Below are 53,915 nucleotides of genomic sequence, written 5' to 3'. Positions count from 1 at the left end.
GGCCATTACCCGGCGCCAGTCCCTGAGGTCTAGGTCCCGGGTGGCCAGGGCCCGGATGATGAGGGTGGCGGACTGGTTGCCGGTATTGCCCCCCGTGCCCAGGAGTACGGGGACATAGAAGGCCAAGGCGGTGGCGGCCTCCAGGAGGCTTTCAAACCCCTGGAGGATGGAACTGGTCACCATGCCCGTGAGGATGAGGATCACCAGCCAGCGGACCCGGGCCATCCAGAGGGCGATGGGGGAGGCTTGGCTGTACACCAGGTCCGGCACGTCCACCGCCGCTAAGCGGTGGATGTCCTCGGTGGCTTCCTCTTCTAAAACGTCCAGCACGTCGTCCACCGTGACGATACCCACCAGCACCCCGTCCTCGTCCACCACAGGCAAGACGGTGAAGTCGTAGTCGGCCATGAGGCGGGCTACCTCTTCCTGGTCGGTGTCCGTGCGGGCGAAGACCACCTTGGGGTTCATGATCTCCGCCACCTTGGTCTTCGGGTCGGCCACGATGAGGTCCCTCAAGGACAAGACCCCCTTGAGGCGGCCCGCCTCGTCCACCACGTAAATGTAGTAAATGGTTTCCGCATCGGGGGCGGCCCGGCGCAGGAAGCGGATGACCTCCTCCACGGTCATGCCCTCCCGCACCGCCACGTACTCGGGGGTCATGAGGCCGCCTGCCTCGTCCTCCTCGTACTGGGTGAGTTCCTCCACCTCGGCCCGGGTCTCGGGGTCCAGGGCCTCCTTAAGGCGGCGGGCTAGGTCGGGGTCTTCCTCCTCCACCGCCTGGAGGGCGTCGGCCAGGTCGTCCAGGGAGAGCTCCTCCAAGAGCTCCCGCACCCGCCAGGGGGGAAGGGTCTTCAAGTACTCCGCCTGCTCCTCCGCAGGGAGGTTGGCGAAGACCTCCGCGGCCCGGTCCTTGGGAAGGAGGGTGAGGACCACATAGCGGTGCTCCCCCTCGAGGTCATCCCACACGGCCAAAAGGTCCTGGGGATGGGTTTCCTCCAGGAGCCTCTGTAGCTTCAGGGTGTCGCCTTCTTGCAGGGCTTGGCGCAGAGGGGAAAGGGTCGTCTCCACAGGCGGCCTCCTTTCACCCGAAGGCCGCCTGCTGGGCGGCCTTCAGGGCCTAGGACTCGAGGGCAAAGCCCCTAGCATACCTTCCTTAGCCTAGGGTTCCCGGTCGGGGCCGTCAACCGTGCCCACTAGAAATGTGGGAAAAATTGAGGTTGACACGCTCAAGGGGTCTGGCCTATTCTAAAGCCCGGCCTGGCGGCCGGGAGGCTCATGTTTGCGAAGCTGGCGGGAAGACTGCAGGAGGCCATAGACCGCTTAAGGGGACGGGGCCGTATCACCGAGGAGGACCTGAAGGCCACCCTCAGGGAGATCCGTCGGGCCCTGATGGACGCCGACGTGAACCTGGAGGTGGCGAGGGCCTTTGTGGAAAGCGTCCGGGAGAAGGCCCTGGGCCAGAAGGTCCTGGAAAGCCTTACCCCGGCCGAGGTGGTGCTGGCCACGGTCTACGAGGCCCTGAAGGAGGCCTTGGGCGGGGAACCCCGCTTCCCCACCCTGAAGAACCAGAACCTGTGGTTCCTGGTGGGCCTCCAGGGCTCCGGGAAAACCACCACCGCGGCCAAGCTGGCCCTTTTCTACAAGGGGAAGGGAAGGAGGCCCCTGCTGGTGGCGGCCGACACCCAGCGCCCGGCAGCCCGGGAGCAGCTTCGCATCCTGGGGGAAAAGATCGGGGTCCCGGTCCTGGAGGTGCAGGATGGGGAGAGCCCCGAGTCCATCCGCCGTAGGGTGGAGGAGAGGGCCAGGCAGGAGGTTCGCGACCTCATCCTGGTGGACACCGCCGGGCGCCTGCAGATCGACGAGCCCTTGATGGCGGAGCTTGCCCGCCTCAAGGAGGCCATGAACCCTGACGAGGTGCTCCTGGTCCTGGATGCCATGACGGGCCAGGAGGCCCTTTCGGTGGCCAAGGCCTTCGACGAGCGGGTGGGGGTCACGGGGCTCATCCTCACCAAGCTGGATGGGGATGCCCGGGGTGGGGCGGCCCTCTCCGCCCGGCACGTGACGGGGAAGCCCATCTACTTCGCCGGGGTTTCCGAGCGCCCCGAGGGCCTGGAACCCTTCTACCCCGACCGGCTGGCGAGCCGGATCCTGGGCATGGGGGATGTGGCCACCCTGGCGGAGAAGGTTCGGGCTGCGGGCCTCGAGGCCGAAACCCCCAAGTCCGCCAAGGAGCTCACCCTGGAGGACTTCCTCAAGCAGATGCAGAACTTGAAGCGCCTGGGCTCCTTCTCGGAGATCCTCGCCATGCTTCCCGGGGTGGGTAAGGCCTTGCCCGCTGGGGTCCAGGTGGACGATAAGGCCATCAAGCGCCTGGAGGCCATCGTTCTTTCCATGACCCCCGAGGAGCGAAAGGACCCCCGCATCCTAAACGCCTCCCGGCGCAAGCGCATCGCCAGGGGAAGCGGCACCAGCGTGCAGGAGATCAACCGCTTCATCAAGGCCTTCGAGGAAACCAAGGCCCTAATGAAGTCCCTGGAGAAGAACAAGGGCCGGGGACTCATGGGAATGTTCAGGAGGTAGGAAAGAATGGTAAAGATCCGACTTTCTCGTTTCGGCTCCAAGCACAACCCTCACTACCGCATCGTGGTCACCGATAGCCGCAGAAAGCGCGACGGCGCCTACATCGAAAAGATCGGGTACTACGATCCCCGCAAGACCACTCCCGAGTGGCTGAAGGTGGACGTGGAGCGGGCCAAGTACTGGCTTTCCGTGGGGGCCCAGCCCACGGACACCGCCCGGAGGCTTCTCCGGCAGGCGGGGGTTTTCCGGAAGGAAGGCTAGGGGTTAGGGCCCCTGAGGGCGCCGGTGGGTGTACCCACCCGGCGCCTTTGCCTTAACATGGGGCCATGAAGGACTTGGTGGAGTATTTGGCCAAGAGTGTGGTGGACCAGCCGGAGCGGGTCCGGGTGCAGGAAAGGCGTACCCGGGAAGGTCCCCTTTACGTGGTGGAGGTGGCCCCTGAGGATAAGGGCCGGCTCATCGGCAAGCAGGGCCGGGTCATCGAGTCCATCCGTACCCTGGTGCGAGCCTACGCCAAGCGCAAGGTGGGGGTGGAGGTGCGCTAGGCCCGCGGGGCTTTGGCATAATGGATTAGGGATGCGCCTGGTGGAGATCGGTCGGTTCGGTGCCCCCTATGCCCTGCGCGGGGGTCTGAAGTTCCGGGGTGAGCCGGTGGTGGCTCACCTGGAGCGGGTCTACGTGGAGGGGCATGGCTGGCGGGCGGTGGAGGATCTCTACCAGGTGGGGGATGACCTGGTGGTTCACCTGGCAGGGGTTTCCAGCCGGGAGCTGGCCGAGCCCTTGGTGGGCCTCCGGGTGTATGCCGAGGTGGAGGAACTTCCCCCCCTCGAGGAGGGCCGGTACTACTACTTTGCCCTGATTGGCCTACCCGTTTACGTGGGGGGCTTGAAGATGGGGGAGGTGGTGGACATCCTGGACGCAGGAGCCCAGGATGTCCTGGTGATCAAGGGCGTGGGGGAAAGGCTTCGCGACCAGACGGAGCGCCTGGTACCCCTGCAGGCGCCCTACGTGCGGGTGGAGGAGGAGGGCATCCACGTGGAGCCCATCCCCGGCCTCTTTGACTGAATGCGCTACACTATCCTCACCCTTTTCCCCGGCCTCATACGCCCCTGGCTTTCGGAATCCCTCCTGAAGAAGGCCCAGGAGCGGGCTCTCATCCAGGTGGAGGTGGTGGACCTCAGGGCCTATGGCCTGGGGCGGCACCGCACCGTGGACGACACCCCCTATGGCGGCGGGGCGGGGATGGTGATCCGCCCGGATGTGGCGGTGGCCGCCTTGGAGGCCGTTCTACCTGCGGATGAGGTGATCCTCCTTTCCCCGGCGGGGGAACCCTTCACCCAACGGGTGGCGGAGGAGCTGGCCCAAAGGGATCACCTGGTCCTTCTTTCCGGGCGGTACGAGGGGTTTGACGCCCGGGTGGAGGCCTTTGTGACCCGCTCCCTTTCCATTGGGGATTACGTGCTCATGGGGGGGGAGGTGGCGGCCTTGGCGGTGCTGGAGGCCACCGCCCGGCTTGTTCCCGGGGTGATCGGGGATCCGGAAAGTCACCGGAGGGATTCCTTTGTCCGCGGGCTCCTGGACCACCCCCACTACACCCGCCCCCCGGAGTTCCGCGGGCTTCGGGTGCCGGAGGTTCTCCTTTCGGGGAACCACCCGGAGGTGGACCGGTGGCGCAGGCAGGAAGCCCTGAGGAAGACCCTTGCCGTGAGGCCGGAGCTGGTGCGGGAGGCCAGGCTCGGGCCCCTCGAGGTGGCCTGGCTTGCGGAAATGGACCGCGAGGGCTAGACTTAGGTCTGTTGCCCATGAACCCCTCGGGGTTCCTCTGGGAGGGAGGAGAACATGAACCGAGGAGCGCTGCTTAAGGTAGTAGAGGCCAAGTATACCCGCACCGATCTCCCGGAGTTCCGGCCCGGCGACACCGTGCGGGTGGCCTACCGGGTAAAGGAAGGCAACCGCACCCGGGTGCAGAACTTTGAGGGCATCGTCATCAAGATCAAGCGGAACGGGTACAACACCAGCTTCACCGTGCGCAAGGTGAGCTACGGCGTGGGGGTGGAGCGCATCTTCCCCCTGAACTCCCCCCTCATCGAGAAGATCGAGATCGTCCAGCGGGGCCGGGCCCGGCGGGCCAAGCTCTACTTCATCCGCGAGCTTTCCGAAAGGGAGATCCGCCGCAAGCTCCGCGCCGACCGCAAGCGCATCGGCCAGGACCAGGAAAGGGCCCGGGTGGCCAAGGAGGAGGCGGAAGCTGCCCAGGGCGCTACAGAGGCGGCTTCCGAAGGGGAACCCTCCGCCGAGTAAACGGGGGGCTATGGGAAGGGTGGGTTTGCCCGCCCTTCCTTATTTCTTCGCCAGGAATCCCAGGGACCTTGCCTTTTCCAGGGCTTCCACCCGGTTTCGGGCCAGGAGCTTGCCGTAGAGGCTTTCCAGATGGTCCTTCACCGTGTCCGGGGAAAGGCCCAGGGCCTTGGCCATCTCCTTCACGGAAAGGCCCTGGGCCAGGAGGCGGAGGACTTCCTCCTCCCTCGAGGTGAGGCTGGGCAGGTCGGGGGGCTTCAGTTTTTCCTCCCCCTGGGCCACGCGGAGAAGGCGCCTTTTGAGCTCGGGAGCGGAGAGCTCCTTGGAAAAGTAGGCGTCAGCCCCGGCCAAAAACGCTTCCCGCACCAGGGCGGGCTCCTGGTAGGTGGTGAGGAGGGCGATGAGGCCGGAATACCCCTTCTTCCGGAGCATACGGGTGCACTCTAGCCCATCCAATACGGGCATCCTCAGGTCCAAGAGAACCGCTTCCGGGTTCAGGGCCAGGGTCTTTTCCAAGGCCTCCTTCCCATCCTGGGCCTCGGCCACCACCACGAGCCCTTCCCCCTCGAGGCCCGCCCTAAGCCCCAGGCGGAAGAGGGGGTGGTCGTCGGCGATCAGCACGCGGAGGCGGGATCCAGGGTTGCCCATCCTGGCCTTTAGCATAGGCCTGCGGTGTGAAAACGAGGCCAAAGCCTATACTTAGGCTATGCCCTTGACCCTGAACGACCTTGCCGCCCTTCCCGGCCGGGCGTCGGAGGCCATGCTCCGCGAGGAGGTGGAGGAAACCGGGCTGGCTCCCGAGACCATCCTGGATAAGCTTCGGGAGCGCCTTGGCATCATGCGGGATTCCATCCGGAGGGGTCTCGCCTCGGATGCCCCCAGCGTGGCGGGAATGGTGGGGAAGAATGCCAAGACCTTGTGGGAAGCCCCGGATCCCTTGCGGGATCCGCTTTTAAAGCGGGTTCAGGCCTACGCCATGGCGGTCAACGAGGAGAATGCCCGCATGGGCCGGATTGTGGCGGCTCCCACGGCGGGTAGCGCCGGGACGCTTCCCGGGGCCTTGCTGGGGGTGGCGGATCACCTGGGCATCCCCGATGAGGACCTCCTCATGCCCATGGTCCTGGCCGCCGGGGTGGCCAAGGTCATCAACCGCCAGATCTACATCGCCGGGGCCAGCGGGGGGTGCCAGGCGGAAATCGGTTCCTCGGCGGCCATGGCGGCGGCCGCCGTTACCGAGCTTCTCGGGGGGAGTGCGGAGGCCTCTGCCCATGCGGCGGCCTTGGCCCTGCAGAACACCCTGGGTTTGGTTTGCGATCCCGTGGGGGGGTTTGTGGAGGTGCCTTGCGTGATGCGCAATGGTTTTTATGCGGTGCATGCGGTGAGCGCCGCCTCCATGGCCCTGGCAGGGATAAGGAGCGTGATCCCCCCCGACGAGGTGATCCTGGCCATGGCGGGCATCGGCCGCCTCCTGCCCTTGGAGCTCAAGGAAACAGGCCTGGGGGGATTGGCGGACACCCCCACGGGGCGTCGGCTGGCCGCCCAGGCCCTGGGGGAGGCTTCCGAGGATTGAGCTATTCCTCCCCTTTGGCTACCGGAACCCCCACCAGGTTGCCCCACTCCGTCCAGGAGCCGTCGTAGTTCTTCACGTGGGGGTAGCCGAGGAGGTACTTGAGGACAAACCAGGAGTGGCTGGAGCGCTCGGCGATGCGGCAGTAGACCACCACATCCTTATCCGGGGTGATGCCCAAGGACTGGTAAAGAGCCTGAAGTTCTTCTGCCGTTTGGAAGGTGCCATCGGGGTTCACCGCCTTGGCCCAGGGGATGTTTTTGGCCCCTGGGATGTGGCCGGCCCGTAGGGCTCCTTCCTGAGGGTAGTTGGGCATGTGGGTGAGCTCCCCCCGGTACTCCTCGGGGCTCCGCACGTCCACTAGGGCACCCCTGCCCTCCTTAACCTTGAGGATGTGCTTGAGGACCTCATCCCGGTAGGCGCGGATGGACTCGTCCCGGTAGGGTACCCGGTAGCTCCCCTTGGGGTAGGTGGGCACCTCGGTGGTCAGGGGACGACCTTCCTCCACCCACTTTTGCCGCCCCCCGTTCATGAGGCGCACGTCCTGGTGGCCGTTATATTTGAAAAACCAGAAGGCATAGGCGGCCCACCAGTTGTTCTTGTCCCCGTAAAGGACCACGGTGGTGTCGTTGGAGATTCCAAGCCGTTCCATGAGGTTGGCGAACCCTTCCTCGTCCACAAAGTCCCGCACCACCGGATCCCAGAAATCCCGTTGCCAGTCCACCTTTTGTGCCCCGGGAATATGGCCGGTTTCGTAGAGCAGGATGTCCTCGTCCACCTCGAGGATCCTCACCTTGGGATCCTCCAGGTGCTCCTGGACCCAGTCCGTGCTCACCAGAACCTCGGGATGCGCGTAACCCATACCTCACCTCCCGCCCACAAGATACCCTTGAGCGAGTGAGAGTAAAGGGGGTCTATGCACATTCCCGTCCCGATCCTTGCCAGAAAGGGCTGAGTCTGGTATAAAGGGAACCGCGGGGAGTAGCCGCCCCTTGTGGGGCCAGCCGGTCGTCAGTACGGGAGCAATCCCCGGTCGGCTGGGGCGCCTAAGGGCGCATGGCGAGACCACCTGTATGGGTGGCCTCGGTTTTTGCTACTCTTCGGAAGGAGGTGGACGGGAATGGACATACTGGCGCTCTTGCTCATGGGGTTGGTCTTCGTGGCCAGCCTGCTGATTCAAGGAGGTCTCCAGGCTACCTTCGCCCGATTCAGCCGGGTGGCCAACAGCCGGGGGCTTACGGGGGCTGAGGTGGCCCGGGCCATCCTGGATGCCCATGGCCTCACCCACGTCCGGGTGGAGCCGGTGCCCGGGGCCCTCACGGACCACTACGACCCCCACGCCAAGACGGTGCGGCTTTCCGAGCCTAACTACGCCTCGCCCAGCCTGGCGGCCCTGGCGGTGGCCGCCCACGAGGTGGGGCATGCGGTCCAGGATGCCCATGGCTACACCTGGCTCCGGGTGCGGGCCAGCCTGTGGCCGGCGGCCAGCCTGGGCACCAACCTAGGTCCAATCCTGGTGGTGGGCGGGTTGATGCTGGGGGCCATCGGTTTGGCCAAGCTCGGGCTTTACCTCTACCTGGCGGTGGCCCTATTCCAGCTGGTGACCCTCCCCGTGGAGTTCGACGCCTCCAGGCGGGCCCTGGAGTTCCTGCGGCGCATGGGCTTCCTCTCCCAGCAGGAGATGTCCCCTGCCCGGCAGGTGCTCACCTGGGCAGCCCTCACCTACGTGGCTGCCTTGGCCAGCTCCTTGGCCACCATCCTCTACTACGCCAGCCTCCTCATGGGGCGGAGGGAGGAGTAGATGCCCCTTCTCCTTTGCCCAAGCTGCCAGGTGGGCATGAAGGAGGTGGAAAGGCGGGGGGTCCTCATCGACGTCTGCCCCCAGTGCGGGGGGGTGTGGCTGGATAGGGGGGAGCTGGAAAAACTCCTGGCGGAAGCCAAGGAGGTGGAGCGGGCCTACGAGGGGGAGCGGGAGGCGTACTACCGAAAGGAGGGGAAGCCTTACCGCAAGAAAAAGGGCTTCCTGGAGGTGTTTGACCTCTTCGATTAGGCTTTAAGGAAAACCCCCCCGGGGAGGGTCCCCGGGGGGTTGGGGTTTACCTACTCCGCCTTCTTAAGGCGCAGATACCAGCGCTTGTACTCCGTGTACTCGGCCTTCCTGGCCTCGTCGGCCTTGACCTCGTCCAGGGTGGCTGGGGGCTTCACGATGGCGGGCTCACCCGGCTGCCAGTCAGCGGGGGTGTTCAAGCCGGTGCGGTCGGTGAACTGTAGGGCCCGGATGAAGCGCAGGATCTCGTCGATGTTGCGGCCAGTGGTGAGGGGATAGTAGAGCATGCCCCGGAGGATGCCGTTGGGGTCGATGATGAACACCGCCCGCACCGCAGCGGTTTCGCTGGCGGCAGGGTGGATCATGCCGTAGAGCTTGGACACCTTCATGTCCAGGTCGGCGATGACCGGGAAGTTGATGGCGATCCCGGACATCTCCTCGAGGTCCTTAAGCCAGGCTAGGTGGGAGTAGATGGAGTCAATGGAAAGGCCCACCAGCTGGACTCCCAGTTCTTCAAACTCCTTTTGACGCCGGGCGAAGGCCAGGAACTCCGTGGAGCAGACCGGGGTGAAGTCGGCGGGGTGGCTGAAGAGCACCACCCATTTGCCCTTGAGGTCGGATAGCCGAAGCTCTCCAGCTGTGGTCTTGGCCACAAAATCCGGGGCAGGTTCGTTTAAACGGGGTAGGGTAACGGTTCCTTCCATCCTTTACCTCCTCGGCTGATGCGCCAGCCGAAGGCCACTATACCCTAATGGGGTATCAGATGCAAGTGATTTTCGTTAGCGATTATCCCCTGAGCCCCCCAGTTTCCCCCGTTCCAGGCGGGAGCGGAGCTTGGCCAGGTTGCCTTGAGCCACCTCCTCCAGGCCCACCCCCAGGTCGGTGGCCAGCTGGGCCACATACCAAAGCACATCCCCGAGCTCAGCCACCAGATCCTCCCGGGTAGCCTGGCTGAGGTTTCCTCCATGGTCCCGGAGGATTTTCTTTACCTTGTTGGCCAGTTCCCCGGCTTCCCCCGCCAGGCCGAGGGTGGGGTAAAGAAGCCGGTAGGCTTCGGGGTAAAGGGCGGTTTTCTTGGCTTCCTGCTGGTATTCATTTAGGGTCATAGGCAGCCTCCTTGCGGATGGAGAACACCCGGCTCACGCCCCCTTGGGCGGTGACCCCATAGAGGGCGTGGCAGGCTTCCATGGTGCGCTTCTGATGGGTGACCAGGATGAACTGCTTGCCGGAGTTGAGGAAGCGGGTGAAGCGGACGAGGTTGGCCTCGTCAAGGGCGGCGTCCACCTCGTCCAGCACGGCCAAGGGTAAGCCGCCCTGGAGTTCGCCCAGGGAGAAGAGGAAGGCGAGGGCCCCCAGGGTCTTTTCCCCCAGGGAGAGGAGGCGGAGGTCCTGGGTGCGCTTTCCCGCCGGGATCACCACCAGCTTTAGCCCCCGCCCTTCCCGCCTGACCTCGGCCCGGGCTCCGAGGAGGGCTAGGGCGTATTTCTGAAAAGCGCTTTCGAAAACCTGGTAGCTCTCCTTCAGCCTCTCCCCGTAGGCTTTTTCCACAGCCTTGGCCTCGGCCTCGAGGCGAAGGAGGGCTTCCGTGGCGTCCTGCACCTCTTTGATCTGGGCCTCGAGGTGGGCTTCCAACTCCATTAGCTCTCTTTCCGCAAGGGCGTTTACGGGTCCTAAGGCTGCCCGTTCCCGTTCTACCTGGGCTAGCCTGGCCTGGAGGGCCCTGGGGGTGCCGGGCAGGCGGTCTAGCGGGGGGAAGGAGGCCCTCTCCCGGCCCAGTTCCTCCAGGAGGGCTTCCCTGCGGGCCAGGAGCAGGCGGAGGTTTTCCCGCTCGCTCAAGAGGGCGTTGGCCCGGGTAAGGGCCCGGGTTTGCTGGTCCTCAAGGTCTGTCCTTTCCGCCCGCACGGCCTTAAGGTGTTCCTCTAGCTCCTGGGCCTTGGCCAGAAGGGGCTGGGTGGCGGCGAGTTTGGCCTTCAGTTCCTCCATCCTGGCCTGGATGCGGCGCACTTCCTCCTGGGATGCCGCCCAAGCCTCCCGGGCCTGGGAGAGGAGGCGCCAGCGCTCGTGGGCCTCTGCCTGGGCCAGGATTCCCTCCAGCTCCTCTTTTTCCTTCTCCAAGGCCAGAAGGCGGGCCTCCTCCCAGGTTTCCTGGGGAGGTGTGGAGGGTTGGGGAGGCGGGGCTAGGGGGAAGCGAAGCCTAGCTTGTAGGGCTCCCACCTGGGCCCGGGCTTCCTCCAGGCGGCGGTAGGGGGGTAAGGAGGCCAGGGCTTCCTCTAGGGCTTTGATCTCCCCGGCGAGCTGGTCCTGCTCGGTTTCCAGGTCCTCCAGGCGCCGCCTCAAGAGAAGAGTTTCCCCACCTCCCTTTAGGCGCCCACCGGATAGGGCTCCCAGGCGCTCCAGCACCTCGCCTTCCAGGGTGACCACCCTTTCCCGGCCCAAAGCCTTCCGGTACGCCAGGGCTGCATCCAGGTCGGCGAAGACCAGGGTATCCCCCAGGAGGGCAAGGAGGATTTCCTTCTCCGGTAGGCCGGGGTGCCGGAGCCGGGCCAGGCGAAAGGCAGGTCCCAGGAGGCCGGGCGCAGGAGGGGGAGAGGGGGGAGGTGGCGGGGAGAGAAGGGTTAGGGGCAGGAAGGTGGCCCGGCCCCCTTCCCGTTTCAGGAGGGCGATGGCGGCCTTGGCGGCCTCCTCGTCCTGGGTGAGGACCCAGTGGAGCCGGGGGCCCAGGGCCACCTCCAAGGCCAGCTCCAGCCCCGGCTCGGGCCGGACCAGGTCCGCCACCACCCCCAGCACCCCAGGAAGCTTCCGCACCCTTCGGGGTCCCTCGTGCAGGTCGCTGCCGGCCTCCAGAAGCCGCCTGAGCCGCTCGGCCTCCCTGAGGGCTCCCTGGGCCTGGGCGCGCAGTTCGGCGAGGCGGGTTTCCAACCGCTTCCGTTCGGCCATTTTCCCCTCGAGGTCCCGAAGTTCCTCAAGCCTTTGAGCAAGCTCCTCCTCCAAGCGGGCGCGTTCCGCCAGGGCTTCCTGGTAAGCCTTCAGGCGTTCCTCGTAGCGGGCGGTTTCCGTCAGGTACCGGCGGAAGGTTTCCTCGTGGCGCTTTTTGGCGGCCAGCAGGCGGGCTTCTTCCGCTTTCAAATGCCTCAGCTGGGTGCGGAGCTCCTCGAGGGGCCGGGGGGGAGGGGGTACCGGGGGGCCAGGGTCTTCAGGAGGGGGACGGTCCAGGGCCCTTTGCAGCCGGGCGAGCTCCCTAAGCTCCCGCTCGAAGCCCTCCCGCTCCTTGAGGCGCAGGCGCACCGCTTCCAGCTCTTGGCGCAGGGATTCCTCTTCGCGGGCCAGGGCCAGGCGCCTTTGCTCCAGGGCTTGGCGCTCCTTCTCTAGGGTTTCCTCCTCCCTGGCCAGGGCCTTAAGCCGCTCCTCGGCCCTCGCCATCTCGGCTTGGGCTTCCTCCATGCGGGCTTCCAGGAGGCTTACCTTGAGGGCCAGGGCCTCCAGGTCCAGGGTCTGGGCGTGCTTGGCCCGGTGGGCTTCCCCTCTAAGCCGTTCTGCTTGGGCCTTAAGCTCCTGGAGTCCCCGCTCGCGCTCTTCCAGAAGGCGGCTTGCCTCTTGCAGCTCCTTCTCGGCTATCCGGGCGGCTTCCGCCACCGGCTTTAGTCCAGCAGCCTCCTCAAGGTGGGCCAGCAGGACTTCCTCGGGGGCTTCCAGGAGGGCGGCCACCTCCCCCTGGCCCACGATGGCGTATCCCCCTCGGCCCAGGCCCGTGCCCGCAAGGTGGAGGGCCAGGGCCTTGGCGCTTAAGGGGCGGCCGTTTACGCGAAAGAGGGAGCGGTCCCCTTCGATGCGCCGTTCCACGGTGAGCCTTTCCCTTCCCCGGGAAAGCTCCAGGCGGACCTCTGCCATGGCCTGGGGCGGGCGGCCCTCGCCGCCATGGAAGAGAAAGGTGCCAAGTTCCTGCCCGCGTAGCTCATGGGCGCGGGCCCCGGTCACGAAGCGCAAGGCCTCCACCAAGTTGCTCTTGCCGGAGCCATTGGGCCCGATGATCCCGGTGATGGGATCCGGGAAGTCCAGGGCGGTGCGCTCCGCAAAGGACTTGAACCCCTGGAGGACGAGGCGGTCGATGCGCCAGGTGTCCCTCATGGTAGGCGGAAAGGCTGGCTTAGATCCAGATGGGCTAGGCCCGGCTTCGGTTCTCCCTCCACCAGGAAGCGCACCTCCTGGGCCTGGGGGAAGGTGGAAAGGAGGGTATAGGCCAGGCTGTAGAGGCGCAGGGCTTCCTGGCTGGCATCCAGACCCAGGGCAAAGTCGCCGGGAAGATCCACCACGAAAAGCTTGCCCAGCCGGTAAAGGGCCCGGGGCTTGGGGGCTTGAAGGGCCTCGGCCCAGGTGGCCAGGACCTTGTTTTCCGGGGTATCCCCCGGGGCCAGCTCGAGGGTACGGGTTTCCTTAAGGAGGCCCTGGGGCGGGTTGGGTAGGTAGAGGATCATGGGTAGGCTGCTTGCGCCCGAGGTTTCCTCCGAGGGCAAGGGCAGGGCGGACGGTGCCTGCCATCCCTGGCTTTGCCAGTAGACCCAGGCCCCCAAGGTGAAGAGGACGAGGCCAAGGAGGTTCCAGACGGTCAGGAGTCGGCGCATGGCTACTCCAGATAGGTGCGGATGGCCTGGGCGATGGCCTCCGCCACCTGATTGCGGGCCTCAGGGGTCTTCAACCGTTCCACCCCCACCTCCAGGACCACCCCCGCCCCGGGGATGTCGGTGAGGGCGTAAGGACCCTCTGCCCGGGCCAGCACGATGCCCAGGGCGGAAAAAGCTTTTTCCAGAGCCTCGGCCAGGCGCCGTGGGTCGCCGGCGTAGACCTTTAGCAAGGTGGCCTGCTCTGCCGGGGCCGAGGCCAGGAGGGCCTCGGCGTTTTGGGCTAAGGGGGTGGAGCGGGCCTTGGGCAGGTAGAGGTTCACCGCACCACCCTGGGTGACATGGAGGGAAACCACCACCGAGGCTGCCTGGGCCAGGCTCAAGCGGGCCTCGAGGGGCACGGTTTCATCCCCTTGCCGGGAGAGCCGGGCGTTGGGCAGAAGGGCGGCCACCCGCCTGGCTAGGTCCAGGGTAAGATCCTTCTCCAGAAGCCCCCCTGCTGAGATGCCTGGGTCCTTCCCCCCGTGGCCGGGGTCCAGGAGGACCGTGGGCGTGGGTCTGGTCGGGGGACCCCACTCCAGGGCTACCTGGCCTCCCCCGGGGTAGTAGAGCCTAGTGGGCGGGGTTTCCAGGGTGAGGCGAAGTCCCCGGGCTTCCTGGCTCAGGCCCGCTCCTTCTCCCTGAGCCAGGAGGAAGAGGACACTGCTGCCCTCCACCAGGGCGTTGACCTCCCGGGAGAAGCGAAGGAGGATTTGGCCCGGCTTTCGCTCCACCCCCAAAAGCCTGGCCCAGGGCAGTTGGAGGAGGATGCCCTCCTGGGCCCGGTATTCCAGGCCCAAGGCGTCGCTTAACGGCCGCAAGGGGACGAAGACCTCCTGCCCCCGTTTCCAGGCGGCCCCCCGGGCGGCGGCCTGGGCCTCGTTTTCCACCAGGGGGAAAACCTTGTAGCGGCTTCCCAGGCCCAGGGCCACCTGGCCTTCCCCTTGCCACAGGGCGAGCCCCAGGCCCCGGGCTATCAGGCGCACCTCCCCATAGGACACGCCTCGCCCCCCCGGGTAAAGGGCTTGGCCCACCTCACCCCCCACCAGGAGGGGTCTTGGAGCCTGGGCCAAGGCGGGAAGGAGAACCAGGGCTAGGGCAAAAAACCTCATAGCTCCTCCAGGGCGCGGCGCACGGCCTGCTTCTTGTCGTCTTCCTTCCTTTGATAAGCCTTTTTGCCCCGGGCCAGGCCCAGGAGCACCTTGGCGTACCCCCTTTCATTGAAGTAGATCTTAAGGGGTACCAGGGTGAGGCCCTTCTGTTCCACCCTGCCCCTTAACCGGTTGAGCTCGTGGCGGTGAAGGAGGAGCTTACGCTTTCTCCTGGGGTCCACGTTGGTATAGGATCCCTTTTCATAGGGAGCGATGTAAAGATTTTCCAGGTAAAGCTCGCCGTTTTCAAACTTGGCAAAGCTTCCCGTAAAATCCACCTTACCGGCGCGCAGGGACTTGACCTCGGTTCCCTTTAGGACGATCCCCGCCTCGTAGGTTTCCAGGATCTCGTAGTCGTGTCGTGCCCGGCGGTTCTCCAGCACGGAGGCCATCTTACCAGAGCCGGTAGGCCTCTATCCGGCGGTGGCGGAGGATGGGGTAGCGGGCGCGGTACTCTTCCAGGAAACCCAGGTCCAGGTCCACCACGAGGAGGCCTTCCTCCCACCTCGAGGCCAAAAGGCGCCCATCGGGGGCCACCGCCAGGGAAGGGCTTCCCGTGTCCGCCCGATTGGCGAGGAGGAGGTAAGCCTGGTTCTCCGCCGCCCTCGCCCGAGCTAGGACCGTAAGAAGCTCCTGGTACTCCCCCGGCCAGGCCGAGCCCACCAGAAAAACCTCGGCGCCCATCAGGGCGTAGCTGCGAAAAAGTTCGGGGAAATCCAGGTCATAGCAAAGGGCAAGCCCAAACCTACGTCCCTGGAACTCCCACATTACGGGGCCCTCCCCGGGCTCAACGCCCTCGTCCCCTTCCTCCCCCAGGGCCAGAAAGGGATGCACCTTGTCGTAGAAGGGACCCTGGGGGAAGACGCCAAGCCGGTTCCTGGGGCCTTGGGCCAGGTAGCCCGCCACCACCTTCATGCGGCTTTCCTCGGCCAGGGCCTCGAGGGCTTGGGGAAGGTCTTCTTCCCCTTGCCTCCCCAGGACCAGCTCGGGGAGGAGGAGGGCCAAGGCCCCCTCCCCCCGGGCCTGGTGCACCAGGGGGGCTAGGATCTTTAAAAGCCTAGGTAGGCTTTCCTGCCTTCCAAGGTGCGCCAGGGCCAGCCGCACGTTAGCGCCTTCCCAGGACCTTCCAGGCAGAGGGCAGGACCAAGGCCGCCACCACCGCCTTCACCAGGTCCCCGGGGATGAAGGGGAAAAGCCCCATGGCCAAAAGGGCGCCGGTGCCCGCAAACTTTCCTGCCCCCATGAGCCAGGCGGCAAGCCAGGGAAGCCCCACCAGGTAGAGCAGGGCGTTGCCCGCCAGCATGGCCAAAAGGGTTCCCAGGAAGCTCCGGTCCAGGCCGAACCGCTCCACCAGTAGCCCCACCAAGCCTGCGGCCAAGGGGAAGGCCAGGAGGAAGCCCCCGGTGGGGCCGAGGATCTTGGCCAAGCCTCCTGTACCCCCAGCAAAGACGGGTAGGCCCATGGCTCCTTCCGCCAGGTAGGCCAAGAGGGACAAGAAGCCAAGGCGGCTTCCCAACGCTGCTCCCACCAGGAGGATCGCCAGGGTCTGGCCGGTGATGGGCACGGGGGTGAAGGGCAAAGGAATGCTGATCCGGGCGGCCAGGGCCACCAGGAGGCTACCTGCCAGGATCAGGGCCAGGTCCCGGGCCAGGGTGCGGTGGGGCCAGAGGGTTTTAACCAGGGGTGGATAGGGGAGAACCTCGGTTTTCATCTTCCATACCTCCCGGACCACGCAGGGTGGTCGTCAACAAAAATACGATCTTGAGGTTGACGGGTCAAGGGGGAGGGTTTGCTTAAGGCAAGTGCCGTCAATCACTTATGAGAAAGCCGATATACTGAAGCCATAGCTCTTGACCCCTACGGTAAGGGGGCGAGGAGCCACGTGGGGAGGTAAGCTATGAAGGTAGGCATCAACGGATTCGGCAGAATCGGCCGTCAGGTGTTTCGCATCCTCCACGGGCGAGGGGTGGAGGTAGTCCTTATCAACGACCTTACCGACAACCGGACCCTGGCCCACCTGCTCAAGTACGATTCCATCTACCACCGCTTCCCCGGCGAGGTGGGGTACGATGACGAGAACATTTACGTGGACGGCAAGGCCATCCGGGCCACCGCCATCAAGGATCCCAAGGAGCTTCCTTGGGGAAGCCTGGGTGTGGATGTGGTCATCGAGTCCACGGGGGTGTTCACCGATGCCGACAAGGCCAGGGCCCACCTCGAGGCGGGAGCCAAGAAGGTCATCATCACCGCCCCGGCCAAGGGGGAGGACATCACCATCGTCATGGGGGTGAACCACGAGCAGTACGACCCCGCCCGGCACCACATCATCTCCAACGCCTCCTGCACCACCAACTCCCTGGCCCCGGTGATGAAGGTTTTGGAGGAGGCCTTCGGCGTGGAAAAGGCCCTCATGACCACCGTCCACTCCTACACCAACGACCAGCGGGTCCTGGACCTGCCCCACAAGGACCTGCGCCGGGCGCGGGCGGCGGCCATCAACATCATCCCCACCACCACCGGGGCCGCCAAGGCCACGGCCTTGGTGCTTCCTTCCCTGAAGGGCCGTTTCGACGGAAGTGCTTTGAGGGTGCCCACGGCCACGGGGAGCATCTCCGACATCACCGCCCTTCTCAAGCGGGAGGTGACCGCCGAAGAAGTGAACGCCGCTCTAAAGGCAGCGGCCGGGGGGCCCTTGAAGGGCATCCTGGCCTACACCGAGGATGAGATCGTCCTACAGGATATCGTGATGGATCCCCACTCCTCCATCGTGGATGGCAAGCTCACCAAGGCCCTGGGCAACCTGGTGAAGGTCTTTGCCTGGTACGACAACGAGTGGGGCTACTCCAACCGGGTGGCGGATCTGGTGGGGCTGGTGCTGAAGAAGGGGGTTTAGATGCGCACCCTAAAGGACCTGGACCCCCGGGGGAAGCGCATCCTGGTGCGGGTGGACTACAACGTCCCCATCAAGGAGGGCGTGGTGCAGGACGATACCCGCATCCAGGAAAGCCTTCCCACCCTGCGCCACCTCCTCGAGGCCGGGGCTTCCCTGGTCCTCCTCTCCCACCTGGGCCGGCCCAAGGGGGTGGACCCCAAGTACTCCCTGGCCCCGGTGGCGGAGGCCTTGGGCCGGTACCTTTCCGGCGTCCGCTTCGTGCCCCATAGCCCCGGTTCCGACCAGGCGCACCAGGCGGTAGAGGCCCTGGCCCCGGGGGAGGTGGTCCTCCTGGAAAACGTGCGCTTCGAGCCAGGGGAGGAGAAGAACGACCCCGATCTTGCCGCCCGCTACGCCCGGCTGGGGGAGGCCTTTGTCCTGGATGCCTTTGGCAGTGCCCACCGGGCCCACGCCAGCGTGGTGGGGGTGGCGAGGCTTCTCCCTTCCTTTGCCGGGCTCCTCATGGAAAAGGAGGTGAAGGCTCTTTCCCGGCTCCTCCGGGATCCGGAGAAGCCCTATGCGGTGGTCATCGGGGGGGCCAAGGTTTCCGACAAGATCGGGGTCATAGAAAACCTCCTTCCCCGCATAGACCGCCTTCTCATCGGCGGCGCCATGGCCTTCACCTTCATCAAGGCCCTTGGGGGCGAGGTGGGGAAGAGCCTGGTGGAGGAGGACCGGCTGGATCTGGCCAAAGACCTGCTTCGGCGGGCGGAGTCCTTGGGGGTGAGGGTGCACCTGCCCGTGGATGTGGTGGCGGCCGAGCGGATCGAGGCTGGGGTGGAAACCCGCACCTTCCCTGCGGACGCCATTCCCGTGCCCTATATGGGCTTGGACATCGGGCCCAAGACCCAGGAGACCTTCGCCGAGGCCTTGAAGGGGGCCAGAACGGTCTTCTGGAACGGGCCCATGGGGGTCTTTGAGGTGCCGCCCTTCGACGAGGGTACCCTGGCGGTGGGCCGGGCGGTGGCGGCCTTGGAGGGAGCCTTCACCGTGGTGGGAGGGGGCGACTCCGTGGCGGCGGTGAACCGCCTGGGCCTTAAGGACCGGTTTAGCCACGTGTCCACCGGGGGTGGGGCGAGCCTCGAGTACCTGGAGAAGGGCACCCTCCCGGGGATTGAGGTCCTGGAGTAGGAACGCCCGTTCCAACCCCGCCCTATGGGGCGGGGTTTTCCTGTAGGATGGCGGCATGCGCAGGGTTTTGGTGGCGGGAAACTGGAAGATGCACAAGGTACCCTCGGAGGCCCGGGTCTGGCTTGCCGAGCTCAAGAGGCTTCTGCCTCCTTTAGAGTCCGAGGTGGCGGTGCTGCCTGCCTTTCCCATGCTTCCCGTGGCCAAGGAGGTGCTTTCCGGTACCCAGGTGGCCTACGGGGCCCAGGATGTCTCCCCCCACCGGGAGGGAGCCTATACAGGGGAGGTTTCCGCCCGGATGCTTTCCGATTTGGGGTGCCGCTACACCATCGTGGGGCACTCGGAGAGGCGGCGCTACCACCACGAGACGGATGCCGTGGTGGCGGAGAAGGCGAAAAGGCTTTTGGAGGAGGGGATTACCCCCATCCTTTGCGTGGGGGAGCCCTTGGAGGTGAGGGAAAGGGGAGAGGCGGTGCCCTATACCCTGGCTCAGCTCAGGGGAAGCCTCGAGGGCCTGAACCCCCCGGGTCCCGAGGCCTTGGTGATCGCCTACGAGCCGGTCTGGGCCATCGGCACCGGGCGGAACGCCACCCCACAGGACGCCGAGGCCATGCACCAGGCCATCCGGCAGGCCCTAGCCGAGCTTTACGGCGAGGAGTTCGCCAGGAGGGTGCGGATCCTTTATGGGGGGAGCGTGAACCCCAAGAACTTCGCCGATCTGCTTTCCATGCCCAACGTGGACGGGGGACTGGTGGGCGGGGCCAGCCTGGAGCTGGAAGGCTTTTTAAGCCTCCTCAGGATCGCCGGTTGAGCCGAGGGAGGCTTTGGGCTACCCTTTACCTATGCGCCTGCATCCCCGCACCCAGGCTGCCCGGGAGAGCATCTTTCCCAAGATGAGCCAGCTTGCGGCCAGGCTCCAGGCGGTGAACCTGGGCCAGGGTTTTCCCTCCAACCCACCGCCTGCTTTCCTCCTCGAGGCGGTCCGCAAAGCCTTGGGGCGCTACGACCAGTACGCTCCCCCGGCGGGGCTTCCCGTGCTCAGGGAGGCCCTGGCGGAAGAGTTCGGGGTGGAGCCCGAGCACGTGGTGGTCACCTCCGGGGCCACGGAGGCCATCCATGTTCTCCTGCAGAGCCTCGTGGGTCCCGGGGACGAGGTGGTGGTCCTGGAGCCCTTCTTCGACGTGTACCTGCCCGATGCCTTCCTGGCCGGGGCCGAGGCCAGGCTGGTACGGCTTGAACTAGGGGAAAAGGGCTTCCGTCTGGACCTCTTTGCCTTGGAAAAAGCCATCACCCCCCGCACCCGCTTGCTTCTGGTCAACGCCCCCATGAACCCCACGGGCTTGGTCTTCCGCGAGGAGGAGCTAAGGGCCCTGGCAACCTTGGCCCAAAGGCACGACCTCTTCCTGGTTTCCGACGAGGTGTACGACGAGCTTTACTTTGGGCAAAGGCCAAGGCGCCTGAGGGAGTTCGCTCCCGAGCGCACCTTTACCGTGGGAAGTGCGGGGAAGCGCCTCGAGGCCACGGGTTACCGGGTGGGCTGGATCGTGGGGCCCAAGGAGTTCATGCCCGCCCTGGCGGGGATGCGCCAGTGGACCAGCTTCTCCGCTCCAAGCCCCCTGCAGGCGGGGGTGGCGGAGGCCTTGAGGCTGGCCCGGAAAGAGGGGTTTTACGAGGCCCTGCGGGAAGGCTACCGGAAGAGGCGGGACCTGCTCCTTTCCGGGCTCAGGTCCATGGGCCTGAAGGCTTACGAGCCTGAGGGCACCTACTTCCTCATGGCCGAGCTTCCCGGCTTTGATGCCTTCCAACTGGTGGAAGCGGCCAGGGTGGCCTTGATTCCCGCCAGCGCCTTCTACCGGGAAGACCCTCCTCTTGGGCTTTTCCGCTTTGCCTTTTGCAAGAGCGAGGAGGAGATCTCCCTGGCCCTAGACCGCCTGGCCGCCGTGGTAAACTCCCCTGCGTGAAACCCAAGGTGGTCCAGTACCTGGATAGAGGAGAGCTTCCCCTTAAGGAGGGGGAAGCCCTTGCCCTCTACCGGGCCATGCGCCGGGCCCGGTTTTTCGACGAGAAGGCCTTGACCCTCCAGCGCCAGGGGCGGCTTGGGGTCTATGCCCCCTTTATGGGCCAGGAGGCGGCCCAGGTGGGGGTGGCCCTGGCCTTGGGGGAGAGGGACTGGGTGGTGCCCAGCTACCGGGAGTCCGCCCTGCTCCTGGCCCGGGGGCTCCCCATCCACGTCCTGATCCTTTACTGGCGGGCCCACCCCGCGGGCTGGCGCTTTCCCGAGGAGGTACGGGCGGTGAATCCCTACATCCCCATCGCCACCCAGATTCCCCAGGCGGTGGGCCTGGCCCTGGCGGGCCGGTACCGGGGGGAGGACTGGGTGGTGGCCACCTCCATCGGGGATGGCGGGACCAGCGAAGGGGATTTCCACGAGGGGCTTAACTTTGCCGCGGTCTTCAACGCCCCGGTCCTCTTCCTGGTGCAGAACAACGGCTACGCCATCAGCGTGCCCCGAAGCCGGCAGATGCGGGTGGACTTCGTCGCCAGGAGGGCGGAGGGGTATGGGATTCCCGGGGTGGTGGTGGACGGCAACGACGCCGTGGCTGTTTACCTGGAGGCCAGGAAGGCGGTGGAACGGGCACGGAAGGGGGAGGGCCCCACCCTCCTCGAGGCCCTCACCTACCGCCTGGCTCCCCACACCACCTCCGACGACCCGAGCCGCTACCGCACCCGGGAGGAGGAGGAAGCCTGGCGCTCCAAGGATCCCATCCTGCGCCTCCGCAAGGCCCTGGAGGCGGCGGAGCTTTGGGATGGGGATGCGGAGGAGGCTCTTTTGAGGGAACTGGAGGAGGAGTTTGCTCGGGAGCTGGCCTTGGCCGACCAGGCTCCCGAGCCCAGCCCTGAGATGATCGTGGAGCACGTCTACAAGGAAATGGGTCCTGACCAGAAACGGGCCTGGGAGGCTTTGAGGCAAGGGAAGCACGTGGAGGAGCTATGGTAGCGGAAAAGGCCAGGGTGCTGAACCTGGTCCAGGCCATCAACGAGGCCCTGGACCTGGCCTTGGCTCGGGACGAGCGGGTTTTGGTCTTCGGGGAGGACGTGGGCCGGCTTGGGGGAGTGTTCCGGGTTACGGAGGGCCTCCAGTCCAAATACGGCGAGGGCCGGGTGTTCGATACCCCCTTGGCGGAAAGCGGCATCCTGGGCCTGGCCATTGGCCTCGCCATGGGAGGGATGCGACCTGTGGCGGAGATCCAGTTTGCTGGTTTTCTCTACCCAGCCCTGGACCAGATCCTTTCCCACCTGGGCCGCTGGCGCCATCGTTCCCGGGGGCGGGTGGGTCTCCCCGTGGTGGTGCGGGCTCCTTATGGGGGAGGGGTGCACACTCCCGAACAGCATGCGGACTCCCCTGAAGCCCTTCTGGCGCATGCCCCTGGGGTTAAGGTGGTGATTCCCTCGAGCCCTGAAAGGGCCAAAGGCCTCCTCCTCGCCGCCATAGAGGACGAGGACCCGGTCTTCTTTCTGGAGGCCACCAAGCTCTACCGGGGAGCCCGGGCCGAGGTGCCTGAGGGCTACTATACCCTCCCCTTGGGCAGGGCCCGGGTGGTGCGGGAAGGGAAGCATGCCACCCTGATCGGCTACGGGGGCATGGTGGAGGTGATGCTGGAGGCGGCGGAGGTAGCGGTTCGGGAGGGTGTGGAGGTCATGGTGGTGGACCTGGAAACCCTGGTCCCTTTGGACGAGGACACCCTTCTGGAAGCCGTTCGGGAAACCGGCCGGGTGGTGGTGGTCTACGAGGCCATGCGCACCGGAGGATTTGGGGCCGAGATCGCCGCCCGGATCGCCGAGGGAGCCGTTGATTACCTCCAGGCTCCTGTGGTGCGGGTGGCGGGGTACGATGCTCCCTATCCTCCCTTCAGCGCCATCGAGCACCACTACCGCCCCAACGCTCGCCGGGTGCTGGCGGCCTTAAGGCGGGTGCTCACCTACTAAGGCGGTCAAGTTCAAGAGGCTTCTCGGGGCAGGTGGATGAGCAAGGCTTGGGCGCGGCTGGGGAGCCGGCGAGCCAGGGGGGTAGTGCCCTTATTCGGGGGGAAACCGCGTGTACTTTGAGGCGCACGCTCCACCCTTACACCCTGTTTCTGGGATAAGCGTTCGGTTTTCCGCAAGCCAGCGGTACACCTTAGGCCCGAGACCGGTTAACTTGAGGAGGGCAAGCGCAGGCAAGAAAGGCCAGAGGGGAGGAAGGAATTTGGCCAGCAAGACGAGGGCGTCAAAGCCTTGGACAACTTCATGTTTCTTCCCCGCTTGCCAAACCACGTGGATTTCTCGGTCTAAGGCTTGGAATGTGAGGCCGAAACGTTCGAAGCTCGGGTCTTTGCGGTAAGAGGTAACCTGGCAGAGGCCGAGGAGGTCCAGGCGCTGGATTAAGTGTCCTGCCCTGGTACAGAGAGGGCAGCTGCCATCTATATAGACGAGGAGCCTAGGGGTATGGGCCTTCTCGGCCCTGAAAAGGCCATCTTTGCCCCGCATGCTCATAAGGAACCTTACCACGTAAGTTCAGGGGCAGGGGATCCTTTGGTTACATGGCCGGGAGGTTGGGTCACGGCTTTCGACTGCCGTAAAGTGAAGGGTATGGAGAGGCCCATTTCCGAGAGGCTTTTTTTGGAGGCGCAAGCCCACATCCCAGGCGGGGTTTCCAGCCCCGTTAGGGCCTTCAAGGCGGTGGGGGGTACCCCTCCCTTCCTGGTGCGGGGGGAGGGAGCCTACGTGTGGGACGCCGATGGGAACCAGTACGTGGACTATGTGCTGAGCTGGGGGCCCTTGATCCTGGGCCACGCCCACCCGGAGGTGGTCAGGAGGGTTAAGGAGGTGGCGGAGCAGGGCCTGACCTTCGGGGCTCCCCATCCCCTCGAGGCGGAGCTGGCCAAGGCGGTGAAGCGGGCCTACCCCCAGGTGGAGCTGGTGCGTTTCGTGAACTCGGGGACCGAGGCCACCATGAGCGCCTTGCGCCTGGCCAGGGGATATACAGGGAGAAAGTATATCGTCAAGTTCCGGGGCAACTACCACGGGCATGCGGATGGCCTTTTGGTGGAGGCGGGAAGCGGAGCCCTCACCTTAGGCGTGCCCAGCAGCGCCGGGGTGCCCGAGGAGTACGCCGGCCTTACCCTGGTCCTGGAGTACAACGATCCCGAGGGGCTTAGGGAGCTTCTTAGGGCACGGGGTGAGGAGATCGCCGCCATCATCTTTGAGCCGGTGGTGGGCAACGCCGGGGTCCTTATCCCCACGGAGGAGTTCCTCAAGGCCTTGCACCAGGCCCGGGAGTACGGAATCCTCCTCATCGCCGACGAGGTGATGACGGGCTTTCGCCTGGCCTTCGGTGGGGCCACGGAGCGGCTTGGGCTTAAGCCCGATCTCATCACCCTGGGCAAGATCCTGGGAGGCGGCCTTCCCGCCGCCGCCTACGGGGGCAGGCGGGAGATCATGGAAAAGGTGGCGCCCTTGGGACCCGTCTACCAGGCGGGAACCCTTTCGGGGAATCCCCTGGCCATGGCCGCGGGCCTGGCTACCTTGGAGATCCTGGAGAGAAATCCTGGCTACTACGGGTACCTGGAAACCCTGGGGGCCAGGCTGGAGGCAGGGCTCAAGGAGGTGCTTTCCCAAAAGGGTCTTCCCCACACGGTAAACCGCCTGGGCTCCATGATCACGGTTTTCTTCACCGAAGGGCCTGTGGCCACCTTCCAGGAGGCCAGGCGCACGGATACGGAGCTCTTCAAGCGCTTCTTCCACGGCCTGTTGGACCGGGGGGTGTACTGGCCGCCCTCTAACTTTGAGGCGGCCTTCCTGTCCGTGGCGCATAAGGAGGAGGATGTGGCCCTTACCCTCGAGGCCCTAGCGAAAGCTCTCTAGCCCATGACCCTGAAGGACCCCATCTGCGCCATCGCCACTCCCTTGGGCAAGGGGGCCATCGGGGTGGTGCGGCTTTCCGGGGAGGGGGCCCTGGAGGTGGCAAGCCGGGTGTGGCGGGGAAAGGACCCCAGGAAGCTGAAAGGGGGGCGCTTTACCCTGGGGGAGGTGGTGGACCCGGAAACCGGGGAGGTGTTGGACCAAGCCCTGCTTTTGGTCTTCCGAGCCCCCAGGTCCTACACGGGGGAGGATGCCTGCGAGTTCCACACCCATGGCTCGATGGCGGTGCTGAGGAGGGTCCTGGAGGCCCTGGTGAAGGCGGGAGCCCGGCTGGCCGGTCCTGGGGAGTTCACCTTCCGGGCCTACATGAACGGGAAGCTGGACCTGGCGCAGGCAGAAGCGGTTTTGGCCCTGGTGGAGGCGGAAGGGGACCTGGCCCGCCGCCAGGCCTTAAGGAGCCTCGAGGGGAGCTTCTCCCGGAAAATCGCCGCCTTGGAGGATAGGCTTCTTGCCCTTCTTGCCCACATCCAGGCCCTTCTGGACTATCCCGAGGAGGGGGTGGAGCCCCTCGAGGCCAGAAGGGTGATCGGGGAGGTGCTGGAGGAGGTGGAGGCCCTCCTTGCCCAGGCAAGGTCCTCCCGCCTGGCCCAACGGGGGGCCCGCCTGGCCTTGATCGGAGCTCCCAATGCGGGCAAAAGCTCGCTTCTAAACGCCCTTCTGGGCTACGAGCGGGCCTTGGTTTCCCCCATCCCCGGCACCACCCGGGACTACCTGGAAGCGCCTTTGGAGCTCTTCGGCATCCCCCTGGTGGCGGTGGACACCGCGGGCATTCGGGACACCTTGGATCCCCTGGAGCGGGCAGGGGTGGAAAGAGCTTTAAGAATTGCTGAGGAAGCCGATCTCGTGCTCTACGTGGCCGACCGCTCGGCTCCCAGGCCTTCCCTTCCTCCCTTACCCCCAAGGACCTTGAAGGTGGCCACCAAGGCGGACCTCCCTCCCCTTTGGGAGGATGCGGAGTTTATTCCGGTGTCCAGCGTGACGGGGGAGGGATTAGGCCAGCTTAAGGAGGCCATCCGGGAGGCGCTTTTGGGCAAGGGGGGAGGGGAGTACCTCCTGAGCGAGCGGCAAATCGAGGCCCTTCATCAGGCCAGGGAGAGGCTTTTGGAGGCGCAAAACCTCCCGGAGGACCTCATGGGATTGGCCCTCGAGGAGGCCCTCAAGGCCCTGGCTTCCTTGAGGGGCAGGAAGGAGGTTTCCGAGGAGGTGGTGGCCCGGGTTTTCCAGAATTTCTGCGTGGGGAAGTAGCCAGGCCCCTCAGGGCAGGAAGGAATCCAGGATGGCCTCCACCTGGTCGGTTTCGATCAGGAAGGCGTCGTGGCCGTGGGGGCTACGGATCTCCCGGTACCTTCCTCCGCTTAAGCGGGCCACCTGCCGCACCTCCTCGGCGGGGTAGAGGAGGTCGGTGTCTATGCCCACGAAGAGGGAGGGCAGGCTTTTTAGCCGCTTCAGGGCTTCCTCCACGCCACCCCTTCCCCGGCCCACATCGTGGGTATCCATGGCCCGGGAGAGAACGAGATAGCTTTCCGCATGGAAGCGCTTAAGGAACTTCTCCCCCTGGTAGTCCAGGTAGGTTTCCCCCTTTTCGGGCTCCTGGCCCCAGCGGGTTTCAAAGCCCTTGGGTGCCCGGTAGCTCATCATGGCGATGCCCCGGGCCAGGGCCATGCCCTTGGGGGCAGGATGACCGGCATGGTACTCAGGGTCTAGGAGGATGGCCTGGCGGCTTAGATGGTTGAAGGCCCGGGCCCAGGGGCCATGCCTTGCGGGAGCGGCCAGGACCACCAGTTTCTTCACCCTTTCCGGGTACATGAGGGCGAACTCCAGGGCCACCATGCCGCCCAAGCTTCCCCCGATCACGATGGCCTTCTCCACCCCCAGGTGGTCCAAAAGCCTTGCCTGGGCCCGGGCCAGGTCACGGATGGTAAGGGGGGGAAACTCCTTGGCGTAGGGCCTTCCCGTGCGGGGGTCTAGGAAGAGAGGTCCGGTGGAGCCATAGCAGCTTCCCAGGTGGTTGGCGGAGATCACGTAGTAGAGAGCGGGGTCCAGGATCCGCCCGGGGCCCACCAGGGAATCCCACCACCCTTGGGGGCCGAAGGCCTTCTCCAGGGGGGAGAGGCTTTGGAAGGTGGCCTCGTCGTAGGTGCCTGCCAGGTGGGCGCTTCCCGTGAGGGCGTGGAAGACCAAGACCGCGTTGTCCCTGAGCCGGGAAAGCCGGCCGTAGGTTTCAAACCGCAGGCGCACCTCGGGCAGGAAGCCCCCAAGCTCGGTGTAAAACCCTTCCCGCCTGGGGAAGAGCACGGCGGTGCGGGGCCTGGGAGGGGGGATGGAAAGGGGGGAGCGGGGAGGCTTGAGGATGAGGGCCTCGTGCTCCCCCCAGGTTTCCAGGGCGATCTCGCTCATGCCAGGGCCTCCTTAAGCTCCGCTTTCAAGTCGTCCACATGCTCGAGGCCCACGCTCAAGCGCACCATCTCTGGCAAAACCCCCGCCAGGGCCTGCTCCTCCGGGGAGAGCTGGGAGTGGGTGGTGGAGGCGGGGTGGATGGCCAGGGTACGGGTATCCCCCACGTTGGCCAGGTGGGAGATGAGCTTAAGGCGGGAGATGAAGCGCTTGGCGGCCTCGTACCCTCCCTTCAGGCCAAAGGTGAGGACAGCTCCCGGTTTCCCCCGGAAGTACTTCTGGGCGCGGGCGTGGTGGGGATGCTGGGGGAGGCCCGGGTAGTTCACCCAGGCCACCTGGGGTTGCTCCGCAAGCCAGTGGGCCAGGTGGAGGGTGTTTTCCACGTGGCGCTCCGCCCGTAGGGAAAGGGTTTCCATGCCGAGAAGCACCACCCAGGCCTCAAAGGGCCCCAGGGCCTGCCCCTGGTCCCGAAGCCCATCCACCCGGGCCTTCACGATGAAGGCCAGGTCCCCAAAGGCCTCCACCAACCTAAGGCCGTGGTACCCGGGCTGGGGCTCGGTGAGGAGGGGGTAGCGGCCGTTGTCCCAGGGGAAGTTCCCCCCATCCACGATCCCCCCGGCGATCACCGCCCCGTGCCCTCCCACCCACTTGGTGAGGGAATGGGTTACCACCGCCGCTCCCCATTCCAAGGGCCTAAGGAGGTAGCCTCCCATGCCGAAGGTGTTGTCCACGAAAAGGGCTACCCCCACTTCCCGGGCGGCTTGGGCCAGGGCCTCGAGGTCCGGGATGTTCAGGGCGGGGTTGCCGATGGACTCCACCCACCAGGCCCGGGTTTTCCCGTCGGTGAGGGCTAAGAACTCCTCGGGGCGCTCTTCCCTGGAGGTGAAGCGCACCTCTATCCCAAGCCGCTTCAGGGTTACCTTGAACTGGTTGAAAGTGCCCCCGTACAGGTTCGGAGTGGAAACGATGTTGTCCCCCGCCTGGGCCAGGGTGGTGAGGGCCAGAAACTGGGCGGCGTGGCCCGAAGAGGTGGCCAGCGCAGCCTTGCCCCCCTCGAGGGCCGCCAGACGCCGTTCCAGCACCTCCACCGTGGGGTTCATGATTCGGCTATAGATGTTCCCGAACTCCTTCAAGGCGAAGAGGTTGGCGGCGTGCTCGGGACTCTGGAAAAGGTAGCTGGTGGTGGGGTAGATGGGCACCTGGCGGCTTAAGGTGGTGGGCTCGGGCTCGTAGCCAGCGTGGAGCTGCAAGGTTTCAAAGCGCATCCTTGGCCTCCTTTCCAAGAACCCGCCTGGGGCGCTTGGGAAGGGGCCAATAAGAAGGCCCCTTCTGGCGGGAAGTGCAAGGGCACCGTTCTCTCGCCTAGAAGGGGTTGGGCGTGGCGCTTACCCCCCTCTCTTATCGTCCCCGGGCGTTTCCCCCACCCGGGCCGGCCTTGGCACCAGCCCCACCCGCATCCGGCCATGAAACGGAAGGGATGGGAGGTTGCCGCGGTTTCACAGGGCCGTACCCTCCACCGCTCTGGATAAGAGAACGGGCTGGTTTTCGCCGCGCCCCGGCGCGGTTAAGGGTCAGTGTAGGGGCTTGGGCCTTGGCCGTCAACACCCTTTGACCTTTTGGCCCTCCTCCCCTATACTGAACTCCGCTACGGGGAGTAGCGCAGCCCGGTAGCGCACCTCGTTCGGGACGAGGGGGTCGCTGGTTCAAATCCAGTCTCCCCGACCAGAAGGCCGGCCCTCGGGCCGGCTTTTCGTATACTCCTCCCGTGGGCTTTCTGGCGGGCCTTGCCCTTTTGCTTTTGGGGTTGCACCTGATCGGGGAAGGGCTTTCCTCGGTAAAGGGGAAGAGGTACCTGCTGGCCCGGGCCTTTTCCAGGCCGGGGAGCCTTCTGCTTTCCGGTCTTCTCCTGGGGCTTCTTTCGGGTAGCGGCACCGGCCTTTCCCTCCTGGCCCTGGGGCTTTTGGAAGGGGGGATCTTCTCCCTGGGGCAGGCCGCCCTCCTTTCCCTGGCCGCCACCGCCGGGGCCGGCGCCTGGGTGGGGGTGGTGGCCCTGGCGCAAAGGGAGGTGGCCGAGGTCCTGCTGGCTCTGGGCCTTCCTCTTTTCCTCTTCCGGGGAAGCCGAAGCGGCGGGCTGGTTCTTTTGGGCTTGGGCCTTCTTTTCCTGGGCTTTTTGGAGATGGGCCAGGGGGCCAAGGCTTTTGCGCCCCTTTTGAGCCTGCTTAATCCGGGTCCATGGGCCCTGTATTTGGTGGGGATCCTCCTGGCCTTTTTCCTGGGAACCGCCAACGGGGTGGCGGCCTTGGCCCTTGCCCTTATGCCCTTTTTGGGACAGGGGGGGAGCATGGCCTTGACCCTGGGGGCGGGGGTGGGGGTTTCGGGAGCCCTTTTTCTGGCGGCCTTGGGGGGCAGGCGGGAGGGATGGGCTTTGGGGGTGGCCCTTTTGGGGCATCGCTTTCTCTTTTCCCTGCCCTTTTTGCTTCTGCTTGGGCCGCTTGGGGGCGTGGGGGTGGTGGGGCTCCACCTCCTAAGCCACCTGGCCTACGCCATAGCCTTTCTTCCCCTCCAGGGGCGTTACGCGCGCCTAACAGAAAGCCTCTTTCCCCGCCGCACCGTAAGCCCCAAGTACCTTTCCCCCGAGGCTTTGGAAACCCCTAGCCTGGCCTACGCCCTGGTGCAGCGGGAGCTCGGCCGGGTGGCGGATGCCGTGCGGAACATGCTGGCGCGGGCGGTGCGGATCCTGGCCCAGGAGGAAGGGGGCGAGGCGGAGCTCGAGGCGCTGGAGGACAAGGTGGACCGGCTTACCCGGGAGGTGGTCCTCTATACCGCCGAGCTTTCCACCCGCACCCGGGACGAGCGGGCGGTGCGGTTCTTCGTGGCGGCCAGTGAGCTTGAGCACCTCGGGGACCTGGTGCGCCGGGTGGTGCGCCAGGCGGCGAAGCTTTGGGCCCAGGGCCTCACCTTTAGCCCGGAAGGCAAGGAGGACCTTTTGGAGGCGGGAAGGTTGGTGCTGGGCCGCCTCGAGCGCATGGCGGCCGCCTTGGCCACGGGGGACAAGGCCCTGGCGGAGGGGGTTTTGTCCGAGGAAAGGGAGGTGGCGGCCTTTCTGGATCGCCTGCGCCGGGCCCACCTGAGCCGTTTGGAAAGCGGCCGGGCGGAAAGCCGGGCCACCACCTTGGCCCACCTGGACCTCCTCATCACCCTGGAGGAGGTTTCCAGCGGGGTGGACAGGCTTTGCCGCCTGGTCCTGGAGCTTTAAGCTAGGAAGCGTGGTGAGGATTCTGGGCGGCAAGGCCAAGGGGGTGCCCTTGAAGGTGCCGGCTTCGGCCAGGCCCTCCCCCGTGCGCCTGCGGAAGGCGCTTTTTGACTACCTGCGCTTGCGCTACCCCAAGCGGGGCCGGTTCCTGGACCTCTGTGCGGGGAGCGGGGCGGTGGGCCTCGAGGCGGCCAGCGAGGGCTTTGAGGCCACCTTGGTGGAGAAGGACCAGGAAGCGGTGGCCCTCCTTAAGGAAAACCTCCGCCGCACGGGGCTTCGGGCCCGGATCGTTCCCCTTCCCGTGGAGGTCTTCCTGCCGGAGGCCAAGGCCCGGGGCGAACGCTACACGGTGGCCTTCATAGCCCCGCCCTATCCCCTGGACCTGGTCCAGGCCTTCCAGGCCCTCCTGGAAAGCGACCTGGTGGAGAAGGGAGGGCTTTACATCCTGCAGCACCCTAAGGACCTGCACCTGCCCTTCGGGGAGCGGCGGGTTTACGGGGAAAACGCCCTCACCCTGGTGGAGGCTTAGATGCACGTGGTCTATCCCGGAAGCTTTGATCCCCTTACCAACGGCCATTTGGACGTGATCCAGCGGGCAAGCCGCCTCTTTGACCGGGTTACGGTGGCGGTGCTGGAAAACCCCAACAAGCGGGGGCAGTACCTCTTTACCGCCGAGGAGCGCCTCAACATCGTGCGGGAGGCCACCGCCCACCTGCCCAACGTGGAGGCCCGCACCTTTTCCGGCCTTCTGGTGGATTTCGTGAGGCAGGTGGGGGCCCAGGCCATCGTCAAGGGCCTGAGGGCGGTTTCCGACTATGAGTACGAGCTCCAGATGGCCCACCTGAACCGCCAGCTTTTGCCGGGCTTGGAAACCCTTTTCATCCTGGCCGCCACCCGGTACTCCTTTGTGTCCAGCACCATGGTCAAGGAGATCGCCCGCTACGGGGGGGATGTGTCCAAGCTGGTGCCCCCGGCCACCCTAAGGGCCCTCAAGGCCAAGTTCGGCCAGGGGTAAAATCCCCTTGGAGGTTGTCATGAAGGCTTTTTCCAGCAAGTACGGGAACACCCTGGAGTTCGGCCACCTCATCGGGGGGGAGGAGGTCTTTGAAGGGAGGGTTCTGGAGAGGCGGAATCCCTCGGACCTCGAGGACCTGGTGGCCCGTTTCCCCGAGGGCACCAAGGAAACCCTGAGGAAAGCCGCCCTAAAGGCGCGGGAGGCCTTCAAGGAGTGGAGCGAGACCCCGGCGCCCGTGCGGGGGCAGGTTCTTTTCAACCTGGCCAAGATCCTGGAACGGGAGAAGCCCACCTTGACCCGGCTGATGGTCAGGGAGGTGGGGAAGACCTTCAAGGAGGCGGGGGGAGATGTCCAGGAGGCCATTGACACCGCCATCTTCTTTGCCTCCGAGGGCCGGAGGCTTTACGGCCAGACCGTGCCCAGCGAGATGCGGAACAAGGAGCTCTTCACCTTCCGCAGGCCTTTGGGGGTGGTGGGGATGATCACCGCCGGGAACTTCCCCATCGCCGTGCCCAGCTGGAAGCTGATCCCTGCGGTCCTTGCGGGCAACACCGTGGTCTGGAAGCCTTCCGATGACTCCCCGGTTCTATCCTATATCTTCGTCAAGCTCTTTGAGGAGGCGGGCCTCCCTCCCGGGGTCATCAACGTGGTCTTTGGAGGGGGGAAGGACTCCACGGGCCAGTGGCTGGTGGAACTCATGGACGAGGGTCTCCTCAACAAGTTCGCCTTCACCGGTAGCACCAAGGTGGGGCGCTGGATCGGGGAGGTGGCGGGGCGGAACCTGATCCGGCCCACCTTGGAGCTTGGGGGAAAGAACCCCCTGGTGGTGATGCGGGATGCCGATCTGGATTTGGCGGTGGAAGGGGCCTGGTGGAGTGCCTTCGCCACCGGGGGGCAGCGGTGCACCTCGGCGGGGAACATCCTGGTGGATGCCCCCATCTACGAGGAGTTCAGGAAGCGCTTCCTGGAAAGGACCGAGGCCACGGTGGTGGGCAACCCTCTTCTCCACCTCGAGGTCACCTACGGCCCCTTCATCAACGAGCGTTTGTTCCAGCGCTGGCTGGAACACTACACCTGGGGGCAGGAGGATGGGGCTACCTTGCTCTTTGGCCAGGGGCGGATCACCCGGGAAAACCCCTACCCCCGCTTCCAGGGCGACCCCGAGGCGGGTCTTTACGGCTGGCCCACGGTGTGGGAGGCCAGGCCCGGCATGCGCCAGTTCGCCGAGGAGATCTTCGGCCCCACCATCAACCTGGTTAAGGTGGACGGCATCGAGGAGGCCATCGAGGTGGCCAACGCCACACCCTACGGCCTATCCAGCGCCATTTACACCAACCACCGCCACTGGGCCTACCTCTTCAAGGTGGGCATCCGGGCGGGGATGACCAGCATCAACAACACCACCGTGGGCGCCGAGGCCCACCTGCCCTTCGGCGGGGTGAAGGCGAGCGGCAATGGGGCCCGGGAATCCGGGATTTGGGTCATAGAGGAGTACACCTACTGGCATGCGGTGAACGAGGAGTACTCGGGCCGCCTCCAGCTGGCCCAGATGGATACCGGCTACGTGAGCCCCAAGGCCCCTACCCCCTGGGCCGAGGTCCTCGGTTTCTAGCCTGTACCCCTTTCCGCTCAAGAGGGGTAGCGTTACTGGGCGCTTTCCAGGTCGGGCCTCAGGCGCACCGCATCCCTAAGGTACACGTGGCGTACCTGGTCCTGGGGGGTGTCGGTGTTCCAAAGGGCCAGGACCCGGATCACCCGGGGCAGGCTTCCTGGCACCGGCACCTCCCGGGCGGACAGCAGGGGAACCCGGTGCATGCCTATCTGGCGGGCAGCCTCGGCGGGGAAGGCCGAATGTAGGTCCTCCGTAACCGTGAAGATGATGGCTGCCAGCTCCTCATGGCTTTGGATGCCGTTTGCCTCCAGCATCTTAAGGAGAAGCTCCCGCGTGGCTTGATGGATGGCCTCCGGCGTATCCTCCTCCACGGTGATGGCACCCCTGATGCCCCGGACCATAGTTGGGCTCCATGCTAAGGGGTTTAGGCCTTTGGCACAAGACGGGTAGACTGGGAGTTGTGAATCTGATGGCGGTGTTCGCCCATCCCGATGACGAGATCGGGGCTTCAGGCACCCTGGCCCTCCACGCCCGGCGGGGGGACCGGGTGCTTTTGGTCTGGATGACCAAGGGGGAGTTGGCGAGCCAGTTCGGGGAGCTGGAAGAGGACAGGGTGGCCGAGATACGGGAGGGGCACGGGGCCCATGTGGCCCGGTTGATCGGGGCCGAGTACCGTTTTCTACCCTTTCGCGATACCTTTCTCACCGGGGGCAGGGAGGAAGCCCTGGCCTTGGCTCGGTTGATGGCCGAGTTTCGGCCGGATGCGGTGATCACCTGGGATCCCCTGGACGTCCACCCTGACCACCGGGCCACCCATCAGGCGGTCCTTTCCGCCTTAAAGTTTTGCCGCATACCCAAACTCGTGGGGGAAGCGCACCGGAAGCCGGTACGGCTTTACCACTATCCCAGGAAGGAGCTTGTGAGACCGTGGCTCTACGTGGATACCACCGCCACCCAAGAGGTGGCCGAAGCGGTGTTTGCCTTTTACCAGGAGTTCTACCGCTGGCCCTTTACCCTGGAGGAGTTTCGCGCCCGCCGGCGCCTTCGGGGTCGGGAGGCGGGGGTTCCCTTTGCGGAGGCGTTTCAGACGGACTCACCTCCGGCGTGGCCTGCTCTTCCCTAACGCCTTCCGCGGGATTGTAGGCGGGGGTGAGCACGTAGGCCAGGAGCACTGCGGGGAGGACTAGGGGCAAGGTGGCGTATCCGCCCCACTCCGCTGCCAGAACGGTGGCGGCGAAAGGAGCGCGGGCTACCCCCGCCAGCACCGCCACACCCCCGGCCAGGGCCAGGGTTTCAGGAGGAAGGGCCAGCGGGCCCGGCAGATGGGCCAGGAAAGCTCCCAAGAGCCCTCCCAGGACCAGGGCAGGGGTGTAGGGGCCCCCGTAGGCCCTTATCCCGCTGGCCAGGAGGAGAAGGAGGAGCTTGGCGAAAAGGAGAGACAGCACGGCTAGGGGGGGCAGAAGGGGAGTGGTGGCCACGGCTACCCAGCCCAGGCCACTCCCCAAGGCTTCGGGCAGAACGAGGAGGGCCAGGGCTAAGGCCAGGCCCAAAAGGGCATGGCGCCAGGGATAGGGAAGAGGGCGGATGCGGCCTTCCAGAAAGCGGGAGCCTTCCACCCAAAGGGTGGCCAGGGCAGCGGCCACCAGCCCTACCAGGGCGCCGGCAGGGAGGGCACCCATATCCACCTGGGCCTGGAAGGTTAGAAGGGGAGTGTAGCCGTAGAAGGCCCCGTAGACGGCAAAACCAGCCAAGGCCCCGATCAAGGCTGGGGTAAGGGCCCGGGCCTCGAGGAGCAGGCTCCGGTAAAGAATCTCCGTGGCCAGGAGGGCCCCGGCCACGGGAGCGTGCAGGCTGGCTCCAAGCCCGGCGGCGAGCCCGGCAAAGGCGAGCCCCCCGCCCAGCCGAGGAAAGCGCCGGTCCAAACCCCGGCCCAGCCAAAGCCCCAGCACCCCAAAGGGACCCTCGCGCCCCATGGGGGAATAGAGGGAAAGCTGGAGTATCCCTCCCAAAACGGCCCGCAGGTGGGAGGATGGAGGGCTCGGACGGTCCTCCCGGGCCTGGAGAAGAAAGGCGGCAAGCCCCTGCCCGGTTCCCAGGAGGCTGGTGAGGGCGAAGAGGAGGGGCAGGAGGAAGGCAAGGGGCCAGAGGGATGGTCCGGTGAAGGCCTGGGCCAGACCTCCTTCCCCGGGGGGTTCGGGGGCCAGGTACCCGAAGAAAAGGCCCAAGGCCTCGGTCAAGGCCCTAAGCAAGGCGTTCAGGAAGGCCAGGAGGAGCCCGGCCAGGGCTCCGGTGAAGGCGCTATAGAGGATGAGGGGTCCCGTATGCCGGACCTCCTGGTCCCAGAGGGTGGGGAAGTTGAGCTGGGGGCCGCGGCCCAGGGGGCGCATCAAAGGGAGTGTACCAGACTGGCGGGGCTTCCCCGGGTCAGGCGGGGGGTGGGAAGGCCCAGGGCCCGGTACCCTCCCCGGGTCAAGGCCCGGATGAGAAGCCGGGGATCCACCTTCTCCCAGAGGAAAAGGGCCTCGTTTTGTACGTCCAGGTCTGGGCTGCTGGCCCGGGAGTCCGTGCCCAGGGCCAGCTCCACCCCATGGCGGGCGTAGAGGTGGATGGAAGCCTCCCCCACCTCCAGGTAAGCGTTGGACCGAGGGCAGAGGATGACCTTGGTGCCGGAATCCGCCAGCATCCTCACCTCTTCCTCGTCCACCTGCACCCCGTGGACCAAAAGGGTGTTGGGGCCCAAGGCGCCAAGGGCCCGAAGGTAGCGGATGGGGGTTAGGCCCGGGGGTTCAAAGGGGGTTCGGCTGAAGCGTCCGTGGATCTGGGTTAAGAAACCCTCTCCTTTTTGCAGGAAGGCCGCTTCTTCCTGGCTTTCCCCTGCGTGGATCATGAGGGGAAGGCCCTCGGCCCTGGCGTACTGGGCGAGCCGCTGCAACAGGGGTGCGCTCACCGAGTAGGGGGCATGGGGGGAAAGCCCCACCCTCACCCGTCCTTCCAGGCGCCGCCAGGCCTTGACCTTAGCCTGGACCTGCTGGAACACTTCCTCGGCGTCCTCGGGATCCGGGGCGAAGACCTCGTAGAAGGCCACCCCCGGCAGGGGGCTTTCGCGGAGCAGGAACTCCATGACCTCGTCCTTAAACACCACGTCGGCGAAGGCCCCTGCCCCGGAGCGCAGGAGTTCCTCCAGACCTTGCCTTGCTGCCTCCAGCCCCCGCTTTTCCCGATGGGCCACCACATGGGGGATGAAGCCGGGAAAGGGTCCCTGGTAAAGGGGGTGGAGGGAAAGATCCAGGTGGGTGTGGGCGTTCACCGGGGGTGGGAAGAGGGCCTTTCCCTTGTGGACCACTTCCGCCTGGGGGAAGCGCGCCCGAAGCTCCTCCAGGCTTCCCTGGCCCACCACGGTGGGTCCCTGGACCGCTATGGCCCCCCGGAGCATGGGGGTGCCGAAACCCGTGTAGACCACCTCGGCGGTCCAGAGCTCAGTCCTTAGCCAGAACATAGCGGTTGGGGTTTCGGGCGAAGTCCACGGCCCGGTAGCCCTGGGCGAGGTAGTGGCCTAGGACCAGGCGGCTATGTTCCCGCCACGCCAGGGCCAGGGCTGGGTCTTCCCGCAGGATCCTTCCCCAGTCCTCGGGGATCTGGAAGAGGAGGCGAGGGCCCTCGAGGTCCAAGAAAGCCTCCAGGGGCTTTTCCTCCTCCACCCGGTTGGCCTGGGGCAACCCTTCCACCAGGGGTTCAGGTGGTGGGGTGTAGATGCGGGTGTAGACCCTTTCCGAGAGGAGCTCCCACTCCGCCAGAAGCCGGTCCGAGGGGGCCCCGGCGTTGATGCCCGTCATGGGACCATAATGGTCGGGAAGGTAGGTTTTGGCGGTGGCCCCAAGCTTCCTCAGGTTGAAGTTGGCGTTTACCCCCCTTAAGGGGTCGAAGGTCCAGACCACCTTCTTTATTCCCCGGGCCAGGCACCAGTCCCGCTGGAAGCGTTTTAGCCAAAGCGCGGCCCCCGTGCCCCGGTAGGCTTCCAGAACCCCCAGCATATGGGAGTGCTGCAGGGTGGGGTCTTGGGTGGGGAAGCCAAAGACGAAGCCCACCATCCGTCCTTCCACGAAGGCTCCCGCCACCAGGCCCCCTTCATCCTGAACCGCGATGAGAAGGCCCCTTGGCACCAGATCGCTTTCCGCGCGGCCCCAGACCTCCCGCTGGAGCTCCACCACGGCCTCCATCTCCTCGGGGCCCTTTAGCTCGCGGACATGTACCTCTGCCATAGGGTGATTCGCTCCACCAAGGGAAGCTTCAGGTGCACGCCGATACCTGGACCCTCGGGCACGGGCATGAGGCCCTCCTCCGCCTCGAGGGCTTCCTCCACGATGTCCTCCTCCCAGTAGCGGCTGGCCGAGCTCACGTCCCCGGGCTTGGTGAAGGCGGGCAGGGTGGCCAGGTGGAGGTTGTGGGCCCGGCCCACCCCAGCCTCCAGCATTCCCCCCATCCAAAGGGGAATCCCGGCGCTTTGGGCCAGGGCGTGGACCTTGAGGCTTTCCCCATGGCCCCCAAGCCGGGCCGGCTTGATGTTGAACACCCTTCCCGCCATGAGCTCCATGGCCTTTCTCGCCTTTTCCGCGGAGGTAAGGCTTTCGTCCAGGCAGATGGGGGTGGCGATTTCCCGTTGGAGCCGGGCGTGGTCCAGGAGATCATCGTGGCCCAAGGGTTGCTCGATATAATCCAAAAAGAGCTCGTCCAGCCGTTTCAGCCGGGGGAAGTCGGAGAGGCGGTAGGCGCTGTTGGCGTCGGCGGTTAGGGTGGCTTCTGGGAAGGCCTGGCGCACGGCTTTCAGCACCTCGTAGTCCCAGCCCGGCTTGATCTTGAGCTTGATGCGCCGGTACCCCTCGGAAAGGTGCCGTTCCACAGCCTTCAAGGTGTCCGCCACTGTGGGCTGGATGCCCAGGGAGACGCCTACCTCCACCGCCTGCCGCACCCCGCCCAGGACCTGCCAAAGGGGTTTTCCCAAACCCTTGGCAAAGAGGTCCCAGAAGGCCATCTCCAGGACCGCTTTGGCCATGGGGTTTCCCCGGAAAGGGGCGAGGGCCTGGCTTAGGGCCTCAGGGTTGGGAAAGTCCTTTCCCAGAACCTGGGGCAGGAAGACTTCCTCCAGGAGGTAGCGGGCGCTGGCCACGGTCTCCTCCCGGTAGAGGGGAAGCCTCTCCATCACGCCTTCCCCTAGGCCCTCGAGGCCCTCTCCGAAAAGCCTCAGGAGGAGGATGGTCCGCTTGGTCTGCACCCCGAAGCTGGTTTCAAACCGGAACTTCAGCGGTAGCTCCAGGATCCTAAGCTCTGCGGCCTCTAGACGCATGGCTCCAGCACCTCCTTGCCCAGGTAGGGGATAAGGGCCTCGGGTACCCTCACCCGTCCATCGGGAAGCTGATGGTTTTCCAAAAGCATCACCAGGATCCTGGGGGTGGCCAAGGCCGTGTTGTTCAGGGTGTAGGCGTACTGCACCCTGCCCTCCTTGTCCCGGTAGCGGAGGTCTGCCCTCCGGGCCTGCCAGTCCAGAAGGGCCGAGCAGGAGTGGGTTTCCCGGTACCGCCCCTCCGAGGGGACCCAGACCTCCAGGTCCACCTGCCGCCACTTCCCCGGGCCCATGTCCCCCGTGGAAACCTCCAGGAGGCGGTAGGGAAGCTCCAGGAGGCCGAGGATTTCCTCGGCGTTTTGCAAAAGCTCCTGGAAGGCTTGGTCCGAGGCCTCGAGGCTTGCCTCGGTGAGCACGTACTGCTCCACCTTATGGAACTGGTGCACCCGCATGAGGCCCCGCACGTCCTTGCCGAAGCTGCCCGCTTCCGAGCGGAAGGCGGGAGCATAGCCGGCGTACCGCTTGGGAAGCTCTTCCTGCTGCAAAATCTCCCCGCTATGAAGGGCGTTTAAGACCACCTCGGCGGTGCCCGTGAGGTAGAGGTCCGTGCCGGCGATGGGCCAGACCTGATCCCTGGCGGCCGGGAAGTGCCCGGTGCCGATGAAGGCCTTCTCCCTGGCGTAGGAGGGAAGGGTCAAGGGAGTGTAGCCCTTTCGCACCATGAAGTCCATGGCGAAGCGGATCAGGGCCAGCTCATAGAGGGCCAAGTCCCCCCTCAAGGCATAGGTGCGGCTTCCCGAAACCTGGCTGATCCTGGGTTCCCACCAACCGTTTTTCTCCAGGAGGCTCACGTGGTCCAGGGGAGGGAAGGAAAACTCCGGTGGGGTTCCCACCCGCTTGATCTCCACGTTGGCGGAGTCGTCAGGGCCCACCGGAGCCCCTGGCCAGGGGGGAAGGGGCACCTTAAGGAGAAGTTCCCAGAGCTGGGCTTCCTTCTCCTTCAGGGCTTCCTCCACCCTCTTGGCCTCCTCCGCCAGGGCCTTGCCCCGGGCCACCAGGTCGGGCCTCGCCTCAGGGGGTGCCTTGGGGACTTCCTTGGCGATGCGGTTGCGCTCGGTCTGAAGCTCCTGGAGCCGGGCCTTTAAGCCCTGTACCTCGGCGTCCAGGGCCAGAAGGAAATCCAGATCCAGGGCCACCCCCTTCAGGCGGATGGCTTCCCGATAGACCTCGGGGTTGCGGCGGAGATGCTTGAGGTCCACCATGGCTACTCCAGCACCTTGGGCACCCGGAAAAACCCCTCTTCAGCCTCGGGGGCTACCTTTAGGGCCTCTTCCTGGGAAAGGGAAGGAAGGGGCTCATCCTCCCTGAGGCGGCCTTGGGCTTCCTCCTCCCAGGCTTCCCCCACCTGGGGAAGGGCGTCCACGAACTCCAGAATCCGCTTGAGATCCGATAGCAGCAAGGCTTCCTCCTCGGGGGAAAGCCGGATTTTGGCAAGGCTTTCCAGTTTGCGCAGAAGCTCCGGGGATAGCTCCATGCCCCGCATTTTACCCTCGGGAAGCCCTACGAAAGCCAGTTGGCCAAAGCCCAGACCAAAGGGGCCAGGAGGAGGGCGGGAAGAAAGGAGCCCACCCGCACCTTGGTGAGGCCCAGGAGGTTGATCCCCACCCCCAGCACCATAAGCCCTCCTACCCCGGTCACTAAGAGGACCCGGGGGTCCTGGGCGGGGTTGGGGAGAACCTGGCTCAGGGTACTGGCCAGAAGGGCGATACCCCCTTGGTAGCCGAGGATGACCAGCACGCTAAACCCAACACCCACGCCGAAGGAGCTGGTGAGGGCGATGGCGGAAAGGCCGTCCAGGGTGGCCTTAAGAAGAAGGATACTGGGATCCCCGGTGAGGCCGTTTTGGATGGAGCCGAGAAGGGTCATGGGGCCCACGCAAAAGAGAAGGCTTGCGGCCACGAAGCCCTCGGTGAAGCTTCCCCCGCCCCTTACCGCCCGCTTGATCTTTTCCCCGATGTCCTCGAGGGCCTCCTCAATCCGCCACCACTCCCCAAGAAGCCCTCCCAGCACCAGGGCGATGAGTCCCAGGACCACCCCGTCTATGGCCCCGCCCTTGGCTTTTCCCAGGGCGCTGGCCATGGAGAACCCGATAAAAAGGGTGGTGAGCCCCACCCCCTGGACCATGATGCGGGCCATGCGTTCGGGGAGCCGGCCCCGAAGCATGAGGCCAAGCCCTGTGCCCAGGGTCACGGTGGCGGCGTTGGCCAGGGTTCCCGAGAGCTTGTCCAGAAGGCTGAGCTCCATGGGGGCTATTCTACGGGAGTGGAGCCCATCCTCACCCAGGATGGAACCCCCACCCTCTTCCACCCAGGGTACGGGGAGGCCTACCATCCCCGGCAGGGAGCCTTGCTCCAGGCCAGGCGGCTTTACCTGGAGAAGAGCCTCACCCATCTGCATCCCGCTCCCAGGGTCCTCGAGGTGGGCCTGGGGCTTTTGGTGAACTTCCGCGTGACCCTGGAAAGCACCCTGGGTCGGGGGGTGTACCTTCGCTATTGGGCCGTGGAACGGGAGCCGCTACCCCGGGAGGTGCTCGCGCGGGTGCGCCTCCCTCTTCCCAGGGCGGAGGAGGTGTTTGCGGAAATCCTTAAGGGCTGGCCCAATGCCTGCTTCCTTGGGCCTTGGGGCGAGCTTCGCATCCTCTTTGGGGAGGTGGAGGCTTTGGAGCTTCCCCAGGACTGGGCCACGGCGGTTTACCTGGATCCCTTCAGCCCTCGGGTGAACCCGGGGCCTTGGTCCTTGCCTGTTCTAAAGGGGCTTCACCGGGCTTTGCGGCGTGGGGGAAGGCTTGCCACCTACTCCGCTCAAGGGGTTTTCCGCCGGGCCCTCAAGGAGGCGGGGTTTGCCCTTCACCGGGTGCCTGGGGTGGGGAAGCGGGAGTGGACGGTGGGAATCGCCTTAAAACCTCCTCCCGGCTGAGGTAGGCCAGCTCGGCCCAGGAGCGGTCGGGCTTGGGCAGCTCCCCCCGGTACAGCCAAAAGAACCAGGCGCTGCTCAGGGTGGCCACGAGACGGGGCCAAGGGGGAAGGGGATGGGTGTGGAAGCCAAAGAGCCTGGCTCCCTGGGCCAGGTAGCTGTAGCCGTAGACCAAACGCACCTCGGGGTCTTGAGCCACCCGTTCCGCCACCTTCTTGAGGCTTTCTCGCACGTATCGGATGGCCTCGAGGGGGGAGAGTTCCATGCTCCGCTGGCTTTCCAGATGGAGCTCCAAGGCGGGGGTGACCCGGGGTAGCCCGGGTAGATCGGGTCCGGGAAAAGGCTTCTTCTCCACCCGGAAGAGGTCGAAGGGACCGTATCCCGCCCGGGCCACCCGGTGCTTGGCGTTGTACCGTTCCTCAAATCCCTGGAGCCCCCGGATAAGGGCGAGCCTCGGGGTGAGGGGTAAGGGGGCGAGGCCGTCCAGGGTGACGGGTTGGTATCCCAGCCGTAGCATCTCGGGAACCACCCGCTCCAGGAGCCTGAGGGTGCGCTCCGGCCCATCGTGGAGGAGGACGATGGACCCTGGGCGCAGGTAGTAAAGAAGCCTTTCCGCCAGGGCCTCAGGGGGAAGGTCCAGCCAGTCCTTGCTTTCCAGGTCCCACAGGGCGATGCGCTTGCCCAGGAGGCGGGCAAAGAGGCGGGTAAAAGGGGTGTGGAGTCCATGGGGAGGCCGGTAGTAGCGCCCGGGGTTCCGGCGCATGTGCTCCCACTCCACCCAGGGCAGGAAAAGCCTCCAGGCCTGGTGCCACTCCCCGTGGTCCTCCACCTGGTGGCCTTCGCGCTTGATGGCCTCCACCAGGTCCGGCCGGGCCTTGGCCCGTTCCCCGGTCAGGAAGAAGGTGGCCTTGACCCCGTGCTGGCGCAAAAGCTCCAAGAGGGCTTCCGTCCTCTCCGAGGGGCCGTCGTCGAAGGTCAGGGCCACCTTGGGGGTGCGCCTCGAGGCGTGGGCATAGGCTCCGAGGCCCAGAAAGCGAAAGAGGAGGTCGGAAAGCCCATAGAGTAGAAGGATCAAGGCCAGGATCAGTTCCACCGCATCCTCCAGAAAAGAACCGTGTAAAAGAGGCTGAGAAGCAAAAAGGTGGCGCTACCTACGAGAAAGGGTGCCTTTATGCCCAAGGTTTCCCATAAAAGACCTCCCACCGCAGGTCCCAAGGCCACCCCTAGCCCTTCCACGGTCATCAGCCCTCCCCATACGGCCGCCCGGTTTTCCTCGGGCAGGTTCTTAGCCAGGAAGCCATTCCACCCGGGCAGGAACAGGCTGAAACCCAGGCCGCCCAAGGCGGCCAGCAGGGCCAGTTCGCCCGGGCTAGGGGTAAAGGCCAGGCGGGCCATCACCAGGGCCAAAAGGAGAAGCCCGCTCACCAGGGCGAAGCGGTAGCCCCTCCGGTCCACTTGCCGGCCGGTGAAGGGCAAAAGGCCGAAGGCCAGGCCTCCCCCCAAAAGGAGAAGCCCTCCCAGGGCAATGGGCTCGAGGGCCAGCTCCTCCTTGGCATAGCGGAGGATGAAGAGGGAAACCAAGGCGGGGGCGAAGGTCTGGCCAAAGGCGGCGGGCAGAAAGAATAGAAGCCGCTTATAGGGGTATGGTTCCCGCACGGCTTGGGGAATGGGGATGCGGAAGGGGAAGAGGCTTAGGGCAAGGAGGAGGACCACGCCTTGGGCCACCATGAGCAGGGTGAGGGCGGCCTCGGGTTCTTTTTGGGCCACCTGCCCCACCCCCACCAGGCCGATGCCCACCCAGGGCATAACCAGGGTCAGGGTAAAGGATAGGGCACGTGCCTCCCGCCCGGGCACGGCGATGCGGCTCGCCAGGGTCATGAGCCCAGGGTAGAGGGTGGACATAGTGAGGCCCCAGAGGATGGCGAGCCCCCAAAGAAGCCAGCCAGCGTGGGCCTTGGGGGTGAGGAGAAGAGCTAGAAGGCCAATGAAGGCCGCTAGGGTGACTGTGCGGCCGAACCCCACCCTTTCCGCCAGGAGCCCTCCGAAGGTTTTGGAGAGGTTCTCGGAGAGCTGGTGAAAGGTGAAGGCCAGGGTGAAGGTGGCGGGGCCAAGCCCCAGGTGCTCGGGAGCGTAGAAGGGGAGAAGACCCGCGAAATAACCGCTTCGTACCCCCTCCATGAGGCCTACAGCTAGGACCAGGCGCAGGAATACGAAAAGCCCCTCCCTGGCCCATGGCAGATAGCGAAACACGCTAAAGTATACCCGTGCGCATCAGCGTGGTGATTCCCGCCCACAACGAGGAGGCTTTTTTGCCCAAAGCCTTGCAGGCGGTTTTGGCGCAGACGCTGCCGCCTTTTGAGGTGATCGTGGTGGACAATGCCTCCACCGACCGCACCCGGGAGGTGGCGGAGAGGTTTGGGGTGCGGGTGGTGTATTGCCCCCGGAAGGGGGTAGCCTACGCCCGCCAGGCGGGGCTTCTGGCCGCCCGTGGGGAGTGGGTGGCCATGACCGATGCCGACTCCATCCCCCTTCCCACCTGGCTTCAGACCCTAGCCCGGCATGGGGAAGGGGTGGTGGCCCTCTACGGTCCGTTGCGGTTCTATGGGGTTTCTCCCTGGACGGCTTTTGTTTCCGAGTGGGGCTACCGGGCTTTCCTGAACCTCATGGCCTTCCTGGGAAAGCCCAACCTGGCCGGGGCCAACATGATGTTTTTGCGGGAAGCCGCCCTGGAGGTGGGAGGATTTCCCGAGGTGGAGGCCCGGGAGGACGTGCTTTTAGGGTGGAAGCTTAAGCGGGTGGGAAAGGTGCGTTATGTGCCCGAGGCGTTGGTCCTCACCTCGCCCAGGAGGTTAAAGGGCGGGTGGGTGAGGTTTTTGGCCCAGCAGGTTAAAAACCTCCTGGGTGATCCTCGAGGCTACTTCGGGGAAGACGGGGGAAGGGAAAGATGAGCCTCCGGGGTTCCACCCGCACGATCTCGTTGGCTTCGTCGTATACGGCTACGATTTTTTCGGCGATCCGCTCCGCAGAGCGTTCCATGGCCCAGGCTCGGGCCTCGAGGCTGAAGCGTCGGCGCTTCTCCTCGTCTTTCAGAAGTTCCAAGGCCCTGGCTGCCAGGGCTTGGAAGTCCTTTGGAGCCACCAGGTACCCGGTCTGGCCGTCCACTACCCCCTCCAGTACCCCTTCTGCCCCCACGGCCACCACCGGCACCCCCATGGCCTGGGCCTCCCAGATCACCAGCCCCTGGGTTTCCGTTTCGCTGGCGAAGAGGAAGAGCTCCGCCATCCGGTAGTAGCCCCCGATGTACCGGTAGGGCACCGTGCCCAAGAAACGAACCCGATCCGCAATGCCCAGGGTTTCCGCCAGGCGCTTCAAGGCTTCCAGCTCCGGTCCTTCCCCAATGTGCGCCAGGAAAACATCCTCCTCCCGGGCCAACTCGGCCACAGCTTTCAAAACCACATCGAAGGACTTTTCCTTCCCTAGCCGGCCCACGGTGATGAGGCGCCGTTTGCCCTGGGGCCAGGGGGAGGGGGAGGGAAGGGGTGCTTCTTCCAGGATACGGTTGTCAATACCCGTGGGAATAACCCGTATGGGCCTTTGGATGCCGTAGCCCTCTGCCAGCCGCTTTACCGGTTCGGTGGGGGCGATGACCACCTCCACCCGGTTGTAAAAAGCCTTGGCAAGCCTGGGAATGATTCCTGTGTATTTGTCTAAGACGGCGAGACCTGGCACGTAGTGGGCGTACTTTTCGTAATGGGTGTGGAAGGTGGATACGTGGGGGAGCTCTTTATTGCGCGCGATCCTGAGGCCCCACACGCCCAGGGTTAGGGGGGTGTGGGTATGAATGACCTCAAACTCCGTGGGCAAATGACGGGAGGAGGGCAGGGCAATCTGCTGTCCCTCGTAAAAGGGATAGGGCACGGAAGGAACCCGGACCACGCCTTCTTCGCGCTCAGGGGCCTCGGGATGGTGGGGTGCCACCACCCAGGCCTCGTGCCCCATGCGCCTAAGCTCCCTAAGGAGGAGGTAAACGCTGGTGGTTACCCCGTTGGGGTTGGGGAAGTAGACATCGGTGAACAGGCCTATACGGTAGAGGCGCATGCGGTTCTAGCTTATCCTAAACTCTTTTTCTAAGCAGCTTCGGATGTGCCTCGCAGCACCCGGGATGCCTCCGGGTGGGCCAATGCGGGATTTCCCAGCTCGGCTGGCTTGGGTATAGACCTCCTTGCTGTGCAAAAGGAGCAGACCCTCGGCGGCTATTCGGTGGGGATCGGGCTGGACGAGGCGGAGGGCTGGGCCTAAGAGCCTTTTTTGCCGCCGCGCAAAGGCCCGGGTGTACTGAGGACCCGGGGTGGGGAAGCTTATGACCGGGATGCCTAGTCCCGCCGCTTGCTCGCTGGCGGTTCCCGCTGTGGACAAAGCGATCGCGCTACGGTGGAGGATGGCTGAGAAAGCCCCCTGGAGAATCCAAGCGGTTTTGCCTTCCTTAGAAAGGCAAAGCGCACCAGGGCCTTCTTCCTGGCGGTGCCAACCGGGCAGAGGTGGAAGGGACTCCCAGCTCTTAGCCCAGGCTACCGCTGGGGTTAAAGGGATGTGAAGGCTTGCTTCCAGCATAAGGGGGAGGCTGAATCGCTCGTCCCCTCTGGTGCCCGGAAGTAAAGCCAAGAGGGGGCCATCGCCCAATAGCGGGGCTAGGTCGCGCTCTGGCGGCGGTAAGAGATCCATGGCAAAACTGCCGTACCAGTAGGCGTGGCGAACCCCCAAATGTCTAAGGCGTTCCAGGCTCTTTTGGTCCCGAACAAAGACCGCCCTCACCGCGCGGTGCAAAAAGCGTTCATATGGGGTGAAGTCGCTTCCTCCCCAGTCCAAAAGGAGCTCCCACAAGGGGGTTCCCTCGAGGTAATACGCGGAAACCAGGGGGTTAATGTGGTAGACGGGGCTTCCCTTGGCTCCCCAAAGACCAACCGTTAGGGCGTAAGCGTCACCTACGACAACCACTGCATCCACGTGGGAGGAGCGGGCAGCCTGCCATTGCTTTAGGGTCATGGTGAGGAAGCCTGTCTTAAGGTCCGCGAAGAGATTCTGCCAACTACCAAAAATGAACCCTCCTGAAGGCATCTCCTGACGTGGCCCAAGGATTTCCCGGGCGATGCCCTCGTAGGCCTTTCCTTTGCCCACCAGGGGTAGGGCCAGGATCTCATGGCCTAGCTCCTGGGCGATCCGCGCCCCGATGGCGTCCTCTGTGGGACCGTTGGACACAAAGAGGACTCTCATGGTAGTAGCACGATTTGAGCCCAGGACCATAGCAGGGTGGTGGGAAAGCTTCTGGGTGGGCTGTAGGTGAAAGAACGCGTGTTGGCGACCATACGCAAAACCCACCGGCCATTATAGCCGAGATCTTCTTTTACCCGGTATAAGATGGGGTACGTGGAACTGGGTCTGGTGACTGATACCGCAGCGGACCTGTCCCCGCGGTTCCTAGAAGAGGAGGCGGTGGGCCTGGTGCCCATCTATGTGCACCTGGGGGGCAGGAGGTACAAGGATTGGCGGGAGCTTACCCCGGATGCCCTCTATCAGGCCATACGGGCAGGGGCCGAGCCCGTGACCGAGCCTCCAGGGGTGGAGGACTTTGCCGAGGTTTACGAGCGCTACCTCCAGATTTATGACCGCGTTCTTTCCCTGCATGTTTCCGGGGAGCTCTCCAAAACCGTGGACAGGGCCCGGGAAGCAGCCTTGAAGGTGGCTCCCACCCGCATCCGGGTGGTGGACTCGGGCATGGTATCCGCTGGGCTTGGGGCCATGGTGCTGAGGGCGGTGGAGATGCTGAGGAAGGGAGCGGAGGAGGAGGCTGTGGTGCGGGAGTGGGAGAGGCTAAAGCATTCCAGCCTGTACTTCAGCGTGGCCGATTTATCCCACTTGGCCCGGAACGGCCGGCTTCCCCGATTCGGCGAGGTGGTGGGTAACCTTCTGGGCCTTCGCCCCATTTTGCGTATAGAGAAGGGGCATATCCGGTTTCTCAAGGTGGCCAGGGAGGGTGCGGTGCCCGAGGTTCTTGCCCGGCTGGTCCTCGAGGAGCTTCAAGGAAAACCGGCCCGCATCACCATTGCCCACACCGATGCCAAGAGCGAGTGGATTGAAGGCTTGAAGAAGAGCTTGGAGGGCGCTTTGCGCCTGGAAAAGGGGCGCATCACGCGAAGCGGAGCCACCATCGCCGCCAACGTGGGTCTTGGGGCCATAGCCATCCATGCGTACTCGATAGAATAGGCCAAGGGTGCCCCCTCCGGCTCCCGGGTCAGAGGGGGCGGATGTTTCTTGCCCATGGAGATCGCCCTGGAACGGTATTACGGGCACCGCCTGGCCCTGCCCCAGGTGGTGGCGGCCTTGATTTTTGCCCGGGAGAGGCCCCCGGCCCTCCTTCTGGCCCCAGAGGAGCGCTTGAGGCGCTACCGGGACCTCCTGGCCTTTGGCGTGCCGGTTTACGTGAACCCCGGCCTCGAGGCCTGGGAGGAGCGGGCCCTCATCGTGATGAGTTACGAGGAGGCCCTCGCTCCCTTTCCTGAGGACCCCTCCGCCTGGCGGCTCGTTTTGGAGGTGGGCCGAAGCTATCCTCGAGGGGAGCTACTGGACCGCCTCCTGCGCATGGGGTACGCCCGGGATGAGGATTACCGGGTGCTGGGGGAAGTGCTGGAGCTTTCCGGGGTCCGGCTGGAGTTCTTCGGGGAAGAGCTTGAGAGGCTTTTGGTGGAGGGGGAGGAACGCAGGCGGCATATCCTTCTACCCAAGCCGGGCAAGGCCGAAGCCTTTACCTCCAGAAAACTCCTCCACTTTCCTGGCCCCGTGTACCTGGACACCCCAGCCCTGGCCCCCAAGGAGGTTTGGTCCCTTTTAAGGGGGCGTCAGGTGGTGGCCCTGGGGAGCGGGGTGGAGGTTCCTCCCTTGGACCTGGGGGTGAGGCCCCTCCCCCCGTACAGGGGAAGCCTTAAATCCCTGGAAAAGGACCTTGCCCGCTGGCTTGGGGAGGGGAGGCGGGTTAGCCTCTTCGTGGCCCACGAACGCACCCTGGACTACCTGAAAAGGCGGCTTGCCCCCTTTCATCCCCAGGTACCCGAGCGGTTTCCGGGTCCCAAAGGCCAGCTTTCCCTTTTCAGGGGAGCCTTCGAGGGGGGGGCGGAGTGGGGGGAGGAGGTTTTCCTCACCGAGGCCTTGGTGTTTGCCACCGGTGCGGTGCGGGCCAGGTTGCGGGTGGGGGAGGGGCTTACCGACCCCGGGGCTCTCTCCCCTGGGGATTTCCTCATCCACCCCGACCACGGCGTGGGCCAGTACCTGGGCTTGGAAACCCGGGAGGTCCTGGGGGTTAGGCGGGACTACCTGGTCCTCCGCTACAAGGGGGAGGGGAAGCTTTACCTTCCGGTGGAGCAGCTGCCCCTTCTCAAGCGCCATCCCGGCACCACGGATGACCCTCCGGAACTTTCTTCCCTGGGCAAAGGGGAGTGGCAGCGGCTTAAGGAGAAGGCCAGGAAGGATGTGGAGGAGTTGGCGGCACGGCTTCTCATCCTTCAGGCCAAGCGGAAGGCTACCCCGGGCCGGGCCTTTCCTCCCTTGCTGGAGTGGGATCCCCTTATCGAGAGGGGCTTCCTCCACGAGCTCACCCCGGACCAGAAACAGGCCTTGGAGGAGGTCTTGCGGGACCTAGAGGCTCCTTTCCCCATGGACCGGCTCATCTCCGGGGACGTGGGCTTTGGCAAGACGGAGATTGCCCTCCGGGCCGCTCACCGGGTGGTGGGGCACGGGGTCCAGGTGGCCTTTTTGGTGCCTACCACCCTTTTGGCGGAGCAGCATGGCAAGACCTTCCGGGAGCGGTTTGCCGGGCTTCCCGTGCGCATCGGGGTGCTTTCCCGCTTTACCCCCGAGAAAGAGGAGAAGTCCATCCTGGAGGGCTTGGAAAAGGGCACCCTGGACATCGTCATCGGCACCCACCGTCTTCTCCAGCCCGACGTGCGCTTTAAGGATCTCGGGCTTTTGATTGTGGACGAGGAACACCGCTTCGGGGTGGCGCAGAAGGAGCGGATCCGGGAGCTGAGGGCCGAGGTGGATACCCTTTACCTCTCTGCCACGCCCATCCCCCGTACCCTTTATTCCGCCCTGGTGGGCCTGAAGGACCTATCTAGCATCAAAACCCCACCGCCAGGCCGGAAGCCCATTCGCACCTTCCTGGCTCCCTTTGACCCCCTTTGGGTACGCGAGGCCATCCTCTTTGAGCTGGAAAGGGGAGGCAAGGTGTTTTACGTGCACGACCGGGTGGCCTCCATCGAGGCGAGAAGGCGCTACCTGGAAAACCTGGTGCCCGAAGCCCGCATCGGGGTGGTCCACGGCCAGATGCCCGAGGGCCTAGTGGAGGAGACCATGCTCCTCTTTGCCGAGGGAGCTTACGATGTCCTTCTGGCCACCACCATCATCGAGTCGGGCCTGGACGTGGGCGAGGCCAACACCATCCTCATTGAGCGGGCTGACCGTCTGGGCCTGGCCACCTTGTACCAGCTCCGGGGCCGGGTGGGGCGGCGGGAGCAGGAGGCCTACGCCTACCTCTTCCATCCTCCCAGGCTCACCGAGGCGGCGGAAAAGCGCCTCAACGCCATCGCTGATCTTTCCGACCTGGGAAGCGGCCATCTCCTGGCGGAGAAGGACATGGAAATCCGCGGCGTGGGGAATCTCCTGGGCCCTGAGCAACACGGGCATATCCGGGCCCTATCCCTCGAGGTCTACAGCGAGCTTCTGGAGGAGGCCATTCGCAAGCTCAAGGGCGAGGCCAAGGAGGAGAGAAGGCACGTTACCCTGGACCTGGGAGTTTCCGCCCGGCTTCCTGCGGAGTACGTGCCGAGCCTCGAGGGCCGTAGCCGCTACTACGGCCGCCTGGCCGAGGCCCGGAGCCTGGCGGAGGTTTCCCGCATCGCCAGGGAGCTCAAGGACCGGTATGGCCCCCTTCCCGAGGAGGCGGAAAACTTCCTGGCCCTTGCCCGGCTCCGCCTGGTGGCGGAGCGGAAAGGGGTGGTCTCCATCACGGAGGACCTTACCCACCTCCAGGTCATCTTTCCCCGCTGGCCCCTGGACTATAACGCCAAGGCTTTGAGGCAACTTCCCTTCCGGGTCGAGCTTACCCAGTATCCTCCGGGCTTTCGCTTGGAGAAAAAGGGCTTAAAGCCCCGGGACTACCCCGAGGCTTTGCTCCAGGCCCTGTACCTCTTCGCCGATAACTAGGGGTTCGGGATCAGGTTGAAAAGTTTCAGCTATAAGCTGAGCTCTCTGGCTAAAAGCGCACCGCACCGATTTCCCCACTTACGCTGGGCCTAGCGCGTTGGCCGGAACCTGCTGCTTCTGGGGCGGTTATAGGCAGGTGGGTTCAGTGGCCCACTTTGTGTTGGTAACAGACCCCTTTGACAAGCCCGCTAAACCTGCCGTAAACTTTGACTCAGTATAAGGAGGTGGCCATGATCAAGAAGGTAGGCGTGGTGGGCGCGGGAACCATGGGGAGCGGGATTGCCGCTTTGGTGGTAAGCGCCGGGATCCCGGTGGTCCTTTTGGACATCCCGGGCAAGGAGGACCGCAACGAGCTGGCCAAAAGGGGCCTGGAGAGGGCCTTGAAGGCCAAGCCCGCAGCCTTCATGGACCCTGATCTGGCCCGCTATGTGGAAATCGGCAACACCGAGGACGACCTGGGGAAGCTGGCGGACTGCGATTGGGTGCTGGAGGCCATCATCGAGAAGCCCGAGCCCAAGCGGGCCCTTTACGAGCGACTCGAGGCCATCCTAAAACCCACGGCCATCATCAGCTCCAACACCAGCGGGATCCCCATGCGGGTGCTTTTGGAAGGGCGATCGGAGGCCTTTCGCCGCCGCTTTTTGGGCACCCACTTCTTTAACCCACCCCGCTACCTCCGCCTGCTGGAACTCATCCCCACCCCCGAGACCGACCCGGAGGTGCTCCAGGAAATCCGCCGCTTCGGCGAGCGCATCCTGGGCAAGGGCACGGTCCTGGCCAAGGACTCCCCCGGCTTCATCGCCAACCGGCTTGGGGTTTACGGCATGGTGCAGGCGGTGCGCCTTATGGAAAAGCACGGCCTCAGCATCGACGAGGTGGATGCCCTCACGGGGCCCCTTCTGGGCCGACCCAACTCCGCCACCTTCCGCACCGCTGACCTCACGGGGCTGGATGTGTTGAAGCTGGTTACGGAGGAGCTGGCCCAGGCCACCGGGGAGGACTTCGCCCTGCCGGACTGGGTTCTGCGCCTGGTGGAGGAAGGCCGGCTTGGGGAGAAATCGGGTGCGGGGTTTTACAAACGGGTAAACGGGGAGATCTACACCCTGGATTACCGCACCCTAGAGTACGTGCCCCGGGCCAAGGTGGACCTCCCGGAGCTTAAGGCCCTTCGGGACCTGCCCCTGGCGGAAAGGCTTCCCAAGGTGGTGGAGCTTCCCGGCAAGTACGGGGCCTTCCTCAGGGAGCTTTTCGCCCGCACCGCCCACTACACCTTGGAGAAGGCTTCCGAGATCGCCTACGACCTGGTTTCCGTGGACCAGGCCCTGGAGTGGGGCTTCGGCTGGGAGGAAGGGCCCTTCAAGAACATGGATGCCCTGGGCCACGGGCGCCTCGAGGCCCTTTTCGTGGAGCACGGCCTTCCCAAGCCCGAGCTTTTGGGCAAGGCCCAGGGGGCCTTCTACCGAAACGGTACCTACCTGGGTTTTGACGGGGCCTACCACCCCTTGCCCAAACGGGAAGGGGTTATTTCCCTGAAAGCCCTCAAGTCCGAGGGCAAGACCCTGCTGGAGGGCAAGGAGGCGGCCCTGCTGGACCTCGGGGATGGGGTGGCCCTTTTGGAGTTCCGCACCAAGATGAACGCCATCGGGGAGGGTGTGATCCGCATGCTCCAGAAGAGCCTGGAGTATGTGGAGGAAAAGGGCTATGTGGGCCTGGTCATCGGCAACGAGGACCCGAGGGCCTTCTCCGCCGGGGCCAACCTGGCCTTGATCCTCTCCCTGGCCCAGGAAGGGGACTGGGACGAGCTTTCCCTGGCGGTGCGGCAGTTCCAGAAGGCTTCCATGTCCTTGCGCTATAGCCCCTTCCCAGTGGTGGTGGCCCCCTTCGGCCTGACCCTGGGGGGCGGGGCGGAGTTTACCTTGCATGCGGATAGCGTCCAGGCCCATGCGGAGCTTTACATGGGCTTGGTGGAGGCCGGGGTGGGGCTCCTGCCCGCTGGGGGTGGCACCAAGGAAGTGCTCCTCCGGTTTACCCAGGAGCTCGAGCCCTACGAGGAGGCGGATCCCTTTGAGGGGGTGAAGCGGGCCTTCAACCTCATCGCCTTGGCCAAGACCTCCACCAGTGCCCTCGAGGCCCGCAAGATGGGCTTCTTGAGGGACCGGGACCGGATCAGCATGAACCGGGATTTCCTCATCGCTGACGCCAAGCGGCGGGTTCTGGAGCTGGCCCCGGACTACCGCCCGCCCCTTCCCCCCAGGATCCGCGTCCTGGGTAGCGAGGCCCTGGGCAACCTGCGCTATGCGGTTTGGGCCTTCCGGGAGGCAGGGGAGATCACGGACCACGACATGCGAATCGGCCTGGAGATCGCCCAGGTGCTCACGGGTGGGGAAGGCCCGGCGCGGGAGGTTTCCGAATGGGACCTTCTGGATTTGGAACGGGAGGCTTTCTTGAAGCTCCTCGGCACCCGGAAGACCCAGGAGCGGATCGCCTACACCTTGAAGACGGGCAAGCCCCTTAGGAACTAAAGAGGTGGAACCATGCGGGAAGCGGTAATCGTCAGTGCAGTGCGGAGCCCCGTGGCCCGGGGCAAGAAGGATGGAGCCTTGGCCACCTTGCATCCCGTGGACCTCTCGGCCCAGGTGATGGGGCAGGCGGTGGAGCGGGTGGGCCTGGATCCCAAGGAGCTCGAGGATGTCCTCTGGGGTTGCGCCATGCCCGAGGCGGTCCAGGGGCTGAATATCGCCCGCCTGGCCCTTTTAAGGGCGGGCTTTCCCGTGGATGTGGCGGGAGCCACCATCAACCGCTTTTGCTCCAGTGGCCTCCAGACCATCGCCATGGCCGCCCAGGCGGTGATGACCGGGATGGCGGATGCGGTGCTGGCGGGTGGGGTGGAGATGATGAGCCAGGTGCCCATGTCGGGCTACCACACCCGCCTCCACCCCGACCTCACCCCCACGGAGTGGACTCCGGAAGGGTACTCCACCTATATCGGCATGGGCTTCACCGCCGAGAGGGTGGCGGAGCGCTTTGGCATCAGCCGGGAGGACCAGGACCGCTGGGCCCTGAGAAGCCACCAAATGGCGGCCAAGGCCTGGGCCGAGGGTCGGTTTACCGAGGTGGTGCCCATCCGGGTACCCAAGGTGCGCTACCAGGGAACCAAGAAGGTGGTGGAGGAAACCCTGTTTGAACGGGACGAAACCGTGAGGCCCGAGACCTCCCTGGAGGCCTTGGCCAAGCTCCGGCCTGCTTTCAAAAAGGGCGGCACCGTGACGGCGGGGAACGCAAGCCCCTACTCCGATGGGGCGGCGGCGGTGGTGGTCATGAGCCGGGAGAAGGCGGAGGCCCTGGGCCTGAAACCCTTGGCCCGCTTCATCAGCTTCGCCGTGGCCGGGGTGGAGCCGGATGTCATGGGCATAGGCCCCATCAAGGCGGTGCCCAAGGCCCTGAAGCGGGCAGGCCTGAGCCTGGACCAGATCAGCCTCATCGAGTTCAACGAGGCCTTCGCCGCCCAGGTACTGGCGGTGATGCGCACCCTGGAAATGCCCGAGGAGAGGACCAACGTGAACGGCGGGGCCATCGCCCTGGGACACCCCTTGGGGGCCACGGGGGCCAAGCTCACCGCCCAGCTCATCGCCGAGCTGGGGAAGCGGGGTGGGGGGTACGGCCTGGTGACCATGTGCATCGGCGGCGGCATGGGGGCCGCCGGGGTCTTTGAGGTTTACCCAGCCTAGGAGGGAGCCATGACGGAGGAGAAGAAGCTTT

General features: G+C 65.1%; 55 protein-coding genes, 1 tRNA gene and 1 riboswitch (2 of these 57 cut by a window edge). Of the genes, 30 read left to right on the top strand and 26 right to left on the bottom strand.

Going from position 1 to position 53,915, the window contains the following annotated elements:
- On the bottom strand, positions 1-1,068 hold the 5' portion of the coding sequence (gene mgtE, locus KQ693_RS09940; protein WP_267261141.1) for a magnesium transporter. The gene continues 282 nt to the left of window position 1, outside the view; 1,068 of the gene's 1,350 nt are visible here — the first part of the coding sequence; the start codon lies at positions 1,066-1,068; its stop codon lies off the left edge, out of view.
- Positions 1,069-1,275: 207 nt separating this feature from the next.
- Between mgtE and ffh the strand changes: the two genes are divergently transcribed.
- From ffh to rplS, 6 genes are all read left to right on the top strand, one after another.
- Positions 1,276-2,580 (top strand): signal recognition particle protein, encoded by a 1,305-nt coding sequence (gene ffh, locus KQ693_RS09935; RefSeq protein WP_038031469.1) that lies wholly within the window; start codon positions 1,276-1,278, stop codon positions 2,578-2,580.
- A 6-nt stretch (positions 2,581-2,586) separates the two neighbouring features.
- Positions 2,587-2,841: a 30S ribosomal protein S16 gene (rpsP, locus tag KQ693_RS09930; RefSeq protein WP_015717279.1), complete on the top strand. Its 255-nt coding sequence runs from the start codon at positions 2,587-2,589 to the stop codon at positions 2,839-2,841.
- 65 nt (positions 2,842-2,906) lie between these two features.
- Positions 2,907-3,125 carry a KH domain-containing protein gene (locus tag KQ693_RS09925; protein ID WP_015717278.1) on the top strand — a complete coding sequence of 73 codons (219 nt, stop codon included), beginning with the start codon at positions 2,907-2,909 and terminating at the stop codon, positions 3,123-3,125.
- Between the two features lie 31 nt (positions 3,126-3,156).
- Positions 3,157-3,645 (top strand): ribosome maturation factor RimM, encoded by a 489-nt coding sequence (gene rimM / locus KQ693_RS09920; protein WP_019550148.1) that lies wholly within the window; start codon positions 3,157-3,159, stop codon positions 3,643-3,645.
- The gene (gene trmD, locus KQ693_RS09915) at positions 3,646-4,365 is read left to right on the top strand and encodes a tRNA (guanosine(37)-N1)-methyltransferase TrmD (protein ID WP_267261140.1); all 720 of its coding nucleotides are present in this window, start codon (positions 3,646-3,648) and stop codon (positions 4,363-4,365) included.
- A gap of 54 nt (positions 4,366-4,419) precedes the next feature.
- Positions 4,420-4,881 (top strand): 50S ribosomal protein L19, encoded by a 462-nt coding sequence (gene rplS, locus KQ693_RS09910; RefSeq protein ID WP_015717275.1) that lies wholly within the window; start codon positions 4,420-4,422, stop codon positions 4,879-4,881.
- 39 nt (positions 4,882-4,920) lie between these two features.
- On the opposite strand, the gene KQ693_RS09905 is transcribed toward rplS, so the two are convergent.
- On the bottom strand, positions 4,921-5,541 hold the full coding sequence (locus KQ693_RS09905) for a response regulator (RefSeq protein WP_267261139.1): 621 nt from the start codon (positions 5,539-5,541) through the stop codon (positions 4,921-4,923).
- Positions 5,542-5,584: 43 nt separating this feature from the next.
- Between KQ693_RS09905 and sdaAA the strand changes: the two genes are divergently transcribed.
- Positions 5,585-6,448, top strand: a complete 864-nt coding sequence (gene sdaAA, locus KQ693_RS09900) for an L-serine ammonia-lyase, iron-sulfur-dependent, subunit alpha (RefSeq protein ID WP_267261138.1) — start codon at positions 5,585-5,587, stop codon at positions 6,446-6,448.
- A gap of 1 nt (position 6,449) precedes the next feature.
- On the opposite strand, the gene KQ693_RS09895 is transcribed toward sdaAA, so the two are convergent.
- A complete protein-coding gene (locus KQ693_RS09895) occupies positions 6,450-7,307 on the bottom strand; it encodes a sulfurtransferase (RefSeq protein WP_267261137.1) in 858 nt (285 codons plus the stop codon).
- A 258-nt stretch (positions 7,308-7,565) separates the two neighbouring features.
- Between KQ693_RS09895 and KQ693_RS09890 the strand changes: the two genes are divergently transcribed.
- The gene (locus tag KQ693_RS09890; RefSeq protein WP_267261136.1) at positions 7,566-8,246 is read left to right on the top strand and encodes a zinc metallopeptidase; all 681 of its coding nucleotides are present in this window, start codon (positions 7,566-7,568) and stop codon (positions 8,244-8,246) included.
- Positions 8,247-8,495, top strand: a complete 249-nt coding sequence (locus tag KQ693_RS09885; protein ID WP_267261135.1) for a TFIIB-type zinc ribbon-containing protein — start codon at positions 8,247-8,249, stop codon at positions 8,493-8,495.
- A 50-nt stretch (positions 8,496-8,545) separates the two neighbouring features.
- Here the strand turns inward: KQ693_RS09885 and KQ693_RS09880 are convergent, their stop codons facing one another.
- The 8 genes from KQ693_RS09880 to KQ693_RS09845 all read right to left on the bottom strand — a co-directional run bounded on the left by KQ693_RS09880 (position 8,546) and on the right by KQ693_RS09845 (position 16,009).
- Positions 8,546-9,196, bottom strand: a complete 651-nt coding sequence (locus tag KQ693_RS09880; RefSeq protein ID WP_267261134.1) for a peroxiredoxin — start codon at positions 9,194-9,196, stop codon at positions 8,546-8,548.
- A 75-nt stretch (positions 9,197-9,271) separates the two neighbouring features.
- Positions 9,272-9,598 carry a nucleoside triphosphate pyrophosphohydrolase family protein gene (locus KQ693_RS09875; protein ID WP_267261133.1) on the bottom strand — a complete coding sequence of 109 codons (327 nt, stop codon included), beginning with the start codon at positions 9,596-9,598 and terminating at the stop codon, positions 9,272-9,274.
- A complete protein-coding gene (locus KQ693_RS09870; RefSeq protein ID WP_267261132.1) occupies positions 9,585-12,617 on the bottom strand; it encodes an AAA family ATPase in 3,033 nt (1,010 codons plus the stop codon). Before KQ693_RS09870 ends, KQ693_RS09875 begins: the two co-directional genes overlap by 14 nt.
- Entirely contained in the window at positions 12,614-13,111 is a 498-nt protein-coding gene (locus KQ693_RS09865; protein WP_219759594.1) for a GerMN domain-containing protein, read from the bottom strand. Before KQ693_RS09865 ends, KQ693_RS09870 begins: the two co-directional genes overlap by 4 nt.
- 2 nt (positions 13,112-13,113) lie before the next feature.
- On the bottom strand, positions 13,114-14,259 hold the full coding sequence (locus tag KQ693_RS09860) for an N-acetylmuramoyl-L-alanine amidase (RefSeq protein ID WP_267261131.1): 1,146 nt from the start codon (positions 14,257-14,259) through the stop codon (positions 13,114-13,116).
- Positions 14,256-14,690, bottom strand: coding sequence for an SsrA-binding protein SmpB (gene smpB / locus KQ693_RS09855; RefSeq protein WP_219759596.1), 435 nt, complete (start codon positions 14,688-14,690; stop codon positions 14,256-14,258). Before smpB ends, KQ693_RS09860 begins: the two co-directional genes overlap by 4 nt.
- Before the next feature lies 1 nt (position 14,691).
- Positions 14,692-15,402 carry a carbon-nitrogen hydrolase family protein gene (locus KQ693_RS09850; protein WP_267261130.1) on the bottom strand — a complete coding sequence of 237 codons (711 nt, stop codon included), beginning with the start codon at positions 15,400-15,402 and terminating at the stop codon, positions 14,692-14,694.
- A 1-nt stretch (position 15,403) separates the two neighbouring features.
- The gene (locus KQ693_RS09845) at positions 15,404-16,009 is read right to left on the bottom strand and encodes a biotin transporter BioY (protein WP_019550159.1); all 606 of its coding nucleotides are present in this window, start codon (positions 16,007-16,009) and stop codon (positions 15,404-15,406) included.
- Between the two features lie 186 nt (positions 16,010-16,195).
- On the opposite strand from KQ693_RS09845, the gene gap reads away from it, so the two are divergent.
- The 6 genes from gap to KQ693_RS09815 are packed head-to-tail and all read left to right on the top strand — an operon-like array spanning position 16,196 to position 22,345.
- On the top strand, positions 16,196-17,191 hold the full coding sequence (gap, locus tag KQ693_RS09840) for a type I glyceraldehyde-3-phosphate dehydrogenase (RefSeq protein WP_267261129.1): 996 nt from the start codon (positions 16,196-16,198) through the stop codon (positions 17,189-17,191).
- Positions 17,192-18,361, top strand: coding sequence for a phosphoglycerate kinase (locus KQ693_RS09835; RefSeq protein ID WP_267261128.1), 1,170 nt, complete (start codon positions 17,192-17,194; stop codon positions 18,359-18,361). It begins immediately after the preceding gene.
- A gap of 55 nt (positions 18,362-18,416) precedes the next feature.
- Positions 18,417-19,169, top strand: a complete 753-nt coding sequence (gene tpiA, locus KQ693_RS09830; protein ID WP_267261127.1) for a triose-phosphate isomerase — start codon at positions 18,417-18,419, stop codon at positions 19,167-19,169.
- A gap of 31 nt (positions 19,170-19,200) precedes the next feature.
- The gene (locus KQ693_RS09825) at positions 19,201-20,319 is read left to right on the top strand and encodes a pyridoxal phosphate-dependent aminotransferase (RefSeq protein WP_267261126.1); all 1,119 of its coding nucleotides are present in this window, start codon (positions 19,201-19,203) and stop codon (positions 20,317-20,319) included.
- Positions 20,316-21,356: a pyruvate dehydrogenase (acetyl-transferring) E1 component subunit alpha gene (pdhA, locus tag KQ693_RS09820; protein WP_267261125.1), complete on the top strand. Its 1,041-nt coding sequence runs from the start codon at positions 20,316-20,318 to the stop codon at positions 21,354-21,356. Before KQ693_RS09825 ends, pdhA begins: the two co-directional genes overlap by 4 nt.
- Positions 21,350-22,345 carry an alpha-ketoacid dehydrogenase subunit beta gene (locus KQ693_RS09815; protein WP_267261124.1) on the top strand — a complete coding sequence of 332 codons (996 nt, stop codon included), beginning with the start codon at positions 21,350-21,352 and terminating at the stop codon, positions 22,343-22,345. The genes pdhA and KQ693_RS09815 overlap by 7 nt, the downstream gene beginning before the upstream one ends.
- A 90-nt stretch (positions 22,346-22,435) precedes the next feature.
- On the opposite strand, the gene KQ693_RS13005 is transcribed toward KQ693_RS09815, so the two are convergent.
- Positions 22,436-22,885, bottom strand: a complete 450-nt coding sequence (locus KQ693_RS13005) for a thiol-disulfide oxidoreductase DCC family protein (RefSeq protein ID WP_416376377.1) — start codon at positions 22,883-22,885, stop codon at positions 22,436-22,438.
- A 102-nt stretch (positions 22,886-22,987) separates the two neighbouring features.
- Between KQ693_RS13005 and hemL the strand changes: the two genes are divergently transcribed.
- Complete coding sequence (hemL, locus tag KQ693_RS09810) at positions 22,988-24,262, top strand: glutamate-1-semialdehyde 2,1-aminomutase (protein WP_267261123.1); 1,275 nt, start codon at positions 22,988-22,990, stop codon at positions 24,260-24,262.
- 3 nt (positions 24,263-24,265) lie between these two features.
- Positions 24,266-25,564: a tRNA uridine-5-carboxymethylaminomethyl(34) synthesis GTPase MnmE gene (gene mnmE, locus KQ693_RS09805; protein WP_267261122.1), complete on the top strand. Its 1,299-nt coding sequence runs from the start codon at positions 24,266-24,268 to the stop codon at positions 25,562-25,564.
- Positions 25,565-25,573: 9 nt separating this feature from the next.
- Here the strand turns inward: mnmE and metX are convergent, their stop codons facing one another.
- Both metX and KQ693_RS09795 read right to left on the bottom strand, forming a co-directional pair.
- Positions 25,574-26,716, bottom strand: coding sequence for a homoserine O-acetyltransferase MetX (gene metX / locus KQ693_RS09800; RefSeq protein ID WP_267261121.1), 1,143 nt, complete (start codon positions 26,714-26,716; stop codon positions 25,574-25,576).
- A complete protein-coding gene (locus KQ693_RS09795) occupies positions 26,713-27,978 on the bottom strand; it encodes an O-acetylhomoserine aminocarboxypropyltransferase/cysteine synthase family protein (protein ID WP_267261120.1) in 1,266 nt (421 codons plus the stop codon). Before KQ693_RS09795 ends, metX begins: the two co-directional genes overlap by 4 nt.
- Before the next feature lie 130 nt (positions 27,979-28,108).
- Positions 28,109-28,245: riboswitch (SAM riboswitch) on the bottom strand.
- Between the two features lie 116 nt (positions 28,246-28,361).
- On the opposite strand from KQ693_RS09795, the gene KQ693_RS09790 reads away from it, so the two are divergent.
- The 5 genes from KQ693_RS09790 (at position 28,362) to KQ693_RS09770 (ending at position 32,593) form a co-directional block, all read left to right on the top strand.
- Positions 28,362-28,438, top strand: a tRNA-Pro gene (locus tag KQ693_RS09790).
- A gap of 40 nt (positions 28,439-28,478) precedes the next feature.
- Positions 28,479-29,969 carry a PhoU domain-containing protein gene (locus KQ693_RS09785; RefSeq protein WP_267261119.1) on the top strand — a complete coding sequence of 497 codons (1,491 nt, stop codon included), beginning with the start codon at positions 28,479-28,481 and terminating at the stop codon, positions 29,967-29,969.
- 10 nt (positions 29,970-29,979) lie between these two features.
- On the top strand, positions 29,980-30,495 hold the full coding sequence (locus KQ693_RS09780; protein WP_267261118.1) for an RsmD family RNA methyltransferase: 516 nt from the start codon (positions 29,980-29,982) through the stop codon (positions 30,493-30,495).
- Positions 30,496-30,981: a pantetheine-phosphate adenylyltransferase gene (gene coaD, locus KQ693_RS09775; protein WP_015717233.1), complete on the top strand. Its 486-nt coding sequence runs from the start codon at positions 30,496-30,498 to the stop codon at positions 30,979-30,981. It begins immediately after the preceding gene.
- A 19-nt stretch (positions 30,982-31,000) separates the two neighbouring features.
- On the top strand, positions 31,001-32,593 hold the full coding sequence (locus tag KQ693_RS09770; protein ID WP_267261117.1) for an aldehyde dehydrogenase family protein: 1,593 nt from the start codon (positions 31,001-31,003) through the stop codon (positions 32,591-32,593).
- 32 nt (positions 32,594-32,625) lie between these two features.
- On the opposite strand, the gene aroH is transcribed toward KQ693_RS09770, so the two are convergent.
- Complete coding sequence (gene aroH / locus KQ693_RS09765; RefSeq protein ID WP_015717231.1) at positions 32,626-32,994, bottom strand: chorismate mutase; 369 nt, start codon at positions 32,992-32,994, stop codon at positions 32,626-32,628.
- Between the two features lie 68 nt (positions 32,995-33,062).
- Here aroH and KQ693_RS09760 point away from each other — a divergent pair, with 68 nt between their 5' ends.
- Positions 33,063-33,716, top strand: a complete 654-nt coding sequence (locus KQ693_RS09760; RefSeq protein ID WP_267262378.1) for a PIG-L deacetylase family protein — start codon at positions 33,063-33,065, stop codon at positions 33,714-33,716.
- Here KQ693_RS09760 and KQ693_RS09755 read toward each other — a convergent pair.
- From KQ693_RS09755 to KQ693_RS09725, 7 genes are read right to left on the bottom strand one after another with little or no spacing between them, the layout of a single operon-like run.
- Entirely contained in the window at positions 33,604-34,980 is a 1,377-nt protein-coding gene (locus tag KQ693_RS09755) for a chloride channel protein (RefSeq protein WP_267261116.1), read from the bottom strand. The two genes, KQ693_RS09760 and KQ693_RS09755, sit on opposite strands and share 113 nt — an antisense overlap.
- A complete protein-coding gene (locus KQ693_RS09750) occupies positions 34,980-36,089 on the bottom strand; it encodes an amidohydrolase family protein (protein ID WP_267261115.1) in 1,110 nt (369 codons plus the stop codon). The genes KQ693_RS09755 and KQ693_RS09750 overlap by 1 nt, the downstream gene beginning before the upstream one ends.
- Positions 36,070-36,852 (bottom strand): GNAT family N-acetyltransferase, encoded by a 783-nt coding sequence (locus tag KQ693_RS09745; protein ID WP_267261114.1) that lies wholly within the window; start codon positions 36,850-36,852, stop codon positions 36,070-36,072. Before KQ693_RS09745 ends, KQ693_RS09750 begins: the two co-directional genes overlap by 20 nt.
- Positions 36,825-37,934 carry an o-succinylbenzoate synthase gene (menC, locus tag KQ693_RS09740; RefSeq protein WP_267261113.1) on the bottom strand — a complete coding sequence of 370 codons (1,110 nt, stop codon included), beginning with the start codon at positions 37,932-37,934 and terminating at the stop codon, positions 36,825-36,827. Before menC ends, KQ693_RS09745 begins: the two co-directional genes overlap by 28 nt.
- Positions 37,925-39,193 (bottom strand): serine--tRNA ligase, encoded by a 1,269-nt coding sequence (serS, locus tag KQ693_RS09735; protein ID WP_219759616.1) that lies wholly within the window; start codon positions 39,191-39,193, stop codon positions 37,925-37,927. Before serS ends, menC begins: the two co-directional genes overlap by 10 nt.
- 2 nt (positions 39,194-39,195) lie before the next feature.
- Complete coding sequence (gatC, locus tag KQ693_RS09730; RefSeq protein WP_267261112.1) at positions 39,196-39,465, bottom strand: Asp-tRNA(Asn)/Glu-tRNA(Gln) amidotransferase subunit GatC; 270 nt, start codon at positions 39,463-39,465, stop codon at positions 39,196-39,198.
- 26 nt (positions 39,466-39,491) lie between these two features.
- The gene (locus tag KQ693_RS09725; protein WP_267261111.1) at positions 39,492-40,235 is read right to left on the bottom strand and encodes a DUF554 domain-containing protein; all 744 of its coding nucleotides are present in this window, start codon (positions 40,233-40,235) and stop codon (positions 39,492-39,494) included.
- Between the two features lie 18 nt (positions 40,236-40,253).
- Between KQ693_RS09725 and mnmC2 the strand changes: the two genes are divergently transcribed.
- Positions 40,254-40,907 carry a tRNA (5-methylaminomethyl-2-thiouridine)(34)-methyltransferase MnmC2 gene (gene mnmC2, locus KQ693_RS09720; RefSeq protein ID WP_267261110.1) on the top strand — a complete coding sequence of 218 codons (654 nt, stop codon included), beginning with the start codon at positions 40,254-40,256 and terminating at the stop codon, positions 40,905-40,907.
- On the opposite strand, the gene KQ693_RS09715 is transcribed toward mnmC2, so the two are convergent.
- Both KQ693_RS09715 and KQ693_RS09710 read right to left on the bottom strand, forming a co-directional pair.
- Complete coding sequence (locus tag KQ693_RS09715; protein ID WP_267261109.1) at positions 40,816-41,997, bottom strand: polysaccharide deacetylase family protein; 1,182 nt, start codon at positions 41,995-41,997, stop codon at positions 40,816-40,818. The genes mnmC2 and KQ693_RS09715 overlap by 92 nt on opposite strands.
- Complete coding sequence (locus KQ693_RS09710) at positions 41,988-43,154, bottom strand: MFS transporter (protein WP_015717222.1); 1,167 nt, start codon at positions 43,152-43,154, stop codon at positions 41,988-41,990. The genes KQ693_RS09715 and KQ693_RS09710 overlap by 10 nt, the downstream gene beginning before the upstream one ends.
- 14 nt (positions 43,155-43,168) lie before the next feature.
- Between KQ693_RS09710 and KQ693_RS09705 the strand changes: the two genes are divergently transcribed.
- Positions 43,169-43,852 carry a glycosyltransferase family 2 protein gene (locus KQ693_RS09705; RefSeq protein WP_054391685.1) on the top strand — a complete coding sequence of 228 codons (684 nt, stop codon included), beginning with the start codon at positions 43,169-43,171 and terminating at the stop codon, positions 43,850-43,852.
- Here the strand turns inward: KQ693_RS09705 and KQ693_RS09700 are convergent.
- A complete protein-coding gene (locus tag KQ693_RS09700; protein WP_267261108.1) occupies positions 43,791-45,002 on the bottom strand; it encodes a glycosyltransferase family 4 protein in 1,212 nt (403 codons plus the stop codon). The two genes, KQ693_RS09705 and KQ693_RS09700, sit on opposite strands and share 62 nt — an antisense overlap.
- 6 nt (positions 45,003-45,008) lie before the next feature.
- Complete coding sequence (locus KQ693_RS09695) at positions 45,009-46,175, bottom strand: lipid-A-disaccharide synthase-related protein (RefSeq protein WP_267261107.1); 1,167 nt, start codon at positions 46,173-46,175, stop codon at positions 45,009-45,011.
- A 144-nt stretch (positions 46,176-46,319) separates the two neighbouring features.
- Here KQ693_RS09695 and KQ693_RS09690 point away from each other — a divergent pair, with 144 nt between their 5' ends.
- From KQ693_RS09690 to KQ693_RS09670, 5 genes are all read left to right on the top strand, one after another.
- Positions 46,320-47,165, top strand: coding sequence for a DegV family protein (locus KQ693_RS09690; RefSeq protein WP_267261106.1), 846 nt, complete (start codon positions 46,320-46,322; stop codon positions 47,163-47,165).
- A 54-nt stretch (positions 47,166-47,219) separates the two neighbouring features.
- The gene (gene mfd, locus KQ693_RS09685) at positions 47,220-50,156 is read left to right on the top strand and encodes a transcription-repair coupling factor (RefSeq protein ID WP_267261105.1); all 2,937 of its coding nucleotides are present in this window, start codon (positions 47,220-47,222) and stop codon (positions 50,154-50,156) included.
- Positions 50,157-50,386: 230 nt separating this feature from the next.
- Positions 50,387-52,678 carry a 3-hydroxyacyl-CoA dehydrogenase/enoyl-CoA hydratase family protein gene (locus tag KQ693_RS09680; RefSeq protein ID WP_267261104.1) on the top strand — a complete coding sequence of 764 codons (2,292 nt, stop codon included), beginning with the start codon at positions 50,387-50,389 and terminating at the stop codon, positions 52,676-52,678.
- 12 nt (positions 52,679-52,690) lie between these two features.
- Positions 52,691-53,884, top strand: a complete 1,194-nt coding sequence (locus tag KQ693_RS09675; protein WP_267261103.1) for a thiolase family protein — start codon at positions 52,691-52,693, stop codon at positions 53,882-53,884.
- A 9-nt stretch (positions 53,885-53,893) separates the two neighbouring features.
- A protein-coding gene (locus KQ693_RS09670; RefSeq protein ID WP_267261102.1) for an acyl-CoA dehydrogenase family protein crosses the window boundary here: on the top strand, positions 53,894-53,915 show its beginning. 1,712 nt of this gene lie beyond the right edge of the window; only the first 22 of its 1,734 coding nucleotides appear in the window; the start codon lies at positions 53,894-53,896; its stop codon lies off the right edge, out of view.

This window comes from Thermus brevis (assembly GCF_026427635.1).
GTDB lineage: Bacteria > Deinococcota > Deinococci > Deinococcales > Thermaceae > Thermus > Thermus antranikianii.
The sequence above is the reverse complement of the archived record's forward strand: the minus strand, read 5'-3'. Positions and strand labels throughout refer to the sequence as shown.

Excerpts from the sequence above, each read along its gene's own strand:
- KQ693_RS09695 (WP_267261107.1), bottom strand. The coding sequence starts at position 46,175 with ATGAGAGTCCTCTTTGTGTCCAACGGTCCCACAGAGGACGCCATCGGG.
- KQ693_RS09745 (WP_267261114.1), bottom strand. The coding sequence starts at position 36,852 with ATGGCAGAGGTACATGTCCGCGAGCTAAAGGGCCCCGAGGAGATGGAG.
- menC (WP_267261113.1), bottom strand. The coding sequence starts at position 37,934 with ATGCGTCTAGAGGCCGCAGAGCTTAGGATCCTGGAGCTACCGCTGAAG.
- KQ693_RS09845 (WP_019550159.1), bottom strand. The coding sequence starts at position 16,009 with ATGAAAACCGAGGTTCTCCCCTATCCACCCCTGGTTAAAACCCTCTGG.
- KQ693_RS09675 (WP_267261103.1), top strand. The coding sequence starts at position 52,691 with ATGCGGGAAGCGGTAATCGTCAGTGCAGTGCGGAGCCCCGTGGCCCGG.
- KQ693_RS09755 (WP_267261116.1), bottom strand. The coding sequence starts at position 34,980 with ATGCGCCCCCTGGGCCGCGGCCCCCAGCTCAACTTCCCCACCCTCTGG.
- KQ693_RS09895 (WP_267261137.1), bottom strand. The coding sequence starts at position 7,307 with ATGGGTTACGCGCATCCCGAGGTTCTGGTGAGCACGGACTGGGTCCAG.
- mnmE (WP_267261122.1), top strand. The coding sequence starts at position 24,266 with ATGACCCTGAAGGACCCCATCTGCGCCATCGCCACTCCCTTGGGCAAG.
- KQ693_RS09875 (WP_267261133.1), bottom strand. The coding sequence starts at position 9,598 with ATGACCCTAAATGAATACCAGCAGGAAGCCAAGAAAACCGCCCTTTAC.
- coaD (WP_015717233.1), top strand. The coding sequence starts at position 30,496 with ATGCACGTGGTCTATCCCGGAAGCTTTGATCCCCTTACCAACGGCCAT.
- serS (WP_219759616.1), bottom strand. The coding sequence starts at position 39,193 with ATGGTGGACCTCAAGCATCTCCGCCGCAACCCCGAGGTCTATCGGGAA.
- tpiA (WP_267261127.1), top strand. The coding sequence starts at position 18,417 with ATGCGCAGGGTTTTGGTGGCGGGAAACTGGAAGATGCACAAGGTACCC.
- hemL (WP_267261123.1), top strand. The coding sequence starts at position 22,988 with ATGGAGAGGCCCATTTCCGAGAGGCTTTTTTTGGAGGCGCAAGCCCAC.
- KQ693_RS13005 (WP_416376377.1), bottom strand. The coding sequence starts at position 22,885 with ATGCGGGGCAAAGATGGCCTTTTCAGGGCCGAGAAGGCCCATACCCCT.
- KQ693_RS09795 (WP_267261120.1), bottom strand. The coding sequence starts at position 27,978 with ATGCGCTTTGAAACCTTGCAGCTCCACGCTGGCTACGAGCCCGAGCCC.
- gap (WP_267261129.1), top strand. The coding sequence starts at position 16,196 with ATGAAGGTAGGCATCAACGGATTCGGCAGAATCGGCCGTCAGGTGTTT.
- sdaAA (WP_267261138.1), top strand. The coding sequence starts at position 5,585 with ATGCCCTTGACCCTGAACGACCTTGCCGCCCTTCCCGGCCGGGCGTCG.
- KQ693_RS09690 (WP_267261106.1), top strand. The coding sequence starts at position 46,320 with ATGGGGTACGTGGAACTGGGTCTGGTGACTGATACCGCAGCGGACCTG.
- KQ693_RS09680 (WP_267261104.1), top strand. The coding sequence starts at position 50,387 with ATGATCAAGAAGGTAGGCGTGGTGGGCGCGGGAACCATGGGGAGCGGG.
- KQ693_RS09750 (WP_267261115.1), bottom strand. The coding sequence starts at position 36,089 with ATGTTCTGGCTAAGGACTGAGCTCTGGACCGCCGAGGTGGTCTACACG.
- KQ693_RS09815 (WP_267261124.1), top strand. The coding sequence starts at position 21,350 with ATGGTAGCGGAAAAGGCCAGGGTGCTGAACCTGGTCCAGGCCATCAAC.
- gatC (WP_267261112.1), bottom strand. The coding sequence starts at position 39,465 with ATGGAGCTATCCCCGGAGCTTCTGCGCAAACTGGAAAGCCTTGCCAAA.
- KQ693_RS09725 (WP_267261111.1), bottom strand. The coding sequence starts at position 40,235 with ATGGAGCTCAGCCTTCTGGACAAGCTCTCGGGAACCCTGGCCAACGCC.
- KQ693_RS09700 (WP_267261108.1), bottom strand. The coding sequence starts at position 45,002 with ATGCGCCTCTACCGTATAGGCCTGTTCACCGATGTCTACTTCCCCAAC.
- smpB (WP_219759596.1), bottom strand. The coding sequence starts at position 14,690 with ATGGCCTCCGTGCTGGAGAACCGCCGGGCACGACACGACTACGAGATC.
- rpsP (WP_015717279.1), top strand. The coding sequence starts at position 2,587 with ATGGTAAAGATCCGACTTTCTCGTTTCGGCTCCAAGCACAACCCTCAC.
- mfd (WP_267261105.1), top strand. The coding sequence starts at position 47,220 with ATGGAGATCGCCCTGGAACGGTATTACGGGCACCGCCTGGCCCTGCCC.
- KQ693_RS09825 (WP_267261126.1), top strand. The coding sequence starts at position 19,201 with ATGCGCCTGCATCCCCGCACCCAGGCTGCCCGGGAGAGCATCTTTCCC.
- KQ693_RS09905 (WP_267261139.1), bottom strand. The coding sequence starts at position 5,541 with ATGCTAAAGGCCAGGATGGGCAACCCTGGATCCCGCCTCCGCGTGCTG.
- metX (WP_267261121.1), bottom strand. The coding sequence starts at position 26,716 with ATGAGCGAGATCGCCCTGGAAACCTGGGGGGAGCACGAGGCCCTCATC.
- KQ693_RS09760 (WP_267262378.1), top strand. The coding sequence starts at position 33,063 with ATGGCGGTGTTCGCCCATCCCGATGACGAGATCGGGGCTTCAGGCACC.
- KQ693_RS09865 (WP_219759594.1), bottom strand. The coding sequence starts at position 13,111 with ATGCGCCGACTCCTGACCGTCTGGAACCTCCTTGGCCTCGTCCTCTTC.
- aroH (WP_015717231.1), bottom strand. The coding sequence starts at position 32,994 with ATGGTCCGGGGCATCAGGGGTGCCATCACCGTGGAGGAGGATACGCCG.
- rplS (WP_015717275.1), top strand. The coding sequence starts at position 4,420 with ATGAACCGAGGAGCGCTGCTTAAGGTAGTAGAGGCCAAGTATACCCGC.
- KQ693_RS09770 (WP_267261117.1), top strand. The coding sequence starts at position 31,001 with ATGAAGGCTTTTTCCAGCAAGTACGGGAACACCCTGGAGTTCGGCCAC.
- KQ693_RS09870 (WP_267261132.1), bottom strand. The coding sequence starts at position 12,617 with ATGAGGGACACCTGGCGCATCGACCGCCTCGTCCTCCAGGGGTTCAAG.
- KQ693_RS09835 (WP_267261128.1), top strand. The coding sequence starts at position 17,192 with ATGCGCACCCTAAAGGACCTGGACCCCCGGGGGAAGCGCATCCTGGTG.
- KQ693_RS09890 (WP_267261136.1), top strand. The coding sequence starts at position 7,566 with ATGGACATACTGGCGCTCTTGCTCATGGGGTTGGTCTTCGTGGCCAGC.
- KQ693_RS09885 (WP_267261135.1), top strand. The coding sequence starts at position 8,247 with ATGCCCCTTCTCCTTTGCCCAAGCTGCCAGGTGGGCATGAAGGAGGTG.
- KQ693_RS09925 (WP_015717278.1), top strand. The coding sequence starts at position 2,907 with ATGAAGGACTTGGTGGAGTATTTGGCCAAGAGTGTGGTGGACCAGCCG.
- KQ693_RS09880 (WP_267261134.1), bottom strand. The coding sequence starts at position 9,196 with ATGGAAGGAACCGTTACCCTACCCCGTTTAAACGAACCTGCCCCGGAT.
- trmD (WP_267261140.1), top strand. The coding sequence starts at position 3,646 with ATGCGCTACACTATCCTCACCCTTTTCCCCGGCCTCATACGCCCCTGG.
- rimM (WP_019550148.1), top strand. The coding sequence starts at position 3,157 with ATGCGCCTGGTGGAGATCGGTCGGTTCGGTGCCCCCTATGCCCTGCGC.
- KQ693_RS09860 (WP_267261131.1), bottom strand. The coding sequence starts at position 14,259 with ATGAGGTTTTTTGCCCTAGCCCTGGTTCTCCTTCCCGCCTTGGCCCAG.
- ffh (WP_038031469.1), top strand. The coding sequence starts at position 1,276 with ATGTTTGCGAAGCTGGCGGGAAGACTGCAGGAGGCCATAGACCGCTTA.